The 55,876-nt window shown below is 54.4% G+C and carries 61 protein-coding genes and 2 tRNA genes (2 of these 63 cut by a window edge); 27 read left to right on the top strand and 36 right to left on the bottom strand.

Translation table 11 applies throughout. The features are described 5' to 3' along the window. The 7 genes from A4308_RS04085 to A4308_RS04115 all read left to right on the top strand — a co-directional run. Nucleotides 1–43: the 3' portion of a tagatose bisphosphate family class II aldolase gene (locus A4308_RS04085; RefSeq protein WP_014885349.1), read on the top strand. 812 nt of this gene lie to the left of the window's left edge; only the last 43 of its 855 coding nucleotides appear in the window; its start codon lies off the left edge, out of view; its stop codon occupies nt 41–43. 34 nt (nt 44–77) lie between these two features. Continuing rightward, the gene (gene gatZ / locus A4308_RS04090) at nt 78–1,349 is read left to right on the top strand and encodes a tagatose-bisphosphate aldolase subunit GatZ (RefSeq protein WP_014885350.1); all 1,272 of its coding nucleotides are present in this window, start codon (nt 78–80) and stop codon (nt 1,347–1,349) included. Nucleotides 1,350–1,363: 14 nt separating this feature from the next. Beyond that, on the top strand, nt 1,364–1,831 hold the full coding sequence (gene gatA / locus A4308_RS04095) for a PTS galactitol transporter subunit IIA (protein ID WP_014885351.1): 468 nt from the start codon (nt 1,364–1,366) through the stop codon (nt 1,829–1,831). Nucleotides 1,832–1,858: 27 nt separating this feature from the next. Continuing rightward, nucleotides 1,859–2,143, top strand: coding sequence for a PTS galactitol transporter subunit IIB (gene gatB, locus A4308_RS04100; RefSeq protein WP_014885352.1), 285 nt, complete (start codon nt 1,859–1,861; stop codon nt 2,141–2,143). Between the two features lie 4 nt (nt 2,144–2,147). Then, nucleotides 2,148–3,521, top strand: a complete 1,374-nt coding sequence (locus A4308_RS04105; protein ID WP_014885353.1) for a galactitol-specific PTS transporter subunit IIC — start codon at nt 2,148–2,150, stop codon at nt 3,519–3,521. Nucleotides 3,522–3,562: 41 nt separating this feature from the next. Next, nucleotides 3,563–4,606: a galactitol-1-phosphate 5-dehydrogenase gene (gene gatD, locus A4308_RS04110; RefSeq protein WP_045281414.1), complete on the top strand. Its 1,044-nt coding sequence runs from the start codon at nt 3,563–3,565 to the stop codon at nt 4,604–4,606. 110 nt (nt 4,607–4,716) lie between these two features. Then, a complete protein-coding gene (locus A4308_RS04115) occupies nt 4,717–5,490 on the top strand; it encodes a DeoR/GlpR family DNA-binding transcription regulator (RefSeq protein WP_014885355.1) in 774 nt (257 codons plus the stop codon). 121 nt (nt 5,491–5,611) lie between these two features. Here the strand turns inward: A4308_RS04115 and rsmI are convergent, their stop codons facing one another. Next, nucleotides 5,612–6,475, bottom strand: a complete 864-nt coding sequence (gene rsmI / locus A4308_RS04120) for a 16S rRNA (cytidine(1402)-2'-O)-methyltransferase (RefSeq protein ID WP_014885356.1) — start codon at nt 6,473–6,475, stop codon at nt 5,612–5,614. 62 nt (nt 6,476–6,537) lie between these two features. Between rsmI and A4308_RS04125 the strand changes: the two genes are divergently transcribed. From A4308_RS04125 to dolP, 4 genes are read left to right on the top strand one after another with little or no spacing between them, the layout of a single operon-like run. Beyond that, complete coding sequence (locus A4308_RS04125) at nt 6,538–8,688, top strand: penicillin-binding protein activator (RefSeq protein WP_014885357.1); 2,151 nt, start codon at nt 6,538–6,540, stop codon at nt 8,686–8,688. Next, nucleotides 8,646–9,041, top strand: a complete 396-nt coding sequence (locus tag A4308_RS04130; RefSeq protein ID WP_014885358.1) for a YraN family protein — start codon at nt 8,646–8,648, stop codon at nt 9,039–9,041. Before A4308_RS04125 ends, A4308_RS04130 begins: the two co-directional genes overlap by 43 nt. A gap of 21 nt (nt 9,042–9,062) precedes the next feature. Next, a complete protein-coding gene (diaA, locus tag A4308_RS04135) occupies nt 9,063–9,653 on the top strand; it encodes a DnaA initiator-associating protein DiaA (protein WP_003861754.1) in 591 nt (196 codons plus the stop codon). 9 nt (nt 9,654–9,662) lie between these two features. After that, entirely contained in the window at nt 9,663–10,238 is a 576-nt protein-coding gene (dolP, locus tag A4308_RS04140; protein ID WP_014171764.1) for a division/outer membrane stress-associated lipid-binding lipoprotein, read from the top strand. A gap of 49 nt (nt 10,239–10,287) precedes the next feature. Here dolP and A4308_RS04145 read toward each other — a convergent pair whose 3' ends face one another. Both A4308_RS04145 and A4308_RS04150 read right to left on the bottom strand, forming a co-directional pair. Then, nucleotides 10,288–11,325 carry a permease gene (locus A4308_RS04145; protein WP_014885359.1) on the bottom strand — a complete coding sequence of 346 codons (1,038 nt, stop codon included), beginning with the start codon at nt 11,323–11,325 and terminating at the stop codon, nt 10,288–10,290. 40 nt (nt 11,326–11,365) lie between these two features. Next, the gene (locus A4308_RS04150) at nt 11,366–12,010 is read right to left on the bottom strand and encodes an NAD(P)H-binding protein (RefSeq protein WP_045281412.1); all 645 of its coding nucleotides are present in this window, start codon (nt 12,008–12,010) and stop codon (nt 11,366–11,368) included. A 128-nt stretch (nt 12,011–12,138) separates the two neighbouring features. Between A4308_RS04150 and A4308_RS04155 the strand changes: the two genes are divergently transcribed. Then, complete coding sequence (locus A4308_RS04155; RefSeq protein WP_014885361.1) at nt 12,139–12,657, top strand: type 1 glutamine amidotransferase domain-containing protein; 519 nt, start codon at nt 12,139–12,141, stop codon at nt 12,655–12,657. Here A4308_RS04155 and A4308_RS04160 read toward each other — a convergent pair. Further along, nucleotides 12,637–13,071: a YhbP family protein gene (locus A4308_RS04160; RefSeq protein WP_023331387.1), complete on the bottom strand. Its 435-nt coding sequence runs from the start codon at nt 13,069–13,071 to the stop codon at nt 12,637–12,639. The two genes, A4308_RS04155 and A4308_RS04160, sit on opposite strands and share 21 nt — an antisense overlap. 14 nt (nt 13,072–13,085) lie before the next feature. Between A4308_RS04160 and A4308_RS04165 the strand changes: the two genes are divergently transcribed. Beyond that, nucleotides 13,086–13,415 carry a GIY-YIG nuclease family protein gene (locus A4308_RS04165; RefSeq protein ID WP_023331388.1) on the top strand — a complete coding sequence of 110 codons (330 nt, stop codon included), beginning with the start codon at nt 13,086–13,088 and terminating at the stop codon, nt 13,413–13,415. Here the strand turns inward: A4308_RS04165 and A4308_RS04170 are convergent. Both A4308_RS04170 and ubiT read right to left on the bottom strand, forming a co-directional pair. Next, a complete protein-coding gene (locus A4308_RS04170; RefSeq protein WP_045281411.1) occupies nt 13,402–13,905 on the bottom strand; it encodes a GNAT family N-acetyltransferase in 504 nt (167 codons plus the stop codon). The two genes, A4308_RS04165 and A4308_RS04170, sit on opposite strands and share 14 nt — an antisense overlap. Next, nucleotides 13,899–14,423 (bottom strand): ubiquinone anaerobic biosynthesis accessory factor UbiT, encoded by a 525-nt coding sequence (gene ubiT, locus A4308_RS04175; protein WP_014885365.1) that lies wholly within the window; start codon nt 14,421–14,423, stop codon nt 13,899–13,901. Before ubiT ends, A4308_RS04170 begins: the two co-directional genes overlap by 7 nt. A 211-nt stretch (nt 14,424–14,634) precedes the next feature. Here ubiT and ubiU point away from each other — a divergent pair, with 211 nt between their 5' ends. From ubiU to A4308_RS04190, 3 genes are all read left to right on the top strand, one after another. Further along, entirely contained in the window at nt 14,635–15,630 is a 996-nt protein-coding gene (gene ubiU, locus A4308_RS04180; protein ID WP_014885366.1) for a ubiquinone anaerobic biosynthesis protein UbiU, read from the top strand. A 7-nt stretch (nt 15,631–15,637) separates the two neighbouring features. Next, nucleotides 15,638–16,516: a U32 family peptidase gene (locus tag A4308_RS04185; protein WP_045281410.1), complete on the top strand. Its 879-nt coding sequence runs from the start codon at nt 15,638–15,640 to the stop codon at nt 16,514–16,516. 78 nt (nt 16,517–16,594) lie between these two features. Continuing rightward, nucleotides 16,595–17,602, top strand: coding sequence for a luciferase-like monooxygenase (locus A4308_RS04190; protein WP_014833426.1), 1,008 nt, complete (start codon nt 16,595–16,597; stop codon nt 17,600–17,602). Nucleotides 17,603–17,664: 62 nt separating this feature from the next. On the opposite strand, the gene mtr is transcribed toward A4308_RS04190, so the two are convergent. From mtr to A4308_RS04245, 12 genes are all read right to left on the bottom strand, one after another. After that, nucleotides 17,665–18,909 carry a tryptophan permease gene (gene mtr, locus A4308_RS04195; protein ID WP_045134771.1) on the bottom strand — a complete coding sequence of 415 codons (1,245 nt, stop codon included), beginning with the start codon at nt 18,907–18,909 and terminating at the stop codon, nt 17,665–17,667. 142 nt (nt 18,910–19,051) lie between these two features. Beyond that, nucleotides 19,052–20,947 (bottom strand): DEAD/DEAH family ATP-dependent RNA helicase, encoded by a 1,896-nt coding sequence (locus A4308_RS04200; protein WP_014885369.1) that lies wholly within the window; start codon nt 20,945–20,947, stop codon nt 19,052–19,054. Next, nucleotides 20,940–21,020, bottom strand: a complete 81-nt coding sequence (gene yrbN / locus A4308_RS22380) for a protein YrbN (protein ID WP_097397692.1) — start codon at nt 21,018–21,020, stop codon at nt 20,940–20,942. Before yrbN ends, A4308_RS04200 begins: the two co-directional genes overlap by 8 nt. A 107-nt stretch (nt 21,021–21,127) precedes the next feature. After that, entirely contained in the window at nt 21,128–22,012 is an 885-nt protein-coding gene (nlpI, locus tag A4308_RS04205) for a lipoprotein NlpI (RefSeq protein ID WP_013098912.1), read from the bottom strand. Between the two features lie 109 nt (nt 22,013–22,121). Continuing rightward, on the bottom strand, nt 22,122–24,260 hold the full coding sequence (gene pnp / locus A4308_RS04210; protein WP_023331391.1) for a polyribonucleotide nucleotidyltransferase: 2,139 nt from the start codon (nt 24,258–24,260) through the stop codon (nt 22,122–22,124). Between the two features lie 242 nt (nt 24,261–24,502). Further along, on the bottom strand, nt 24,503–24,772 hold the full coding sequence (gene rpsO, locus A4308_RS04215) for a 30S ribosomal protein S15 (RefSeq protein ID WP_003861789.1): 270 nt from the start codon (nt 24,770–24,772) through the stop codon (nt 24,503–24,505). A 154-nt stretch (nt 24,773–24,926) separates the two neighbouring features. Further along, nucleotides 24,927–25,877 carry a tRNA pseudouridine(55) synthase TruB gene (gene truB / locus A4308_RS04220; protein ID WP_045134770.1) on the bottom strand — a complete coding sequence of 317 codons (951 nt, stop codon included), beginning with the start codon at nt 25,875–25,877 and terminating at the stop codon, nt 24,927–24,929. Continuing rightward, nucleotides 25,877–26,281 carry a 30S ribosome-binding factor RbfA gene (rbfA, locus tag A4308_RS04225; protein WP_014885372.1) on the bottom strand — a complete coding sequence of 135 codons (405 nt, stop codon included), beginning with the start codon at nt 26,279–26,281 and terminating at the stop codon, nt 25,877–25,879. Before rbfA ends, truB begins: the two co-directional genes overlap by 1 nt. Before the next feature lie 87 nt (nt 26,282–26,368). Beyond that, entirely contained in the window at nt 26,369–29,056 is a 2,688-nt protein-coding gene (infB, locus tag A4308_RS04230) for a translation initiation factor IF-2 (RefSeq protein ID WP_014885373.1), read from the bottom strand. 24 nt (nt 29,057–29,080) lie between these two features. Continuing rightward, nucleotides 29,081–30,583 carry a transcription termination factor NusA gene (gene nusA / locus A4308_RS04235; RefSeq protein WP_014885374.1) on the bottom strand — a complete coding sequence of 501 codons (1,503 nt, stop codon included), beginning with the start codon at nt 30,581–30,583 and terminating at the stop codon, nt 29,081–29,083. A gap of 28 nt (nt 30,584–30,611) precedes the next feature. Further along, nucleotides 30,612–31,064 carry a ribosome maturation factor RimP gene (gene rimP, locus A4308_RS04240; protein ID WP_014833432.1) on the bottom strand — a complete coding sequence of 151 codons (453 nt, stop codon included), beginning with the start codon at nt 31,062–31,064 and terminating at the stop codon, nt 30,612–30,614. 207 nt (nt 31,065–31,271) lie between these two features. Next, nucleotides 31,272–31,348: transfer RNA gene (locus tag A4308_RS04245), tRNA-Met, on the bottom strand. Nucleotides 31,349–31,635: 287 nt separating this feature from the next. Between A4308_RS04245 and argG the strand changes: the two genes are divergently transcribed. Further along, nucleotides 31,636–32,982: an argininosuccinate synthase gene (argG, locus tag A4308_RS04250; RefSeq protein WP_014885375.1), complete on the top strand. Its 1,347-nt coding sequence runs from the start codon at nt 31,636–31,638 to the stop codon at nt 32,980–32,982. 178 nt (nt 32,983–33,160) lie between these two features. Here argG and A4308_RS04255 read toward each other — a convergent pair. The 6 genes from A4308_RS04255 to rlmE form a co-directional block, all read right to left on the bottom strand. After that, a tRNA-Leu gene (locus A4308_RS04255) sits at nt 33,161–33,247 on the bottom strand. Between the two features lie 9 nt (nt 33,248–33,256). After that, the gene (secG, locus tag A4308_RS04260) at nt 33,257–33,589 is read right to left on the bottom strand and encodes a preprotein translocase subunit SecG (RefSeq protein ID WP_003861803.1); all 333 of its coding nucleotides are present in this window, start codon (nt 33,587–33,589) and stop codon (nt 33,257–33,259) included. 223 nt (nt 33,590–33,812) lie between these two features. After that, nucleotides 33,813–35,150: a phosphoglucosamine mutase gene (glmM, locus tag A4308_RS04265; protein WP_014885376.1), complete on the bottom strand. Its 1,338-nt coding sequence runs from the start codon at nt 35,148–35,150 to the stop codon at nt 33,813–33,815. Continuing rightward, nucleotides 35,143–35,991, bottom strand: coding sequence for a dihydropteroate synthase (gene folP, locus A4308_RS04270; RefSeq protein ID WP_014885377.1), 849 nt, complete (start codon nt 35,989–35,991; stop codon nt 35,143–35,145). Before folP ends, glmM begins: the two co-directional genes overlap by 8 nt. 98 nt (nt 35,992–36,089) lie before the next feature. Next, entirely contained in the window at nt 36,090–38,024 is a 1,935-nt protein-coding gene (gene ftsH, locus A4308_RS04275) for an ATP-dependent zinc metalloprotease FtsH (RefSeq protein ID WP_013098921.1), read from the bottom strand. A gap of 102 nt (nt 38,025–38,126) precedes the next feature. Further along, the gene (rlmE, locus tag A4308_RS04280; RefSeq protein ID WP_045281408.1) at nt 38,127–38,753 is read right to left on the bottom strand and encodes a 23S rRNA (uridine(2552)-2'-O)-methyltransferase RlmE; all 627 of its coding nucleotides are present in this window, start codon (nt 38,751–38,753) and stop codon (nt 38,127–38,129) included. A 127-nt stretch (nt 38,754–38,880) separates the two neighbouring features. On the opposite strand from rlmE, the gene yhbY reads away from it, so the two are divergent. Next, entirely contained in the window at nt 38,881–39,174 is a 294-nt protein-coding gene (gene yhbY, locus A4308_RS04285; protein ID WP_003861814.1) for a ribosome assembly RNA-binding protein YhbY, read from the top strand. 151 nt (nt 39,175–39,325) lie between these two features. Here yhbY and greA read toward each other — a convergent pair whose 3' ends face one another. Next, nucleotides 39,326–39,802 carry a transcription elongation factor GreA gene (gene greA, locus A4308_RS04290; protein WP_014171793.1) on the bottom strand — a complete coding sequence of 159 codons (477 nt, stop codon included), beginning with the start codon at nt 39,800–39,802 and terminating at the stop codon, nt 39,326–39,328. A 228-nt stretch (nt 39,803–40,030) separates the two neighbouring features. Between greA and dacB the strand changes: the two genes are divergently transcribed. Genes dacB through pmrB form a run of 3 tightly spaced genes read left to right on the top strand, consistent with a single transcriptional unit; the run spans nt 40,031 to nt 43,169 of the window. Then, on the top strand, nt 40,031–41,464 hold the full coding sequence (gene dacB, locus A4308_RS04295; protein WP_014885378.1) for a serine-type D-Ala-D-Ala carboxypeptidase: 1,434 nt from the start codon (nt 40,031–40,033) through the stop codon (nt 41,462–41,464). A gap of 2 nt (nt 41,465–41,466) precedes the next feature. Next, nucleotides 41,467–42,129, top strand: a complete 663-nt coding sequence (pmrA, locus tag A4308_RS04300; protein WP_014885379.1) for a two-component system response regulator PmrA — start codon at nt 41,467–41,469, stop codon at nt 42,127–42,129. Then, complete coding sequence (gene pmrB, locus A4308_RS04305) at nt 42,126–43,169, top strand: two-component system sensor histidine kinase PmrB (protein WP_023331397.1); 1,044 nt, start codon at nt 42,126–42,128, stop codon at nt 43,167–43,169. The genes pmrA and pmrB overlap by 4 nt, the downstream gene beginning before the upstream one ends. Nucleotides 43,170–43,203: 34 nt before the next feature. On the opposite strand, the gene cgtA is transcribed toward pmrB, so the two are convergent. The 4 genes from cgtA to rplU all read right to left on the bottom strand — a co-directional run bounded on the left by cgtA (nt 43,204) and on the right by rplU (nt 46,031). Continuing rightward, nucleotides 43,204–44,376, bottom strand: a complete 1,173-nt coding sequence (gene cgtA / locus A4308_RS04310) for an Obg family GTPase CgtA (RefSeq protein WP_014885381.1) — start codon at nt 44,374–44,376, stop codon at nt 43,204–43,206. After that, nucleotides 44,373–45,347, bottom strand: a complete 975-nt coding sequence (locus A4308_RS04315) for a DMT family transporter (RefSeq protein WP_014885382.1) — start codon at nt 45,345–45,347, stop codon at nt 44,373–44,375. Before A4308_RS04315 ends, cgtA begins: the two co-directional genes overlap by 4 nt. 95 nt (nt 45,348–45,442) lie before the next feature. Beyond that, complete coding sequence (gene rpmA, locus A4308_RS04320) at nt 45,443–45,700, bottom strand: 50S ribosomal protein L27 (protein WP_004385076.1); 258 nt, start codon at nt 45,698–45,700, stop codon at nt 45,443–45,445. A gap of 19 nt (nt 45,701–45,719) precedes the next feature. Continuing rightward, entirely contained in the window at nt 45,720–46,031 is a 312-nt protein-coding gene (gene rplU / locus A4308_RS04325) for a 50S ribosomal protein L21 (RefSeq protein ID WP_003025032.1), read from the bottom strand. A 257-nt stretch (nt 46,032–46,288) separates the two neighbouring features. Here rplU and ispB point away from each other — a divergent pair, with 257 nt between their 5' ends. Both ispB and sfsB read left to right on the top strand, forming a co-directional pair. After that, the gene (gene ispB / locus A4308_RS04330) at nt 46,289–47,260 is read left to right on the top strand and encodes an octaprenyl diphosphate synthase (RefSeq protein ID WP_032629753.1); all 972 of its coding nucleotides are present in this window, start codon (nt 46,289–46,291) and stop codon (nt 47,258–47,260) included. Between the two features lie 229 nt (nt 47,261–47,489). Then, nucleotides 47,490–47,777, top strand: a complete 288-nt coding sequence (gene sfsB, locus A4308_RS04335) for a DNA-binding transcriptional regulator SfsB (protein ID WP_014885384.1) — start codon at nt 47,490–47,492, stop codon at nt 47,775–47,777. A gap of 61 nt (nt 47,778–47,838) precedes the next feature. Here sfsB and murA read toward each other — a convergent pair whose 3' ends face one another. The 7 genes from murA to mlaF form a co-directional block, all read right to left on the bottom strand. Next, a complete protein-coding gene (gene murA, locus A4308_RS04340; protein ID WP_014885385.1) occupies nt 47,839–49,098 on the bottom strand; it encodes a UDP-N-acetylglucosamine 1-carboxyvinyltransferase in 1,260 nt (419 codons plus the stop codon). 50 nt (nt 49,099–49,148) lie between these two features. Further along, a complete protein-coding gene (gene ibaG / locus A4308_RS04345; protein ID WP_008501458.1) occupies nt 49,149–49,403 on the bottom strand; it encodes a BolA family iron metabolism protein IbaG in 255 nt (84 codons plus the stop codon). A 126-nt stretch (nt 49,404–49,529) separates the two neighbouring features. Further along, nucleotides 49,530–49,823: a lipid asymmetry maintenance protein MlaB gene (gene mlaB, locus A4308_RS04350; RefSeq protein ID WP_014885386.1), complete on the bottom strand. Its 294-nt coding sequence runs from the start codon at nt 49,821–49,823 to the stop codon at nt 49,530–49,532. Continuing rightward, nucleotides 49,823–50,458: a phospholipid-binding protein MlaC gene (mlaC, locus tag A4308_RS04355; protein WP_014885387.1), complete on the bottom strand. Its 636-nt coding sequence runs from the start codon at nt 50,456–50,458 to the stop codon at nt 49,823–49,825. Before mlaC ends, mlaB begins: the two co-directional genes overlap by 1 nt. A gap of 17 nt (nt 50,459–50,475) precedes the next feature. Beyond that, nucleotides 50,476–51,024 (bottom strand): outer membrane lipid asymmetry maintenance protein MlaD, encoded by a 549-nt coding sequence (gene mlaD / locus A4308_RS04360; RefSeq protein WP_014885388.1) that lies wholly within the window; start codon nt 51,022–51,024, stop codon nt 50,476–50,478. A 4-nt stretch (nt 51,025–51,028) separates the two neighbouring features. Continuing rightward, a complete protein-coding gene (mlaE, locus tag A4308_RS04365; protein ID WP_010436044.1) occupies nt 51,029–51,811 on the bottom strand; it encodes a lipid asymmetry maintenance ABC transporter permease subunit MlaE in 783 nt (260 codons plus the stop codon). A 7-nt stretch (nt 51,812–51,818) separates the two neighbouring features. Then, a complete protein-coding gene (gene mlaF, locus A4308_RS04370; RefSeq protein ID WP_014885389.1) occupies nt 51,819–52,631 on the bottom strand; it encodes a phospholipid ABC transporter ATP-binding protein MlaF in 813 nt (270 codons plus the stop codon). Between the two features lie 227 nt (nt 52,632–52,858). On the opposite strand from mlaF, the gene A4308_RS04375 reads away from it, so the two are divergent. The 4 genes in view from A4308_RS04375 to lptC are tightly spaced (at most 14 nt apart) and all read left to right on the top strand, a layout consistent with a single transcriptional unit that may run on beyond the window. Next, entirely contained in the window at nt 52,859–53,836 is a 978-nt protein-coding gene (locus A4308_RS04375) for a calcium/sodium antiporter (protein ID WP_014885390.1), read from the top strand. Between the two features lie 13 nt (nt 53,837–53,849). Further along, complete coding sequence (kdsD, locus tag A4308_RS04380) at nt 53,850–54,836, top strand: arabinose-5-phosphate isomerase KdsD (RefSeq protein ID WP_014885391.1); 987 nt, start codon at nt 53,850–53,852, stop codon at nt 54,834–54,836. Nucleotides 54,837–54,850: 14 nt separating this feature from the next. Further along, nucleotides 54,851–55,417 carry a 3-deoxy-manno-octulosonate-8-phosphatase KdsC gene (gene kdsC / locus A4308_RS04385; protein ID WP_023331400.1) on the top strand — a complete coding sequence of 189 codons (567 nt, stop codon included), beginning with the start codon at nt 54,851–54,853 and terminating at the stop codon, nt 55,415–55,417. Next, a protein-coding gene (gene lptC, locus A4308_RS04390; protein WP_014885393.1) for an LPS export ABC transporter periplasmic protein LptC crosses the window boundary here: on the top strand, nt 55,414–55,876 show its 5' portion. Its footprint extends 113 nt past the window's final position; only the first 463 of its 576 coding nucleotides appear in the window; its start codon is at nt 55,414–55,416; its stop codon lies beyond the right edge, outside the window. The genes kdsC and lptC overlap by 4 nt, the downstream gene beginning before the upstream one ends.

The raw sequence follows: 55,876 nt of genomic DNA on the forward strand, positions 1-55,876 counted from the left end.
ACGCAAGGTTATTGCCGATTGTGGTTGTGAAGGAAAGCTCTAACGACGAAAGATTAATGTCCTAATCCGGAGGAAATGTGAAAGATATTATTGCCCGCCATAAAGCGGGAGAGCATGTCGGTATTTGTTCTGTCTGTTCCGCACACCCGCTGGTCATTGAAGCTGCACTGCGTTTTGATTTGAATACCGACAATAAAGTGCTGATTGAGGCCACTTCAAATCAGGTGAATCAGTTTGGCGGCTATACCGGCATGACTCCTGCTGATTTTCGCGATTTTGTATTGAATATCGCCAGGGACGTTGGTTTTCCCCGAGAACGCCTGATTCTTGGAGGGGATCACCTGGGGCCTAACTGCTGGCAAAACGAACCGGCTGAAGCAGCGATGGAAAAATCCGTTGAGCTGATCAAAACCTATGTCGCTGCCGGATTTACCAAGATCCATCTGGATGCTTCCATGTCATGCGCCGACGACCCCGTCCCGCTAGCACCAGTAGTGGTAGCCCAGCGGGCTGCACAGTTATGCAAAGCTGCAGAAGAGACGGCTAATGAGGAACAAAAAGCGGCACTAACCTACGTTATTGGCACTGAAGTTCCCGTACCGGGTGGGGAAGCCAGCAGTATTAACTGCGTGCATGTTACCCGTGTTGAAGATGCCGCACAGACGCTCGATACCCACCGAGCTGCCTTTAGCGCACTCGGTCTGGAAGATGCTATGACACGCGTGATCGCTATCGTGGTGCAACCGGGCGTGGAGTTCGACCATACCCAAATCATTCCCTATCAACCCCACGCGGCCGAGGCACTATCCGGCTGGATCCGCCAGACACCAATGGTCTACGAGGCGCATTCAACCGACTACCAGACCCGTCAGGCTTATCAGGCCCTGGTGCGCGATCACTTCGCGATCCTGAAAGTGGGCCCGGCGCTCACCTTTGCTCTGCGTGAAGCCATCTTTGCCCTGGCACAAATGGAGAGAGAACTTATCGCCCCTGAGCAGCGCAGCCACGTGCTGGAGGTGATTGACGAAGTGATGCTGAACGAGCCGGATTACTGGAAAAAGTATTACCGTCCAACCTGGAGCCAGGCGATGGTGGATATCCATTTCAGTCTTTCTGATCGCATTCGCTACTACTGGCCGCATCCACGTATCCGTCAGGGCGTGGAGAAATTACTCACCAACATGAGTAATACCTCCCTGCCGTTGGGTCTTATTAGCCAGTTTATGCCCGTTCAGTTCGAACGATTGTCAATGAATGAGATCGTTGCAACACCGCACAATCTCATCATCGACAAAATACAGGATGTATTACGTGCCTATCGATTTGGCTGTACCCCTGAATACGTCTGATGCCCGGAGAGTCTATGAGTCACGTTTTTGTCCGTACCGGAATTGAGTTTGAAAACTGTCAGCTTGCGCTGGCGCACATTGGTGAGGAGATGCTGGCGAAAGGTGTTGTGCATGCCACTTACCCAGCCGCACTTCTCGAAAGGGAGATCAACTACCCCACCGGCATAACCCTTGAACGCCATGCGGTTGCAATCCCGCATTGTGAGGCGGTACATGCCAAAATCCCCGCGATTTACCTGATTCGCCCGGACAAACCGGTGAATTTTCAGCAGGCTGATGATGATGGAGAGGTCGCCGTTTCACTCATCATCGCATTAATTGTTGAAAACCCTGCGGCGCAAATAAAACTGCTGCGCCGTCTTTTCAGCGAGCTACAAAACCCGGACACGCTGGACCTGTTGTTGGTCACACCAGCCGATCGCCTGGCCGAGCAATTCCGGGAGACGATCCTTGAGCCTGACTCCTGTGCACAGGCTTCATAACATACTGATAATAAAAAGGAGTACCCTATGAAACGTAAAGTTATTGTTGCCTGTGGTGGTGCCGTAGCAACCTCAACCATGGCGGCTGAAGAGATCAAAGAACTGTGTGAAGCCCACCACATAGCGCTTGATCTGGTCCAGTGTCGGGTGACGGAAATTGAAACCTATATGGACGGTGCAGACCTCATTTGCACCACGGCAAAAGTCGACAGATCGTTTGGTGACATTCCGGTAGTTCATGGGATGCCGTTTGTATCGGGCGTCGGTATCGAAGCCCTGCAACAAAAAATCCTCACTATTCTCGAGGGGTGAAATCATGTTTACCGAAATCATGCGGTATATCCTCGACCTCGGTCCCACCGTCATGCTGCCCATCGTTATCATTATCTTCTCAAAACTTTTGGGGATGAAACTGGGCGATTGCTTCAAGTCCGGCCTGCATATCGGCATAGGCTTCGTGGGAATTGGATTGGTCATTGGCCTGATGCTCGACTCCATTGGTCCGGCAGCTAAAGCGATGGCGGAACAATTCCAGATTAACCTTCACGTAGTGGATATCGGCTGGCCAGGTTCTTCACCCATGACCTGGGCCTCACAAATCGCACTGGTGGCGATCCCGATAGCGATCGGCGTCAATGTCATCATGCTGGTCACTCGTATGACCCGTGTAGTGAACGTGGACATCTGGAACATCTGGCACATGACCTTCACCGGCGCAATGCTGCACCTGGCCACTGGCTCTTACTGGCTGGGGATCCTTGGTGTGGTGGTTCACGCAGCCTTTGTCTACAAGCTGGGTGACTGGTTTGCCAAAGACACGCGAGACTTCTTCGGCCTGGAAGGAATTGCTATTCCACACGGCTCGTCGGCGTATCTCGGTCCCGTCGCGGTGCTGGTCGATACGATTATCAACCACATTCCTGGTCTTAAGCGGATCCACTTTAGCGCCGACGATGTCCAGAAACGTTTTGGTCCGTTTGGCGAACCGGTCACCGTCGGTTTTGTCATGGGACTGGTCATTGGCATGCTGGCAGGCTACGACGCGAAATCCGTTCTGCAACTGGCAGTGAAAACCGCTGCAGTGATGCTGTTGATGCCGCGGGTCATCAAGCCGATTATGGATGGCCTGACGCCGATTGCTAAACACGCTCGCAAACGCCTGCAGGCCAAATTTGGTGGTCAGGAGTTCTTAATTGGTCTTGATCCCGCACTGCTGCTGGGTCATACGTCAGTGGTTTCCGCCAGTCTCATTTTCATCCCGTTAACCATTCTGATTGCGGTGCTGGTGCCAGGTAACCAGGTGCTACCTTTCGGCGACCTTGCGACTATCGGTTTCTTCGTGGCAATGGCGGTCGCGATTCACCAGGGTAATCTGTTCCGTACACTCATCTCCGGCGTCATCATCATGGGGATCACACTATGGATCGCCACACAGACCATCGGCCTGCATACCCAGCTTGCACAGAACGCTGGTGCGTTAAAAGCAGGTGGGCTTGTGGCATCCATGGATCAGGGTGGTTCGCCAGTCACCTGGTTGCTCATCCAGCTCCTTACCTGGCAAAACGTGGTGGGATTCATTGTGATTGGCGCGATCTACTTCACAGGCGTACTGCTCACCTGGCGACGTGCCCGGACGTTTACGACGGCAGAGAAAAACGCCGCTAACCCGCAAAGCCAGACGGTATCTTAATATCCGGGGAGCCATGCTCCCCTTCTTTTCTGGAGTAAATCATGAAATCAGTGGTAATTCACGCTGAGGGCAGCGTGCGCGTTGAAGAACGTCCGATCCCTCAAATACAGGATGCGGATGAAGTTCTGGTGCGCATTGTTTGCTCAGGGTTATGCGGCTCAGATATCCCGCGTATTTTTGCCAAAGGGGCACACTATTATCCTATCATCCTTGGCCATGAATTTAGCGGACACGTCGAAGCCTGTGGTGCAGATGTAAAGGACCTCCAGGCGGGAGATGCTGTGGCCTGCATTCCACTTCTGCCCTGTTTTTCCTGCCCAGAGTGTGGGCAAGGCTACTACTCGCTGTGTAAGCAGTACCAGTTTGTCGGCTCACGCAGTGACGGTGGCAATGCCGAATATATTGTCGTGAAGCGCGCGAACTTGTTCCGCCTGCCAGCAGAGATGGCAATCGAAGACGGGGCATTTATCGAACCTGTCACCGTAGGTTTGCACGCGTTTCATCTGGCTTCAGGCTGCAAAGGTAAAAATGTCATTATCGTCGGAGCGGGGACGATCGGTCTGCTGGCGATGCAGTGCGCGTTGGCGCTCGGGGCAAAGAGCGTAACTGCGATTGATATCAACGACGATAAACTCGCCCTGGCGAAAACACTGGGTGCGACTCAAGTATTCAACAGCCGTACCTTGAGCACCGATGACATTCTCAACGCGCAGAGTGACAGTCGATTTGATCAACTGGTGCTGGAGACCGCAGGAACACCACAAACTGTCTCGCTTGCCATTGATATTGCTGGCCCTCACGCACAAGTTGCGCTGGTCGGTACATTGCATCATGACCTGAATTTATCTGCCGCAACCTTTGGCAAAATATTACGTAAGGAACTGACGCTTTTGGGTAGCTGGATGAACTACTCTGCACCGTGGCCAGGGGAAGAGTGGGAAACAGCAGTCCGCCTGCTCACCGGGAAAAAACTGCAACTGGAGCCGCTCATTGCTCATACTGGCGACAGTGAAAGCTTCGCTCAGGCCGTGCAGGCACTGAATGGGGCACCGATGCAGGGCAAAATTATGCTGCGTTTCGCCTAATCTCTCGAGCCAGCAACCTGAGCTGGCTCACATTTGCTTTCGAATATAGCCTTACACCTTTCGCATACCTTCGATTAGAATAGGAACAGTTAATTATCAGGCAAATCAATATGAACTCATTTGAGCGAAGGAACAAAATCGTTGACCTCGTCAACGCTCAGGGTAGCGTGATGGTGCAGGATCTTTCTAACCTGTTCGGCATCTCGGAAGTGACCATTCGAACCGACCTGCGCCTGCTGGAAGAAAAAGGCTTAGTCACGCGCTTCCATGGAGGCGCAGCAAAACCGGGCAGTAACCTGGCTGAAAGTGAGAATCAGGAAGTCGTACTGGAGGAGCGTTACCAGCTGGCAAGCGACCCGAAAAAACGTATTGCTCAGGCCGCCGCAGCCCTGATCGAAGAAGGAATGACGATTATTTTAGACAGCGGCAGTACCACTATGCTGATAGCCGAAGCCCTGTCGAGAAAAGCCAATATTACCGTCATTACCAACAGCTTGCCCGCTGCGTTTGCTCTTTCGGAAAATAAAGATATTACGCTGGTGGTTTGCGGCGGCACGGTTCGCCATAAGACGCATTCAATGCACGGTACCATTGCCGAGCGTTCGCTTGCAGGTATTAGCGCGGACTTGATGTTTGTTGGGGCGGACGGTATTGATGCGACAAACGGCATCACCACCTTCAATGAAGGCTATTCCATCAGCAGCGTGATGGCCGCCGCCGCCCATAAAGTGATTGCCGTACTCGATGCGAGCAAGTTTAATCGTCGCGGGTTTAACCAGGTACTGCCAATGGAGAAGATTGATTGTGTGATTACGGATGATGGGATCGGAAAACATGATAAAGATCTGCTGAGCAAAACGGGCACTGAGGTCATTACGGTTTAGCTAACAACGCAGGTCAGCGCATGACCTGCGCAATTTTCTTTTCCGACATTTATACCGACATTTTATAAAGTTGCAGGCAAAGTAAGGCGCAGCCGCCGCCCGGCAAAAAGACGGCTGGGGCTTACTCCCCCTGCTGCTCCAGCGCGTACTTATACAGGGCATTCTTCTTCACGCCGTGAATTTCCGCCGCCAGCGCAGCCGCTTTTTTAAGCGGCAATTCGGCCTGTAGCAATGCCAGCGTGCGCAGCGCATCGGCTGGCAGGGCATCCTCTTCTGCTTTATGCCCTTCGACAATCAGCACCATCTCACCTTTGCGGCGGTTTTCGTCTTCCTTCACCCACGCCAGCAGTTCACCCACCGGTGCGCCGTGAATGGTTTCCCAGGTTTTGGTCAGCTCGCGCGCCAGCACGACGTAGCGGGACTCACCCCAGACGGTAACCATATCGTCCAGGCTTTCCAGCAGGCGGTGGGTGGATTCGTAGAAAATCAGGGTGCGCGGTTCCGCCTCCAGGTCTTTTAAGACGTCGCGACGGCCTTTAGATTTGGCGGGCAGAAAACCTTCATAGCAGAAACGGTCAGACGGCAGACCTGCGGCGCTTAACGCAGCAATCGCGGCGCACGGTCCCGGCAGGGGCACAACGCGAATGCCGGCTTCACGGCAGGTACGCACCAGATGGTAGCCGGGGTCGTTAATCAGCGGCGTTCCCGCGTCGGAGACCAGCGCAATGTTCTGCCCCTCCTTGAGCTTCGCCACCAGCGTGTCGGCTTTTTGTTGCTCATTGTGATCGTGCAGGGCAAACAAACGGGCGTTAATCGCGAAATGCTGCAGCAGTAAACCGGTATGACGAGTGTCCTCAGCCGCAATTAAATCAACGGCTTGCAATACAGTGAGTGCACGTTGGGTAATATCAGACAAATTCCCGATAGGAGTAGGTACAATATAAAGCTGGCCTTGAGAATTATCTGCCGTTTCGTGTTGTTTCATTGTTTCGTCCGTATTGCCGATTTAATATTGAGCATTGCGTAAAAAAAATCACTGGATACAGTATGGTACCGTTAACGTTTCTTCGAAAAAAAGCCACGCGCAGCGTGCCGCTTCTGCTGGCAGCCCTGATCTTTGCAGGCTGCGGCACCCAGGCACCTGACCAGAGCACCGCCCATCTTGAGGGTTCCGCTCAGGCTGATTCTGGCTTTTATCTGCAACAAATGTCGCAGAGTTCAAATGATACCAGGATCAACTGGCAATTACTCGCCATTCGTGCACTGCTGAAAGAGGGAAAAACCCAGCAGGCTGCAGAGCTGTTCGGCCAGCTGCCGAAAGATCTTAACGATACCCAGCGTCTTGAGCAGAGCCTGCTCTCTGCCGAGCTGAAGGTCGCGCAGAAAGAGTATGACAGCGCGAAAAAGATCTTGGGTAGCATCGACCTGAGCGCGCTGGATAAAAACCAGCAGGCACGCTTCTGGCAGGCGGGTATCACCGCTGAACAGGGGCGTCCTTCCCTGACGCTGCTCCGCGCGCTTATCGCTCAGGAACCGCTGCTTGCCGGTGCCGACAAGCAGAAAAATATTGATGCCACCTGGCAGGCTCTTGCCGCCATGACCCCGGATCAGGCAAAGGCGCTGGTCATCAACGCGGATGAGAACGTGCTGCAGGGCTGGCTTGATCTCCAACAGATGTGGTTTAACAACCGCACCGACCCTAAGATGCTGAAGGCCGGTATTACCGACTGGCAGACTCGCTACCCGCAAAACCCGGGCGCCAAAATGCTGCCAACCCAGCTGGTGAACGTGCAGAACTTTAAGCCAGCATCGACCAGCAAAATTGCACTGCTTCTGCCGCTGAATGGTCAGGCGGCGGTGTTTGGCCGTACGATTCAACAGGGCTTTGAAGCTGCGAAAAACGGCACTATGCCGGTGACGGGCAGCGCGGTGCCGGTGCAGGCAGCACAGGCGGCCAACGTGAACGATGTTGTCAGCCCTTCCGCCGCCGAGACCAGCGATCTCACCACGGCGCAACCCCCGGCGCAAGGCACGATGCAAAACCCGGTGACCGCACCGACGACGCCTCCGCCTGCTGCAGAACCAGCAACACAGGCGCCAGTGGAGACACCTGCTTCTCCTGCAGCGCCTGAGGCAACAGCAGAACAAACTCAACAACAGCCAGCACAACCAACCACTCCACCTGCCGCGCAGCCGCAGGCCGTGGCGACCACCAGCGCTAATCCTGGCACCGAACTGAAAATTTACGACACCAGTTCGCAGCCGCTTGACCAGGTACTGGCTCAGGTGCAACAGGACGGGGCGAGCATCGTTGTCGGTCCGCTGTTGAAAAACAACGTGGAAGAGCTGATGAAGAGCAATACCACGCTGAACGTGCTGGCGCTCAACCAGCCGGAGCAGGTTCAGAACCGGGCCAATATTTGCTACTTCGCGCTCTCTCCGGAAGACGAAGCTCGCGATGCGGCACGTCATATCCACGAGCAGGGTAAACAGGCTCCACTGTTGCTCATCCCGCGCAGTACGCTGGGCGATCGCGTAGCGAATGCCTTCGCCGATGAGTGGCAGAAGCTGGGCGGCGGTATCGTGCTGCAGCAGAAATTCGGTTCCGTCTCAGAACTGCGCGCGGGCGTAAACGGCGGAGCGGGTATCGCGCTTAACGGCAGCCCGGTGACCGCCAGCCTGCCACAGCAGCAGGGCGTGACCATTGGTGGGCTGACCATCCCTGCCCCACCTACCGATGCGCAGATCGGCGGCGGTGGAAAAGTGGATGCGGCTTATATCGTTGCCACACCGCAAGAGATCGCCTTTATCAAACCAATGATTGCGATGCGTAACGGCAGCCAGAGCGGCGCAACGCTCTATGCCAGTTCCCGCAGCGCGCAAGGCACCGCTGGCCCGGATTTCCGTCTGGAAATGGACGGCCTGCAGTACAGTGAAATTCCGATGCTCGCGGGCAGCAACCCGGCGCTGATGCAGCAGGCGCTGAGCAGCGTACGTAACGATTACTCATTGGCGCGTCTGTATGCCATGGGGGTCGATGCATGGGCGCTGGCGAACCACTTTACCCAGATGCGTCAGGTACCGGGCTTTGAGCTTAACGGCAACACCGGCGATCTGACCGCGACGCAGGACTGCGTGATCAACAGGAAGTTATCATGGCTCAAATACCAGCAGGGACAAATCGTCCCGGCCAGTTAAGCCGTAAAGAGACCGGCGATGCGTGGGAGTTAAAAGCGCGTCGCTGGCTTGAAGGCAAAGGACTGCATTTTATCGCCGCTAACGTTCGCGGACGTGGCGGCGAAATTGATCTGATCATGAAAGAGGGTCAGGTGATTGTGTTTGTAGAAGTCCGCTTTCGACAGTCTTCCCGTTTTGGCGGTGCTGCCGCCAGCGTGACGCTCGCCAAACAACATAAATTATTACAGACTGCCCACTTGTGGCTTGCCCGCCATAATGGGAGTTTTGATACTGTGGATTGCCGGTTCGATGTGATAGCCTTCACCGGAAATGAGATCGAATGGCTTAAAAACGCTTTTGGCGAAGACGCATAATTACGATTTAAAAGGGATAACGTGCTCGAAAGAATTAAAGTGTGCTTCACAGAAAGCATCCAGACTCAGATTGCCGCGGCGGAAGCCCTTCCGGACGCGATCTCTCGTGCTGCAATGACGCTGGTGCAATCCCTGCTTAATGGCAACAAAATCCTCTGTTGTGGCAACGGTACCTCAGCCGCCAACGCACAGCATTTTGCTGCCAGCATGATTAATCGTTTTGAAACCGAACGCCCGAGTTTACCTGCCATTGCACTTAATACCGATAATGTGGTCTTAACAGCGATTGCTAACGATCGTCTGCATGACGAAATTTACGCAAAGCAGGTGCGCGCCCTGGGGCATGCCGGTGATGTGCTGCTGGCCATCTCCACGCGCGGCAACAGCCGGGACATTGTCAAAGCCGTTGAAGCCGCGGTCACCCGAGACATGACTATCGTCGCCTTAACCGGCTATGACGGTGGTGAACTGGCGGGTCTGCTGGGGCCGCAGGATGTGGAAATCCGCATTCCGTCTCACCGAAGCGCACGCATTCAGGAGATGCATATGCTCACGGTAAACTGCTTATGCGATTTGATCGATAACACGCTTTTCCCTCACCAGGATGATTAAGGAGTTTTTATGAAGGCTTTATCGACCCTCGCAGTCCTTATGTCTGCATTGCTGCTTCAGGGATGTATCGCTGCGGCTGTCGTGGGTACTGCCGCAGTAGGCACAAAAGCGGCGACCGATCCACGCTCTGTAGGAACGCAGGTGGATGACGGTACGCTGGAGCTGCGCGTCAACAGTGCGCTGTCGAAAGACGAACAAATTAAGAAAGAAGCGCGTATCAACGTGACGGCTTATCAGGGCAAAGTCCTGCTGACGGGTCAGTCACCGAATACCGAACTCTCCAGCCGCGCGAAGCAGATCGCCATGGGCGTTGAGGGCACTACGGAAGTCTTCAATGAAATCCGTCAGGGCCAGCCAATCAGCCTGGGTACGGCGTCGTCTGACACCTGGATCACCACAAAAGTCCGTTCCCAGCTGCTGGGTTCAGATCAGGTGAAATCCTCAAACGTAAAAGTGACGACCGAAAACGGTGAAGTGTTCCTGCTGGGTCTGGTTACCGACCGTGAAGGGAAAGCGGCAGCGGATATCGCCAGCCGGGTCAGCGGCGTGAAGCACGTCACCACCGCGTTTACTTACATCAAATAAAAAAACCTCACTGTAGGCCCGGTAAGCGTTGCGCCACCGGGCTTTTTTTTCACAGAAGCGCAATGCTTCCCACCAGCACCCCACTTAACGCTACCAGCCCCGCTGTCAGCCACAGCGCTTTTGCCGGGAAAGACTTACGCAGCATGACAAGCGACGGCAAACTAATGGCCGGCAAGGTGATAAGCAGCGCCAGCGCGGGCGCGGTGCCCATGCCAGCCAGCATCATGGTCTGAACAATCGGAATTTCAGCCGCCGTTGGGATCACAAACAGGCAGCCAGCAACGGCCATCGCAATCACCCACATCAGCGTGTTATCAATCGCGCCATCCGCATGCGGGAACAGCCAGACGCGCGCCGCGCCGAGCACCAGAACCGCCAGGATATAAACCGGAATGGTGCTCCAGAAAAGTTGCCACAGCGCTTTACCCCAGCGGGCAAAGAAACCGCCCTGCGGCTCGCTGATGTCCAGCTCAACAGAAGCGGGCTCTGGCGCTTTCTCTTTCACCAGATTTTGCACCAGCGTCGCCACCACCAGCACCGTCAGCAGCCCGGCAACCAGGCGGATAGCCGCAAAATGCCAGCCGAGCACAAAGCCCATAAACACCAGCGTTGCCGGGTTGAGCAGCGGGTTGCCCATCCAGAACGCCAGCGCACCGCCCATCGAGACACGCTGACGGCGCATTCCTGCGGCCACAGGGGCTGCACAGCATGAACACATCATGCCCGGCAGAGAGAAAATCGTCCCCAGCAAGGTGCCCTGAAAGCGTGGCTGCCCGAGGGTTTTCACCAGCCAGTTTCGCGGAATAAGTACCTGAATCAGCGACCCTAACAAGACGCCTAATACCGCAGCTTTCCAGACAGCCAGGAAGTAGACCATGGCGTAATCCCACGCCGCCTTCAGCGGGCTGGCATCCGCCTGCGCGAGTATCGATTTACCAATGCTGTGCGTTTCGGCGGCGGTGAAGGCCTTGCCATAGTACGGCTGCCATTTCACATACCAGAGGCCAATGATGACCACGAGAAAGAAGAGTGCGGGCTTCCACCATTGGACAGGTGTCGCCGCCTGAGATGAAGACTGACCAGTCATACCATTCCCCGGAGAGTGTTATTGAATAAGCCGGAGAAGTTTACGCCTCGCCCTGCGCGATTTCACGCAGTTTTGCCGAAGGGATGATATTGACCCCTTCCTGCGACGGTGCCAGCGCCTCTTTCAGCATCGCCTGCGCGACATCCCGCGCCTCAATGGACTTCCAGTTACCCGGCAGGATGCGAAACAGCGGAGCGAAAACAAACTCGTTAAAGCGCCGTTCGTCGCGGTGCCCCATCAGCATAGAAGGCCGCACAATGGTCAGATATTCCCACTTCTGGGCAATCAGCGCCTCTTCCATCTTGCCCTTCACCTGGTTGTAAAAAAACGGCGAGCCGTTGCTCGCGCCGTGAGAACTGACCACCAGAAAATGCTTTGCCCCCAATTTTTTCGCCGTCAGTGCGGTATCCACCACCAGGGTGTAATCCGCATGGACAAAGGCTTCTTTACTGCCCGCCTCACGCCGCGTCGTACCGAGGCAGCAAAAGGCGATATCAATCGGGTCCTGCACCTGCGCCAGCGCGTCGGTGAGCTGCGGGTCGTGCGGGTTAAAGACGCCGGAGATATCCAGCAGCGGGCGACGCGTCGGTGCGGCGATATAGTTAATATGGCGATCCTGGATCAGCAGCCGCAGCAGATGCCCGCCGACCAGCCCGGTTGCGCCCGTAATCAGTACCTGGCTCATCGTATCCCCTTTACAGAATTGTCCGTTTGCGAACTCAGCGTGGTCGACCACACTTAGAAGTCTGTTACAGGTAAGTATTTACCACAAGCGGAGAAAAATCAGTCTGAAGCCAAAACAACGGAGGAAGCATGGGCAAGAAAATCGCAGTCTTGATTACCGACGAGTTTGAAGATTCAGAATTCACCTCTCCTGCAGAGGCATTCCGCAAGGCGGGACATGAGGTCATTACCATTGAGAAAGAAGCGGGCAAAACGGTGAAAGGCCATAAGGGCGAAGCCAGCGTGACCATCGACGAAACCATCGATAACGTCAGCCCGTCTGATTTCGACGCCCTGCTGTTACCCGGCGGCCATTCACCGGATTCCCTGCGCGGGGACGAGCGTTTCGTCACTTTCACACGTGACTTTGTCGCTACCGGAAAACCGGTCTTTGCTATCTGTCACGGCCCGCAGCTGCTGATCAGCGCCGACGTGGTCCGCGGACGTAAGCTGACGGCGGTGAAACCGATCGTGATCGATCTGAAAAATGCGGGGGCTGAGTTTTACGATCAGGAAGTGGTCAACGACAAAGACCAGTTGATCACCAGCCGGACCCCGGACGATCTTCCGGCGTTTAACCGGGAAGCGCTACGCCTGCTCGGCGCGTAGCCAGTGAAGCTTCTTGCCAAAGCCCAGCGTGTTGTCGGTAAATTTCAGCTCATCGAGGCGGATTTCCCACACCGGGGCTTTTAACGCAGCGGCAACCGGGAAGCGGCGCGTGTAGTGCTTACGGCGCGCGTCGCTCTCTTCTCCCTCCAGCCGACGGATCTCTCCCTTGAACTGCACGCCACGGATCAGCGCGACCGTTTTGGGCTGGCCATTTACCGTACCCGCCACCTTCGCCTGCTGGCCGGTCATTTGCGCATGCCGCGTTTTGTCTTCGCTCATGACATAGAAGGCTACGCGCTCGGGATCGTAGTAATAAAAGGCGTTCGCGCACCACATCTCTTCGTCTTTACAGACGCACCAGGTGACGACATGCTGCTTCGCCAGCCAGCGGTTAATGGCTGCCAGTGTTTCCATTTTCGCTCTCTCTCATGCTATGGTGCGTTCACCTTAACATACTGAATCTGTTTACCGTGTGCTGGTTTCTCTATCTCGTCCGAACCGCTGATAACGCACTCTACACCGGGATCACTACCGATGTGGCGCGGCGTTTTTTACAACATCAAACGGGGAAAGGGGCAAAAGCGCTGCGGGGGAAAGGTGAACTTCAGCTGGCTTTTTACGCCGCCGTCGGCGACAGGTCGCTGGCGCTCAGGCTGGAATACCGGATTAAACAGCTGACGAAGCGCCAGAAAGAGCGCCTCGTTACCGGAGACGGCTCATTTGAGGCGCTACGCGAAAGCCTGCTCAGAAACGATTGAAGTGATCGTGGTAATCAACCAGGCCACTCACACCGTTCAGGGCATCATCCGCCAGGCGATGTACCTGGAAGGAGGATTCGGTACCCGGCCAGCGGCAGCGCAGATCGTAATGCGCGGCCTGCTCGAAGCCTAAGCGGCCATAAAATGCCGGATCGCCCAGCGTGACCACGGCGGCATAGCCAAACTCATTCAGCGAGTCCAGCCCTTCATACACCAGCTGGCGCGCCAGGCCCTGGCCGCGATAGTTCTCATCGACCGCCAGCGGTGCCATGCCTACCCACTGCAGATCTTCGCCCTGAACGATTACCGGGCTGAAGGCAACATAGCCAACAACCTGACCTTCGTCATCGGTGGCTACCAGCCCTAAAGTAATCAGGCCGTCTTCACGGAGATCGTGGACCAGTTGGGCCTCCGCATCGCTCTCAAAAGCGCGGCGTAACAACGCATCGATACCCGGTGCATCAATCCCAATTTCGACTCGAATCAGCATGGCTCACCTACTGAAGTGTGTTTACTGTCAGGCGGGGTTTTCAGCCCGGCCTCAACGAAATCTGCCATTTGCATCAGCATCACGCGCAGCGCTTTCGGCATCTGCTCCAGCTCAATGGCATCCATTAAATTTTTCACGTACAGACCCAGCTCCGTATCGCCTTCAATGACCAGACGGCGCTGGAAGAATAACGTATCCGGGTCCTGTTTACGCGCGGCGATCATCAGCAGATCGCTGGCACTGGCGCTAAAGCTCACATCCGCCTCGGCGGACTCACGCACAATGAGTTGATCATTCTCAACCGAGGTAAACCAGCGCAGCCCGATGTCACGCACCTCAATGCTCAGCCAGCGGCCTTCCAGAAACTCCAGCTCGCCGTCCTGCAGCGCCTGGCGGAATTGCCAGCTCAGGACCTGCTCGAGCACCTGACGTTTTAGCGCGAACGGCGCCAGTTTCACCGGCACGCTCAGCATTGATGGACCGAATTGTACGAGACGTGAACGCAGTTTATCCAGCACGAGCTTTACTCCCTGATAGCAATAGTCCCGCTATTTTGCCATATCCGACGCACAACATAGCGGCGTAAATCAACAAACCGTCGTCCGGTGACGCTCATTATTGGTGTCATCAATACGCCATTAGCTGCCTTAAATCAAAAATTGTCGCCCAGGGGTTAATTAAAATCCCAGCTCGTTAACAATTTTGCGATCGACTACATCAGGATAATTTATGGAGCTGCTCTGCCCTGCCGGTAACCTACCGGCGCTTAAGGCGGCCATCGAAAATGGGGCCGATGCGGTCTATATCGGGCTGAAAGATGATACCAACGCCCGCCATTTTGCTGGCCTCAACTTTACGGAGAAAAAGCTTCAGGAAGCCGTTAACTTCGTTCACCAGCACCGCCGCAAACTGCATATTGCCATTAATACCTTTGCGCATCCTGACGGCTATGCCCGCTGGCAGCGCGCGGTAGATATGGCCGCACAGCTGGGTGCCGATGCGTTAATCCTGGCCGACCTCGCCATGCTTGAGTATGCGGCAGAACGCTATCCGCATATTGAGCGCCACGTCTCTGTTCAGGCATCAGCCACGAATGAAGAGGCCGTGCGTTTTTATCATCAACACTTTGACGTCGCTCGCGTGGTGCTGCCCCGCGTGCTCTCCATTCATCAGGTTAAGCAACTCGCGCGCGTCACGCCAGTGCCGCTGGAAGTTTTTGCCTTTGGCAGCCTGTGCATCATGGCCGAAGGCCGTTGCTACCTTTCTTCTTATTTAACCGGTGAATCACCCAATACCGTTGGGGCCTGCTCTCCTGCCCGCTTTGTCCGCTGGCAACAAACCCCGCAGGGGCTGGAATCACGCCTGAATGAAGTGTTGATTGACCGCTATCAGGACGGCGAAAACGCGGGTTATCCAACGTTATGCAAAGGCCGATATCTGGTTGACGGTGAGCGCTACCACGCGCTGGAAGAGCCTACCAGCCTCAACACGCTGGAGCTGCTGCCGGAACTGCTGGCGGCGAATATTGCCTCGGTAAAAATTGAAGGTCGCCAGCGTAGCCCGGCCTATGTGAGCCAGGTGGCGAAAGTCTGGCGTCAGGCTATCGACCGCTGCATGGCGGACCCGCAAAACTATGCTCCGCAGGCAGCCTGGATGGAAACGCTCGGTTCTATGTCCGAAGGCACGCAAACGACGCTTGGCGCGTATCACCGTAAATGGCAGTGAGATAACCATGAAATATTCATTAGGACCGGTGCTCTACTACTGGCCAAAAGAGACGCTGGAAGATTTTTACCAACAGGCCGCCACCAGCAGCGCTGATGTGATTTATCTCGGTGAAGCCGTGTGCAGCAAGCGCCGCGCCACCAAAGTGGGCGACTGGCTGGAGATGGCGAAAAGTCTCGCCGGAAGCGGTAAACAGGTGGTGCTCTCGACGCTCGCGCTGGTGCAAGCCTCGTCCGAACTGGGTGAACTGAAACGCTACGTTGAAAACGGTGAGTTCCTGCTGGAAGCAAGCGACCTGGGCGTGGTGAACATGTGCGCCGAACGTAAGTTACCGTTCGTCGCGGGTCATGCACTGAACTGCTATAACGCCGTCACGCTGCACCTGCTGCTCAAACAGGGAATGACGCGCTGGTGTATGCCGGTGGAACTCTCCCGCGACTGGCTGGTAAACCTGCTGACGCAGTGTGACGATCTCGGCATTCGCAATCAGTTTGAAGTGGAAGTGCTGAGCTACGGCCATCTTCCGCTGGCTTATTCCGCGCGCTGCTTTTCCGCGCGTTCGGAAGATCGCCCGAAAGACGAGTGTGAAACCTGCTGCATCAAGTACCCGAACGGGCGCAGCGTGCTATCCCAGGAAAATCAGCAGGTGTTTGTCCTGAACGGGATCCAGACCATGAGCGGCTATGTCTATAACCTGGGCAACGAACTGGCGTCGATGGACGGCCTGGTGGACATAGTGCGTTTATCCCCTCTGGATACCGGCGTGTTCGCGATGCTGGACGCCTTCCGCGCAAATGAAACCGGCGCAGCTCCGCTGCCGCTAACGGCAAACAGCGACTGTAATGGTTACTGGAAACGCCTGGCCGGGCTGGAACTGCAGGCCTAAAAAAGGCTCACTTTGTTAACAACGGTTATCATTTTTTAATGCAGTATTAAAGATTGACCGTCGACAAAGTGAGCTGTTATGACTGACAAAACCCTTCCGTTTTCGGTGCTGGACCTGGCGCCGATCCCACAAGGCTCCTCTGCCAGAGAAGCCTTTTCGCATTCTCTCGATCTGGCTCAACTGGCTGAAAAGCGTGGCTACCATCGCTACTGGCTGGCCGAGCACCACAACATGGTTGGCATTGCCAGCGCCGCCACCTCGGTTCTGATTGGTTATCTGGCGGCGAACACAACGACATTGCACCTGGGCTCCGGTGGCGTGATGCTGCCGAACCACGCCCCGCTGGTGATTGCCGAGCAGTTTGGCACGCTGAATACCCTCTATCCTGGCCGTATTGATTTGGGGCTGGGTCGTGCGCCGGGTAGCGACCAGCCGACCATGCGCGCCCTGCGTCGCCATATGAGCGGCGATATCGACAACTTCCCGCGCGATGTGGCTGAACTGGTTGACTGGTTTGACGCGCGCGATCCGAACCCACACGTGCGCCCGGTGCCGGGCTACGGCGAGAAGATCCCGGTGTGGCTGCTGGGTTCAAGTCTTTATAGCGCGCAGCTCGCCGCGCAGCTGGGTTTGCCGTTTGCGTTTGCCTCGCATTTCGCACCGGATATGCTGCATCAGGCTCTGCATCTCTATCGTACGAACTTTAAACCGTCTGAACGTCTGGAGAAACCGTACGCGATGGTGTGTATTAACATCATTGCCGCCGACAGTAATCGCGATGCTGAATTCCTGTTTACCTCCATGCAGCAGGCGTTTGTGAAGCTGCGCCGCGGTGAGACCGGGCAACTTCCACCGCCAGTGGAGAATATGCATCAGCTGTGGTCTGCCTCTGAGCAGTATGGCGTGCAGCAGGCGCTGAGCATGTCGCTGGTGGGGGATAAAGCGAAAGTGCGGCACGGTCTGGAAGCGGTGCTGCGTGAAACGCAGGCGGATGAGATTATGGTTAACGGCCAGATTTTCGATCACCAGGCGCGTTTGCATTCGTTTGATTTGGCGATGCAGGTGAAAGAGGAGTTGGTGGGGTAGTTTTTTGCTTTGCTCCCTCTCCCTTTGGGAGAGGGTCGGGGTGAGGGGGCAAGCCGCACGTTTTACTGGTATACCGGCAACAGATTAAAGCTCGACAGCACGTGAACCACCGCGTTACCCACCCCAAATACCAGGATCAGTGCAATCATCGGTTTGCCACCCCAGACGCGGAATTTAGGGCTACCGAAGCGTTTACGTGATTTACGCGCCAGCAGCGCCGGCACAATCGCCGCCCAGATGGTTGCCGCCAGACCCGCATAGCCGATGGCGTACAGGAAACCGTTCGGCCACAGCAGCCCCCCCGCAACGGGCGGCAGGAACGTCAGCAGCGCCGTTTTGAAACGTCCCATCGCGGAATCATCAAAGCCAAACAGATCCGCCAGGTAGTCAAACAGGCCCAGCGTCACGCCCAGGAAAGAGCTCGCCACCGCAAAGTTAGAGAAGATCACCAGCAGCAGATCCAGGCTGCGGCTGTTCAGCACGCCGCTCAGCGCCTGCACCAGCACGTCGATGTTACCGCCCTTCTGGGCAATGCCGATAAATTCCGGACGCGGGATGTTGCCCATCGTCCCCAGCAGCCAAATCACATACAGACCCAGCGCCAGCAGCGTACCGTAGACCAGACACTTCACAATGGTACGGGGATCTTTGCCGTAGTACTTCATCAGGCTCGGCACGTTACCGTGGTAACCGAACGACGCCAGACAGAACGGCAGCGTCATCAGCAGGTACGGGGTGTAGGAAGTATTCGCTTCCGCGACATTAAACAGCGTGGCGGGCGTGACGTGCCCCAGCAGGCTACCGAAGGTCAGGAAGAAGGTGATGACCTTGGCGCCCAACACAATCGCCGTCATGCGGCTCACCGCTTTGGTACTCATCCAGACGATAAAGGCCACGCCCAGAGCAAAACACAGACCCGCCAGACGCGCCGGAACGTTTAGCGACATCTCAGCAAAGGTGTGGTGCAGTATCGAACCGCTCGCGGAAATGTACGCGTAGGTCAGAATGTAGAGCACAAACGCGATGGAAAGCCCGTTTACCAGGTTCCAGCCCTTGCCCAGCAGATCTTTGGTGATGGTGTCGAAGCTGGAGCCAATGCGGTAGTTGAGGTTCGCCTCAAGGATCATCAGCCCGGAATGGAGCATACAGAACCAGGTAAAGACCAGCGCCGCCAGCGACCAGAAGAACCACGCACCGGACATGACCACAGGCAGGGAAAACATCCCGGCACCTATAATGGTTCCGCCGATGATCACCACGCCGCCAAGCAGCGAAGGTGACGTTTGGGTGGTGGTTAGTGTCGCCATACAGCCTTTTCTCCAGTCAATTATGCGGTTCTGCATTTTAGTGTGACGCACTGTACCAGTACAAGAGTACAAAGGGAATAAAAAAAGCCCCGATAGCATTTATCGGGGCTGTATATTTTACTTTACGTCAGAAGCGTAAGGCTTACGCGTCACCGAAACGACGACGGCTGGTGCCTTCTTCACGACGTGGGCCACGGTTTTCGCGGCGCTCGCCGGAGAAACGACGACCTTCACCACCGCGACCTTCTGTGCGACCGCCTTCACGACGCTCTCCGCCGAAACTGCGACCACCGCCACGACGTTCACCGCCACGGTCAGGACGTGGCTGAGCATCGCCCAGCAGCTGCATGTTCATCGGCTTGTTCAGGATGCGGGTGCGAGTAAAGTGCTGCAGTACTTCACCCGGCATACCTTTTGGCAGCTCGATGGTAGAGTGGGATGCGAACAGCTTGATGTTACCGATGTAACGGCTGCTGATGTCGCCTTCGTTAGCGATAGCGCCAACGATGTGACGAACTTCAACACCATCATCACGGCCCACTTCAATGCGGTACAGTTCCATATCGCCCGCTTCACGACGTTCACGACGTGGACGGTCTTCACCACCACGCTCTGGACGGTCACCACGTGGGCCACGATCGTTACGGTCGCCACGACGTTCAAAGCGATCGTCACGGTCACGGAATTCACGCTTAGGACGCATTGGCGCATCAGGTGGCACGATCAGAGTACGTTCGCCCTGCGCCATTTTCAGCAGTGCCGCAGCCAGGGTTTCCATGTCCAGCTCTTCGCCTTCAGCCGTAGGCTGAATCTGCGACAGCAGTGCACGGTACTGATCCAGATCGCTGCTTTCCAGCTGCTGCTGTACTTTCGCGGCGAATTTTTCCAGACGGCGTTTGCCCAGCAGTTCTGCGTTTGGCAGTTCAGCTTCTGGAATAGTCAGCTTCATGGTGCGTTCGATGTTACGCAGCAGACGACGCTCGCGGTTCTCAACGAACAGCAGCGCACGGCCCGCACGACCCGCACGACCGGTACGGCCGATACGGTGAACGTAAGACTCGGAATCCATCGGGATGTCGTAGTTAACAACCAGGCTGATACGCTCAACGTCCAGACCACGTGCTGCCACGTCGGTTGCAATAAGGATATCCAGACGACCGTCTTTCAGGCGCTCCAGCGTCTGCTCACGCAGAGCCTGGTTCATGTCACCGTTCAGTGCAGCGCTGTTGTAGCCGTTACGCTCCAGCGCTTCAGCCACTTCCAGGGTCGCGTTTTTGGTACGCACGAAGATAATCGCCGCATCAAAATCTTCCGCTTCCAGGAAACGTACCAGCGCTTCGTTTTTGCGCATGCCGTACACAGACCAGTAGCTCTGGCTGATGTCCGGGCGAGTGGTGACGCTGGACTGAATACGCACTTCCTGAGGATCTTTCATGAAGCGTTTGGTGATACGACGAATCGCCTCTGGCATGGTGGCAGAGAACAGCGCGGTCTGATGACCTTCTGGGATCTGCGCCATGATGGTTTCGACGTCTTCGATGAAGCCCATACGCAGCATTTCATCTGCTTCGTCCAGTACCAGACCGCTCAGTTTAGAGAGATCCAGCGTACCGCGCTTCAGGTGATCCAGCAGACGGCCCGGCGTACCGACAACAATCTGTGGGCCCTGGCGCAGGGCGCGTAACTGCACGTCATAACGCTGGCCACCGTAAAGGGCTACCACGTTTACGCCGCGCATATGTTTAGAGAATTCCGTCATGGCTTCAGCAACCTGAACAGCCAGTTCACGGGTTGGGGCCAGGACAAGGATCTGCGGTGCACGCAGGTCCGGATCGATGTTGTTCAGCAGCGGCAGCGAAAACGCTGCAGTTTTACCGCTACCAGTCTGGGCCATGCCCAGCACGTCACGACCAGAAAGCAGGTGTGGGATACACTCAGCCTGGATCGGAGATGGTTTTTCGTAACCCAGATCGTTAAGGGCTTCAAGGATAGGAGCCTTCAGGCCCAGATCTGCAAAAGTGGTTTCGAATTCAGCCATGTAGTACAAGTGCCTCGATATTAATGGCGGCCAGTCTACTTAGCTCATCGTGAAAATGATTAGCAATTTTCATTGAAAAGTGTGAACCGGCTCAAAGTAGGTGTATTGACGAACAACAACGCCCTCACCAGTTAAGGTGATGGCAATCAAAAGATTACGGGCTGATGTTTATGTCGTCAGCTATTGCTGGTCCGATTCTGCCAGGTCGTCTTGCTCCTGGCCCAAGAGCGATAATTCCAACAATGCATAACGGTGCTCAACGAAGTTGTGTACGTTGTTAGCAACCGCTAATTTGAACAGTGCCGTAGCGCTGTCCTTATCCCCCAGACTTAGGTAGTACTTACCTAAATAGAAGTTGGTTTCACTGAGATGCTCAGCGAGCGAGGTGTTATCCGTTGCGTCCGCCTTGAGGCGTTCCATCAGCGTTGCTTCGCTAATGTTGCCCAGGTAGAACTCGACAATGTTCCATCCCCACTGTTCCTTGTCCGATTTATCGAAGCGCTGTTTCAGGGCCTCTTTTGCCTGCTTCTCATCGAGCTTCTGCTCAACGATGTAAAGCCACAGGCTACGGAAAGGATCATTAGGATCGTCTTGATAAAACGCCAGCAGATCATCTTGCGCTAACTTATCACGACCGCCGTAGTACAATGCGATACCGCGATTCAAGTGCGCGTAGTTGTAAGTTGGATCAAGCTCAAGTACAGAATCAAACGCTTCATAGGCAGCATCAAAATTGCCTGCCTGCGTTAAATAAATGCCTAAGTAATTGAATACTTCAGGCATATCAGGTCGGATAGCCAGCGCTTGTGAAAAATCATTTCGCGCCAATGCCCTCAGACCGAGACTATCATACAACACTCCGCGCTCATATAAAAGCTGTGCGCGTTCGTCATCGGTTAAAGCCCGACTGGCAAGAATTTGTTCCATGCGTGCCAGAATCACTTCCTGCTGCAAAGTCGGTTGCAATGGCACTGCGAGGACTTCGCTCTTACGCCAGGCAGAGTTGCTGCATCCTGCCAGCGTTAAAGCTGTCGCAACGAAACACCAGCGCAAAAAAGGCTTCATTTCCCACTCCCGAAGACAACTATTGGATGAACGTCCTGTCCCCCGGCGGCTTAACAAGGCGTCCTGCCTGATACCAGGCCCTCCGCAATGCGGAGGGCAAATGGCAACCTTACTCGCCTTGCTGTTCAGCAGCCGGAGTTTCCGGCGCCGCAGCAGGCTGAGACTGCTCGGTTGCTTCTTTAATGCTCAGACGGATACGGCCCTGGCGGTCAACTTCCAGAACTTTAACCGGTACTTCCTGACCCATCTGCAGGTAATCGGTCACTTTCTCAACGCGCTTGTCAGCGATCTGAGAGATGTGAACCAGACCTTCTTTACCGCCACCGATGGCAACGAACGCGCCAAAGTCAACGATACGGGTCACTTTACCGTTGTAGATACGGCCCACTTCGATTTCAGCGGTGATCTCTTCGATACGACGGATAGCGAATTTCGCTTTCTCGCCGTCGGTTGCTGCGATCTTCACAGTACCGTCATCTTCGATTTCGATGGTGGTGCCCGTCTCTTCGGTCAGCGCACGGATTACGGAACCGCCCTTACCGATAACATCTTTGATCTTGTCTGGATTGATCTTGATGGTGTGGATACGTGGAGCGAACTGAGAAATGTCGCCACGCGGCGCGTTAATCGCCTGTTCCATCACGCCCAGGATGTGCAGACGCGCACCTTTAGCCTGGTTCAGAGCAACCTGCATGATCTCTTTAGTGATACCTTCAATTTTGATATCCATCTGCAGTGCAGAGATACCGTCGCGGGAACCCGCCACTTTGAAGTCCATATCGCCGAGGTGATCTTCGTCACCCAGAATGTCAGACAGAACAACGAAGTTGTCGCCTTCTTTCACCAGGCCCATTGCGATACCCGCAACAGCGGCTTTGATCGGCACGCCTGCATCCATCAGTGCCAGAGAAGCACCACATACGGAAGCCATGGAAGAAGAACCGTTAGATTCGGTGATTTCAGACACCACACGTACGGTGTACGGGAATTTGTCAGCTTCTGGCATCACGGCCAGCACGCCGCGCTTCGCCAGACGACCGTGACCAATTTCACGACGCTTCGGCGAGCCAACCATGCCGGTTTCCCCTACGGAGTACGGAGGGAAGTTGTAGTGGAACAGGAAGTTGTCAGTGCGCTCGCCCATCAGTTCGTCGATGATCTGTGCGTCACGAGCGGTACCCAGGGTCGCGGTGACCAGGGCCTGCGTTTCACCACGGGTAAACAGTGCGGAACCGTGAGTACGTGGCAGTACGCCAGTACGCACATCCAGACCACGGATCATGTCTTTTTCACGGCCATCAATACGCGGCTCGCCGGCCAGTACGCGGCTACGAACAACGTTTTTCTCGATAGCGTGCAGGATTTCGCCAATTTCGTTAGCGTCCAGCGTTTCGTCTTCAGCAACCAGGGTCGCGGTCACTTCAGATTTGATCACATCAACCTGAGCATAGCGCTCCTGTTTGTCGGTGATGCGGTACGCGTCGCTCAGACGAGACTCTGCCAGTGCCGCAACACGTGCGTTAAGCGCGTCGTTTGCTGCTTCTGGCTGCCAGTCCCAACGTGGCTTACCGGCTTCTTTCACCAGGTCGTTGATGTTCTGGATAACGATCTGCTGCTGATCGTGGCCGAAGACCACAGCGCCCAGCATCTGGTCTTCGCTCAGCAGTTCTGCTTCGGATTCAACCATCAGAACCGCCGCTTCAGTACCGGCAACAACCAGGTCCAGCTTACTTTCTTTCAGCTCTTCCTGAGTTGGGTTCAGCACGTACTGGTCATTGATGTAACCCACGCGCGCGGCACCGATTGGGCCATTGAATGGAATACCAGACAGTGACAGGGCTGCAGATGCACCGATCATCGCAACGATGTCCGGGTTAACCTGTGGGTTAACGGAAACTACGGTTGCGATAACCTGTACTTCGTTAACGAAGCCTTCCGGGAACAGCGGACGAACCGGGCGGTCAATCAGACGCGCGATCAGAGTTTCGCCTTCGCTTGGACGGCCTTCACGACGGAAGAAACCACCAGGGATTTTACCGGCAGCGTAGGTACGCTCCTGGTAGTTAACGGTCAGCGGGAAGAAGTCCTGACCTGGTTTAGCTTTTTTCTGGCCCACTACGGTGACGAACACCGCGGTGTCATCCATGCTTACCATAACGGCAGCAGTAGCCTGACGTGCCATCATGCCGGTTTCCAGCGTGACGGTATGTTGACCATACTGGAATTTACGAACGATCGGATTCAGCAAAATTCTGTCCTTTCTTAAATGTATGACAGCACACCACCGGCGTGCTGTCGATTTAACCCGACCTTCTTCGCATCCTCGCGACTAATGACAACCGACACCCCCATGGGTGAAGCCTCTCATTAGCCGCGCGAACCTCTGCAATGAAGATCATTTATAGCAACAATACAATAGTTTCCAGTGAATTGCTGCCGTCTGGTTGAAAAAAGGGGCCATCAGGCCCCCTTTTCTGAAACTCGCAAGACTTAGCGACGCAGACCCAGACGCTCGATCAGCGCGGTGTAACGTGCAACATCTTTACGTTTCAGGTAGTCGAGCAGTTTACGACGCTGAGAAACCATACGCAGCAGACCACGACGGCTGTGGTGATCTTTTTTGTGCTCTGCAAAGTGACCCTGCAGGTGGTTAATCTGTGCAGTCAGCAGAGCAACCTGAACTTCGGTAGAACCGCTGTCGTTAGTACCACGACCAAACTCAGAAACGATTTTAGCTTTAGCTTCAACGCTTAGAGACATTTTAAAACTCCAAAGTATAAAGAATGTAAGGGTGCCGATCTCTAATTCAGCGACCCCATGTACGCCTCGCAGATTGTTAAACAATTTACCAGGCGTTAAGCGGCAATATTCTACTCGTCTCCCCTGCTTATCGCAAGATGAGGCGTTATCACCGTCACGCGTCGACCGGATATTCGACGACCAGACGACGCGGCGCAACGCGCCCTTCGCCATCCATTTCGCCCATGCCGATAAACTTACCGTCGTCACCTTCGGTCACGCGCACCAGCCCTTCCAGCGGAGCTTCCGCCGTGCGAACCGGGTTGCCGTTCTTAAAGTAAACGGACGATGTTAAAGGAAGATTAACCACCGGGAAGTCCGCTGCCGGACTGTCCATTGGCATCAGCAAGGGATCCAGCAACGCTGCTGGCGCGATCCCCTGTACTTCCGCCTGTTCAACCAGCTCGCGCAGGTGCTCAAGCGTCACCATCCGCTCAACCGGATACTTACTCACAGCCAGACGGCGCAGGTAAATAACATGCGCACCGCAGCCCAGTTTTTCACCGAGGTCGTCGATGATGGTACGAATGTACGTCCCTTTGGAACATTGCACTTCCAGCTCCAGCTCATCACCTTCGTGGCGAATAAAGAGCAGCTCATACACGGTTATCGGACGAGCTTCGCGCGGAACGTCAATGCCCTGACGCGCATATTCGTAGAGTTTCTTGCCCTGGTATTTCAGGGCGGAATACATCGACGGCACCTGCATCGTGTCCCCGCGGAAGCTCTCCAGCGCAGCGTCAAGCTGTTCAGCACTGAAGGTCACCGGACGTTCTTCCACGACCAGGCCATCCGCGTCGGAGGTATCCGTGCGCTGGCCGAGCTTCGCGATAACGCGGTAACGCTTATCGGAGTCGAGCAGATACTGGGAAAACTTTGTCGCCTCTCCCAGGCAGATCGGCAGCATACCGGTCGCCAGCGGATCGAGCGCGCCGGTGTGGCCCGCCCGGTTGGCGTTATAAAGACGCTTCACTTTTTGCAGCACGTCGTTGCTGGATGCCCCCTGCGGTTTGTCCAGCAGCAGCACGCCATGCACGTCGCGACCACGACGACGAGGACGACTCATTAGTCCTCCTTGCTGTCGTCCGTCGGGTTAACACGACGTTCGTCGTCATGTTTCACCACGCTGGTCACCAGATTGGACATACGCATACCTTCTACCAGCGAGTTGTCGTAGAAGAAGGTCAGCTCAGGCACGATACGCAGACGCATCGCTTTGCCGAGCAGAGAGCGGATAAACCCGGAGGCTTCCTGCAGCGCTTTAATGCCGTTCTTCACGGCCGCTTCGTCCTGATCGTTCAGGAAGGTGACGAACACTTTGGCGTAGGCCAGGTCACGGGACATTTCCACGCCGGACACGGTGGTCATCACGCCGATGCGAGGGTCTTTAATTTCGCGTTGCAGGATAAGCGCGATCTCTTTTTGCATTTCCTGCGCCACGCGCTGTGGGCGACCAAATTCTTTCGCCATAATAAATTCTCCAGACAAAAAAGGGGCTTAAGCCCCTTTTGAAATAATTGCCGGATGGCGCTTCGCTAACCCGGCCTACGATCTCAATTAATCGATGCTGCGTTGGATCTCGATGATTTCGAACACTTCGATCATATCGCCAACGCGTACGTCGTTGTAGTTCTTCACACCGATACCACATTCCATGCCGTTACGGACTTCGTTAACGTCATCTTTGAAGCGGCGCAGAGATTCCAGCTCACCTTCGTAGATAACCACGTTGTCACGCAGTACGCGGATTGGGTTGTGACGCTTGATGGTACCTTCGGTAACCATACAGCCCGCGATCGCACCGAATTTCGGTGATTTGAACACGTCACGCACTTCAGCCAGACCGATGATCTGCTGTTTCAGCTCAGGAGACAGCATGCCGCTCATCGCCGCTTTCACTTCGTCGATCAGGTTATAGATGACGGAGTAGTAGCGCAGATCCAGGCTTTCCGCTTCGATCACGCGGCGAGCAGAAGCATCAGCACGCACGTTGAAGCCTACCAGGATGGCGTTGGACGCAGCAGCCAGGGTCGCGTCGGTTTCGGTGATGCCACCTACGCCAGAACCGATGATCTTCACTTTCACTTCGTCGGTAGACAGTTTCAGCAAGGAGTCGGAGATCGCTTCCACAGAACCCTGAACGTCAGCTTTCAGCACAACGTTCACTTCGTGAACTTCACCCTCGGTCATGTTAGCAAACATGTTCTCGAGTTTAGATTTCTGCTGACGAGCCAGTTTAACTTCACGGAATTTGCCCTGACGATACAGTGCCACTTCACGCGCTTTCTTCTCGTCACGCACGACGGTCACTTCGTCACCGGCAGCCGGCACACCGGACAGACCGAGGATTTCAACTGGAATGGACGGACCCGCTTCCAGCACTTCCTGACCCAGTTCGTTACGCATCGCACGAACACGACCGTATTCGAAGCCACACAGAACGATATCGCCCTTAAGCAGGGTACCTTCACGAACCAGAACGGTTGCAACCGGGCCACGACCTTTATCCAGGAAGGATTCGATCACCGCACCGCTCGCCATACCTTTACGCACGGCTTTCAGCTCCAGAACTTCAGCCTGCAGCAGGATAGCGTTCAGAAGGTCGTCAATACCGGTACCCGCTTTAGCAGATACTGGGATGAACTGTGCTTCACCGCCCCACTCTTCCGGCATAACGCCATACTGAGACAGTTCGTTTTTAACACGGTCCAGATCGGCTTCTGGCTTATCGATTTTGTTGACTGCAACAACCAGAGGCACCTGCGCCGCTTTCGCGTGCTGGATAGCTTCGATGGTTTGCGGCATTACGCCGTCGTCTGCAGCAACAACCAGCACAACGATATCCGTTGCCTGAGCACCACGAGCACGCATAGACGTAAACGCTGCGTGGCCTGGGGTATCCAGGAAGGTAATCATACCGTTGTCGGTTTCTACATGGTAAGCACCGATGTGCTGGGTAATACCACCCGCTTCGCCAGAGGCAACTTTCGTAGAACGAATGTAGTCAAGCAGAGAAGTTTTACCGTGGTCAACGTGACCCATAATGGTCACAACCGGTGCACGCGGTTCAGCCGCAGCGCCAGTATCACGGTCGCTCATTACGGCTTCTTCCAGCTCGTTTTCACGACGCAGGATAACTTTGTGGCCCATCTCTTCGGCAACCAGCTGCGCGGTTTCCTGGTCGATAACCTGGTTGATGGTCGCCATTGCACCCAGCTTCATCATCGCTTTGATGACCTGAGAGCCTTTAACCGCCATCTTGTTCGCCAGTTCGCCAACGGTGATGGTTTCGCCGATCACGACGTCACGGTTAACAGCCTGAGCGGGCTTCTGGAAGCTCTGCTGCAGAGCGGAACCTTTACGCTTGCCACCTTTACCACCGCGAACAGCAGCGCGTGCTTCTTCACGATCGGCTTTGGATTCAGCGTGCTTGTTACCTTTCTTCGCCGGACGCGCAGCTTTTGCATTACGACCACGGCCACGGCCGCCTTCTACTTCACGGTCGTTGTCATCTTCAGCCTGACGTGCGTGCTGAGAAGTGGTGACGTGATAGTCGCTGGTGTCTTCAGTCGGTTCAACGGTATTCACACCGTTCTTCTCGTTTTCTTCTGCCATACGGCGTGCTTCTTCAGCGACGCGGCGAGCTTCTTCTTCGAGCTTGCGGCGTGCTTCTTCTTCGGCTTTACGCTTCAGTTCGGCAGCTTCATTTTCACGACGGGCTTTTTCAGCCTGGGCAGTTTTGGTCATTTCGTCTGTCTGTTGATTGCTCACTTTGTCTTTTTCCGCAGCGTCACGCTTCACTTTATCACTGGCGTCGCGTTTCGCTTTTTCTGCGGCCTCACGTTCAGCTTTTAATTCTGCCTCGCGTTTGGCGGCAGCTTCCGCCTCACGCTGAGCTTGTTCTTCCGCTTCACGCTGTGCCTGCTCTTCCGCGGCAAGGCGTTCTGCCTCTTGCGGATCACGTTTTACAAAGGTGCGCGTCTTGCGGACTTCAATTTGTACCGATTTACTTTTGCCACCGGTACCAGGAATATTCAACGTGCTGCGCGTTTTGCGCTGCAGCGTTAACTTGTCAGGCGTAGAACCGTGCTCACGGTTCAGGTGCGTTAACAAGGTTTGTTTTTCTTGCGCGGTCACCGAGTCATCAGCGGACTTCGGGATCCCTGCATCAGCAAATTGCTGTACCAGGCGGTCCACGGAGGTCTGAATCTCAGCAGCCAGCGATTTTACAGTTACATCAGTCATGCTGTTCCTTCCTGCTACAGTTTATTACGCTTCGTCGCCGAACCAGCAAATATTACGTGCGGCCATGATGAGTTCGCCGGCTTTCTCGTCGGTTAAACCTTCGATATCAGCCAGGTCATCAACGCCTTGCTCAGCGAGATCTTCCAGCGTACAAACACCACGGGCAGCCAGCTTGAACGCAATCGCACGATCAAGACCTTCCAGATTCAGCAGGTCATCAGCCGGCTTCTTATCGCCAAGGCTTTCTTCCTGAGCCAGTGCCAGGGTGGTCAGTGCGTTTTTAGCGCGTTCACGCAGGGCTTCAACGGTTGGTTCATCCAGACCGTCAATTTCCAGCAGCTCTTTCATTGGCACATAGGCCAGTTCTTCCAGCGTAGAGAAACCTTCCTCAACCAGAACAGTGGCGAAATCTTCGTCAATGTCGAGGTATTTGGTGAAGGTATCGATCGCCGCATGGGCTTCAGCCTGATGCTTGGCCTGCAGGTCGTCAACGGTCATTACGTTGAGTTCCCAGCCGCTCAGCTGTGACGCCAGACGTACGTTCTGACCGTTACGGCCAATCGCCTGCGCCAGGTTGCCCGCTTCAACAGCGATATCCATGGTGTGTTTGTCTTCGTCAACAACGATAGACGCCACATCTGCCGGAGCCATTGCGTTGATCACGAATTGCGCCGGGTTGTCATCCCACAGAACGATATCAATACGTTCGCCGCCCAGCTCGGTAGATACCGCCTGAACACGCGCACCACGCATACCGACGCAAGCACCGACCGGGTCGATACGCTTGTCGTTCGTTTTCACCGCAATTTTCGCACGGGAGCCCGGATCGCGAGCCGCCGCTTTGATTTCGATGACTTCTTCACCGATTTCCGGTACTTCGATACGGAACAGTTCAACCAGCATTTCCGGTTTAGAACGGGTCACGAACAGTTGAGCACCACGCGCTTCAGGACGCACGGCGTACAGCACACCACGGATACGGTCGCCCGGGCGGAAGTTTTCACGCGGCAGCATGTCTTCACGCAGGATCACCGCTTCAGCGTTACCCGGCATCCCTTCGGATTTGATCTCCAGAGAGATGTTGTCGCGGTTTACTTTCTTCACCACGCCGGTAATGATTTCGCCTTCCTGATCGCGGAACTGATCAACCACCAGTGCGCGCTCGGCTTCGCGCACTTTCTGCACGATAACCTGTTTCGCGGTCTGGGTAGTGATACGGTCAAAGGTGACAGATTCAATCTGATCTTCAACGTAGTCACCCACGTTCAGACTTTCGTCTTCAAAACGTGCCGCTTCCAGCGTGATCTCTTTGGTCGGCTGGGTCACTTCTTCAACAATTACCCAACGACGGAATGTATCGAAGTCACCGCTTTTACGATCGATTTCTACGCGAACATCGATCTCTTGTTCGTATTTTTTCTTGGTTGCTGTAGCCAGTGCACTTTCCAGCGCTTCGAAAATCTTCTCACGCGGCAGTGATTTCTCGTTGGAAACGGCTTCAACAACAGCCAAAATTTCTTTGTTCATCGCGGGCTTTTCACCTCAATCCAGACTGTTAAAAGTGGGGAACCAGGTTCGCCTTCTGGATATTACTCAGCGCGAACACTTCATCTTTGCCTTCGACTGTCACCGTGATCATTTCACCATCAACGGCTTTGATAATTCCCTGCCATTTACGGCGGTTCTGTACGGCCATACGCAGAACGAGAGCCACTTCTTCACCGGTAAAGCGCACATAGTGCTCGGCCGTGAACATCGGACGATCGAGGCCAGGTGAGGAAACTTCCAGGTTGTACGCAACGGTAATTGGGTCTTCAACATCAAGAACCGCACTCACCTGGTGGCTGACATCAGCACAATCATCAACATTGATGCCATCTTCACTATCAATATAGATGCGCAGCGTCGATGTACGGCCGCGAACGAATTCGATGCCGACCAGTTCGTAGCCCAGTGCTTCGACCGGTGCAGTAATCATCTCTGTTAATTTTTGCTCTAATGTGGACAAGCCCACCCCCAAGACATAAAAAAAGGGCGTAAAGCCCAGTTATTCTGTAGTCAGATAACAAAAAACCCCGATAAATCGGGGCTTTAGATAACTGAACCCTATAGCCACAACTGTGGCCTGGAGCACTCTCCGAAAGAATTTTTTCAAATCCAGCTACGAAGGCTCTGAGTCTTCACAGTATATTTGAAAAAGAACTTTATGGGAAAGTGGTTGCGGGGGCCGGATTTGAACCGACGACCTTCGGGTTATGAGCCCGACGAGCTACCAGGCTGCTCCACCCCGCGCCTGAAACGTGGCAAATTCTACGCGTTTTGGACAGAATTTGCAAATAATGCTGGGATTTGGTACCGAAGACGGGACGTAAAATCGGCGTTTAGTATATTGATAGTTGACCCCACCTGTCAACCCAACTTCCATCAGACGAAACAGACCAAATTTTTTACAAAAAACGCACGAGTCTCTTCCGGTATTCGATAAAAGATGATTAAATGAATACTCACTTATTTTGCATAAAAATGCACAAGAGAGCGAAAGCGGTCTCTAATCAGTCAATCAAGCAGGGTTTTATTCTATGACGACGATTCTCAAGCATCTTCCGGTAGGACAACGTATTGGCATCGCTTTCTCAGGCGGCCTGGATACCAGCGCTGCACTGCTGTGGATGCGCCAGAAGGGAGCGGTTCCGTATGCATATACTGCGAACCTGGGTCAGCCGGATGAGGACGACTACGATGCTATTCCTCGTCGCGCGAAAGAGTATGGCGCAGAAAACGCGCGCCTGATTGACTGCCGTAAGCAACTCGTCGCGGAAGGTATTGCGGCTATTCAGTGTGGTGCGTTCCATAACACCACCGGCGGTCTGACCTATTTCAACACCACTCCACTGGGTCGCGCCGTTACCGGCACGATGCTGGTTGCCGCGATGAAAGAAGATGGCGTGAACATCTGGGGTGACGGCAGCACCTATAAAGGTAACGATATCGAACGTTTCTATCGTTATGGCCTGCTGACCAACGCCGAGCTGCAGATCTACAAACCCTGGCTGGATACCGACTTCATCGACGAGCTGGGTGGCCGTCATGAAATGTCCGAGTTTATGATTGCCTGCGGCTTTGACTACAAGATGTCCGTTGAGAAAGCCTACTCCACCGACTCCAACATGCTGGGTGCGACGCACGAAGCGAAGGACCTGGAATTCCTGAACTCCAGCGTGAAGATCGTTAACCCAATCATGGGCGTGAAGTTCTGGGATGAGAACGTGAAGATCGCGGCAGAAGAGGTGACCGTACGTTTCGAGCGTGGTCATCCGGTTGCCCTGAACGGCAAAACGTTCTCTGATGACGTAGAGCTGATGCTGGAAGCGAACCGCATTGGCGGCCGTCACGGTCTGGGCATGAGTGACCAGATTGAGAACCGTATTATCGAAGCGAAAAGCCGTGGCATTTATGAAGCCCCGGGGATGGCGCTGCTGCATATCGCTTATGAGCGTCTGCTGACCGGGATCCACAACGAAGACACCATTGAGCAGTATCACTCTCATGGTCGTCAGCTGGGTAAACTGCTGTATCAGGGTCGCTGGTTCGATCCGCAGGCACTGATGCTGCGTGATGCGCTGCAGCGCTGGGTGGCGAGTGCCATTACCGGTGAGGTCACTCTGGAACTGCGTCGCGGCAACGACTACTCCATCCTGAACACCGTGTCTGACAACCTGACCTATAAAGCAGAGCGTCTGACCATGGAGAAAGGTGAGTCGGTGTTCTCGCCAGATGACCGTATTGGTCAGCTGACCATGCGTAACCTGGACATCACCGATACCCGTGAAAAGCTGTTCAATTATGTTGAGAATGGTCTGCTCTCCGCAAGCTCCGGTAACGGCCTGCCGCAGGTGGAAAACCTGGAGCACAGCGATAAGAAGTAATCGCTATTCAGAAATGCAGAAGGCACTCTTAGGGTGCCTTTTTTATGCCCTTTTGTAGGGCGGGTAAGCGCAGCGCCACCCGCCATTTTGCCCGGTGGCGCTGCGCTTACCGGGCCTACGAAAACAAAAAGTACAGACGAAAAAAAAGACGTCTTTCGACGTCTTTCTTCTGGAATATTGGTACCGAGGATGGGACTCGAACCCACAAGCCCGTTAGGGCACTACCACCTCAAGGTAGCGTGTCTACCAATTCCACCACCTCGGTACGGAATACTTACTGCGGGATATCGCTGGTTGGCTTCGCCGGTGCAGCTGGCTGAGTCTGCTCAGTTTTCGCTGGCGCGCTCAGGTTTTCCCACTCGCTTCCTTTACTGGTCTTGTTGCTGTTGATATTGCCCAGCACCAGACTGATGATGAAGAACAGCGTAGCCAGAATCGCTGTCGTACGGGTCATGAAGTTCGCAGAACCACTTGAACCGAACAGCGTACCGGAAGCGCCTGCTCCGAAGGAGGCTCCCATATCAGCGCCTTTACCTTGCTGCAGCATAATCAGCGCTACGAGAGCGATGGCTACAATAAGGAAAATAACTAAAAGAGCTTCGTACATAATCAACCTGTTCCTTGCGGATTTGCCGCATACCAATGCTTCGACCAATTAGCAGGATTTTTGTTTCCCACTGAAGCGGGTGTGAATACTAACCAAAGCGAATGGCCTTCGCAAGGGCATTTTTGAGCCATTGTATCAACTGCGGAAAAAAACAGCAAAAAGCCATTAATTGCTTAAAACAAAGGCGACAAAAGTCGCCTTTTTAAACAGTTAGCGTGCAAGTTTATGCAGCTTTAACGGCATCAGCAATACGGTGGGCAAATTCAGTCACCTGCGCTTCATCCTCACCTTCCACCATAACGCGAATCAGTGGTTCAGTTCCGGACTTACGCAGCAGCACGCGGCCACGGCTTCCCAGCGCCGCTTCAACGTCAGCCATTACCGCTTTCACATTGTCATTTTCCAGCGGATCGCCTTTACCTGCCGTGAAACGCACGTTCACCAGGATCTGCGGGAACATTTTCATGCCGCTGCAGAGATCGTGCAGGCTCATATGGTTACGGGCCATCGCTGCGACGACCTGAAGCGCAGCCACGATGCCGTCACCGGTGGTGGTTTTGTCGAGCAGGATCACGTGGCCTGAGTTTTCTGCGCCAATGCGCCAGCCTTTCTCCTGAAGCTTCTCCAGCACGTAACGGTCACCCACTTTCGCGCGAACAAACGGGATACCCAGCTGTTTCAGCGCCAGCTCCAGGCCCATGTTGCTCATCAGCGTGCCGACGGCACCACCGCGCAGTTGACCCTGACGCAGCCCTTCACGGGCGATGATGTAGAGGATCTGATCGCCATCAACCTTGTTGCCTTCGTGGTCGACCATGATCACGCGATCGCCGTCGCCATCCAGCGCAATACCCAGGTCGGCCTTCTCTGCCAGCACGCGCGCCTGCAGGGCACGCACGTCCGTCGCACCAACCTGCTCGTTAATGTTCAGACCATCCGGCTCGCAGCCAATGGTGATCACTTTGGCGCCCAGCTCGCGGAATACGTTTGGCGCAATGTGGTAGGTTGCACCGTTGGCGCAGTCCACCACAATTTTAAGGTGGGCAAGGCTCAGTTCGTTCGGGAAGGTGCCTTTGCAAAACTCAATATAGCGACCCGCGGCATCGACGATACGGTTTGCTTTACCCAGCTCTGCGGAGTCCACGCAGGTGATCTCTTTTTCCATTTCGGCTTCAATGGCTTCTTCCACTTCATCCGGCAGCTTGGTGCCATCAATGGAGAAGAACTTGATGCCGTTGTCATAGAACGGGTTATGGGAGGCCGAAATCACAATTCCCGCTTCCGCGCGGAAGGTACGGGTCAGATACGCAACAGCCGGCGTTGGCATTGGGCCAGTAAAGGAAGCTGACAGCCCCGCGGCTGCCAGTCCGGCTTCCAGCGCCGATTCCAGCATATAACCTGAAATACGGGTATCTTTACCAATAATGATCTTACGGGAACCATGACGTGCGAGTACCTTGCCAGCAGCCCAGCCAAGCTTAAGGACAAAATCAGGCGTGATAGGCGCATCGCCGACACGCCCACGGATACCATCGGTCCCAAAATATTTACGATTACTCATAGCGTTTGTTTTCCTTCGCTGCCAGTGTGGCTTCCACCACGCGCATGGCTTCTACTGTTTCTTTGACGTCATGGACACGAATAATATGCGCGCCTTGCATCGCCGCAATGACCGCGCAGGCCAGACTACCACTCAGGCGCTCGCTCGGCCCTACGTTAAGCAATTGGCCAATCATCGATTTTCTCGACATCCCCACCAGCAGCGGCAGGCCGAAGTGATGGAATTCCGATAAGCGCGCAAGCAGTGCATAGTTGTGGGAGAGATTTTTACCGAAACCGAACCCCGGGTCGAGCAGCAATTTCTCTTTTGGGATGCCTGCACGCTCACAGCGTTCAATATGCTCAATAAAGAAGCGATTCACATCAGCAAAGACATCGTCATACTTCGGCGCCTCCTGCATGGTTTTCGGCTGCCCCTGCATGTGCATCAGGCACACAGGCAACCCTGTCTCAGCAGCGGCTTCGATTGCACCGGGTTCAGTCAGCGAGCGGATATCATTAATAATGTGAGCACCCACTCTCGCCACTTCACGAATCACTTCTGGTTTGGAAGTATCGACGGAGATCCATACCTCAAAACGTTGTGCGATTGCCTCAACGACCGGCACCACGCGCGCCAGCTCTTCTTCCACCGACACATCCGCTGCCCCTGGGCGCGTCGATTCACCGCCGACATCAATGATGGTAGCACCTGCGTTGATCATTAAATTCGCGTGCTTAACCGCGTCGATAAGCGTGTTGTGCGTGCCGCCGTCAGAGAAGGAGTCAGGGGTAACATTCAGGATACCCATCACATGAGGATGTGAGAGATCGAGATGCGAGTCCTGGGCGAAGAGTTTCATGGCTAAATCCCTGGTATCAATATGGTTAAATGAAAAAGAAAAACCCCGGAGCAAGCTCCAGGGTTTGAGATACAGACAAACGCTTCAACAGCAGTGACTTACTTGTCGCCCAACTGTTCTGACATGGTGTTGCCCGGGTTCGGCGTACGCGGTTCATCGACCGGACGCGGCGCACGCGGGGTGCCATTGTTGTCAGAATTGTTGGAAGCACCTGGGTCTTCCCAGCCTGCTGGCGGACGCACTTCGCGGCGAGCCATCAGGTCGTCAATCTGCGGTGCATCGATGGTCTCATATTTCATGAGCGCATCTTTCATCGAATGCAGGATGTCCATATTGTCGTTCAGGATCTGACGCGCGCGACCGTAGTTACGTTCAATCAGCGCTTTCACTTCCTGGTCGATGATACGAGCCGTCTCATCGGACATATGTTTCGCTTTTGCCACGGAGCGGCCCAGGAATACTTCACCCTCTTCCTCTGCATAAAGCAGCGGACCGAGTTTGTCGGAGAAGCCCCACTGAGTGACCATGTTACGTGCCAGGTTTGTCGCCACTTTAATGTCGTTCGACGCACCGGTAGAAACATGTTCCGGCCCGTAGATGATCTCTTCCGCCAGACGACCACCGTACAGGGTTGAAATCTGGCTTTCCAGTTTCTGACGGCTGGCGCTGATCGCGTCGCCTTCAGGCAGGAAGAAGGTCACACCCAGCGCACGACCGCGCGGAATAATCGTCACTTTGTGTACCGGATCGTGCTCCGGTACCAGGCGGCCAATAATCGCGTGACCGGCTTCGTGATATGCCGTGGACTCTTTCTGCGCTTCCGTCATCACCATGGAGCGACGTTCCGCACCCATCATGATTTTGTCTTTCGCTTTCTCGAACTCCACCATGGACACCACGCGCTTGTTACCGCGAGCGGCGAACAGAGCAGCTTCGTTGACCAGGTTAGCCAGATCCGCACCGGAGAAGCCCGGGGTACCACGCGCAATAATTGCCGCGTCGATATCTGGCGCCAGCGGTACGCGACGCATGTGCACTTTCAGAATCTGTTCACGACCACGAACATCTGGCAGACCGACCACAACCTGACGGTCGAAACGGCCTGGACGCAGCAGCGCCGGGTCAAGTACGTCCGGACGGTTAGTTGCGGCGATAACGATAATACCTTCGTTACCTTCGAAGCCGTCCATCTCAACCAGCATCTGGTTCAGAGTCTGTTCACGTTCATCGTGACCACCGCCCAGGCCCGCGCCACGCTGGCGGCCTACGGCGTCGATTTCATCGATGAAGATAATGCACGGTGCTGCCTTCTTAGCCTGCTCGAACATGTCACGCACACGAGATGCACCCACACCCACGAACATTTCGACGAAGTCAGAACCTGAAATAGTAAAGAACGGTACCTTCGCTTCACCTGCGATAGCTTTCGCCAGCAGGGTTTTACCGGTACCCGGAGGGCCGACCATCAGCACGCCTTTCGGGATCTTACCGCCCAGTTTCTGGAAACGGCTCGGCTCGCGCAGGTATTCAACCAGTTCACCGACTTCTTCTTTCGCTTCGTCACAACCTGCAACGTCAGCGAACGTAGTCTTAATCTGGTCTTCCGTCAGCATACGCGCCTTGCTCTTACCGAACGACATGGCACCTTTGCCACCGCCGCCCTGCATCTGGCGCATAAAGAAGATCCAGACGCCGATGAGAAGCAGCATCGGGAACCAGGAAATGAAGATTGAAGCCAACAGGCTTGGTTCTTCTGGCGGCTCGCCTACCACTTTGACGTTTTTGGTCAGAAGGTTATCAAGCAGCTTAGGATCGTTCACCGGGATGTAAGTCGTGTAACGGTTACTATCTTTCTTGGTAACGTTGATCTCACGTCCGTTGATACGCGCTTCGCGAACCTGGTCCTGATTGACCTCCTGCAGGAAGGTAGAATAATCCACCTTGCGGCCATTCGACTCGCTGGGCCCAAAGCTCTGGAATACTGACATCAGCACAACGGCAATGACCAGCCAGAGTATTAGGTTTTTCGCCATGTCACTCAAGGGATTAACCTCATATTACAACTGTGTTAAAAACAGCGTCAGGATACTCTATATCCAGTTTCATTCAAACTTTCGCCTGAAATCTACCGGTTATCATTTTCGCCCGGTCGCTACAATATACACTTCGCGGGAACGGGCCCGGGAAGAGTCCGGCTTACGAACTTTGACCTTCGCAAACAGGGAGCGAATTTCCTTAAGATACTCCTCGAAACCTTCGCCCTGAAACACCTTCACAACAAAACTACCACCAGGCGCTAGTACATCACGACACATTTCTAACGCTAGCTCCACCAGATACATGGCGCGGGGGATATCCACCGCCGGTGTTCCACACATATTTGGTGCCATATCTGACATGACAACCTGGACATTACTGTCACCTACACGATCAAGTAACGCTTTAAGCACTAATTCATCACGAAAGTCGCCCTGAAGGAAGTCGACACCGACGATAGGATCCATTGGTAAAAGATCGCACGCGATGATTCGGCCCGTTCCGCCGATCTGCGTTACCGCATACTGGGACCATCCGCCAGGTGCCGCACCGAGGTCAACAACCGTCATCCCCGGCTTAAAAAGTTTGTCACTTTGCTGTATTTCATCAAGTTTAAACCAGGCACGGGAACGCAACCCCTTTTTCTGCGCCTGTTGAACATATTTATCGCTAAAGTGTTCCTGAAGCCAGCGGCTGGAGCTGGCAGAACGCTTTTTACCTGTCATTTAACATTTCCGTCCTGGTTCATCGTTACCTGCCTGTGACGTAAATTTCTACGCAGCTATTTGGCGATATAAGGGAGATGGCGGTAGAATGAACCGTTTTCAATCCCAACGTAAGCAAAAATATACGATGAATCTGAGTACTAAACAAAAACAGCACCTTAAAGGTCTGGCACATCCGCTCAAGCCTGTAGTGATGCTTGGCAACAATGGTTTGACCGAAGGGGTGCTTGCCGAGATTGAACAAGCGCTGGAACACCACGAGCTGATCAAGGTGAAAATCGCCTCTGAAGACAGAGACACTAAAAACCTGATCGTGGAAGCCATCGTGCGCGAAACCGGCGCCTGTAATGTACAGGTCATCGGTAAAACGCTGGTGCTCTACCGCCCATCTAAAGAGCGTAAAATCTCGCTGCCACGCTAAGGATATCCTGAATCGAACACATTTTCTGTGTGAAACGAGGGATTTCTGTCAGCAGGCGAGCAAAATGCCATGCTCCTTGAGTTGATAAAAGGCCGCTATGCGGCCTTTTTCTTTTCTTTACAATGTATCAACATCTTACCAGAGATGCGAATTACAGGTATTCAACCTTAATAATTTCGTATTCCACTTCACCGCCAGGCGTGCGAATGGTAACAACATCATCCTGCTCTTTGCCAATCAGGCCGCGAGCAATCGGAGAGTTCACGGAAATCAGGTTCTGTTTGAAGTCTGCTTCATCATCACCCACGATGCGATAGGTCTGCTCTTCGTCGTTGTCCAGGTTCAGCACGGTCACGGTTGAACCAAAGATCACACGCCCATTGTTAGGCATCTTGGTGATATCGATAACCTGCGCATTGGACAGTTTTGCTTCGATATCTTTGATACGTCCTTCACAGAAGCCCTGCTGCTCACGCGCCGCATGGTATTCAGCGTTCTCCTTCAGGTCGCCATGCTCACGCGCATCCGCGATAGCGGCGATAATTTCAGGGCGACGAACGGATTTCAGGAAATCCAGCTCTTCGCGCAGTTTTTCGGCACCACGTAAGGTCATCGGAATAGCTTGCATTTGTTATACCTCTTAAACATTCCTGTTGGGAGCAGTGTTCCCTGCCCCTGCCCCCCTAAGCGGGCAAGAAGCAAAAAGAAAACCGACCCGGGAGCAACGCCCCAGGTCAGCAGCAATTTTTCAATTTGATACGCATTTTACCGCGAAGTTCACTATGGGTCATCGTTTACTTTGCAGTGCTATGCACCGTAGTATGACGGTTTGTTTTCGGGTTGTTAGCGCGAGATTATGCGATTTTCCAGATTTATCATCGGATTGACTACCAGTATAGCGTTCAGCGTTCAGGCCGCGAATGTTGATGAGTACATTAATCAGCTACCCGCAGGTGCTAACCTTGCATTGATGGTGCAGAAGGTCGGGGCGCAGACGCCAGAGATTGACTATCACAGTCAACAGATGGCGCTGCCTGCCAGTACCCAAAAGGTGATCACGGCCCTCGCCGCGCTGCTTCAGCTCGGCCCTGACTTTCGTTTTACCACCACGCTTGAGAGCAAAGGCAACATTGAGGGCGGTGTACTGAAGGGCGATCTTATTGCCCGTTTTGGCGGCGATCCGACCTTTAAGCGCCAGGATATCCGCAATATGGTGGCGGTGCTGAAAAAATCCGGTGTGACGAAAATCGAGGGTAACGTGCTGATCGACACCTCGATTTTTGCCAGCCATGATAAAGCGCCAGGCTGGCCGTGGAACGACATGACGCAATGCTTTAGCGCACCACCCGCCGCCGCGATTGTTGACCGCAACTGCTTTTCAATTTCCCTTTACAGCGCGCCCAAACCGGATGATTTAGCGTTTATCCGCGTGGCATCCTACTACCCGGTGACCATGTTTAGCCAGGTGCGTACGCTGGCCAAAGGCTCCCCGGATGCCCAGTATTGTGAACTGGACGTGGTGCCTGGCGATCTTAACCGTTTCACGCTCACCGGCTGTCTGACCCAGCGCGCCGATCCCCTGCCGCTGGCCTTTGCAATACAAGATGGCGCGAGCTACGCGGGTGCCATTCTGAAGGATGAACTGAAGCAGGCAGGCATTAGCTACTCCGGTACGCTGCTCCGCCAGACGCAGGTCAACCAGCCCGGAACGGTCATCGCCAGCAAACAGTCGCCTCCGCTGCACGATTTGCTGCGAATTATGCTGAAAAAGTCTGACAACATGATTGCTGATACGGTGTTCCGCATGATCGGCCACGCGCGTTTTGGCGTGCCGGGAACCTGGCGCGCGGGCTCAGACGCTGTGCGCCAGATCCTGCGCCAACAGGCGGGAATCGATCTGGGTAATACCATTGCTGTCGATGGTTCCGGATTATCGCGTCATAATTTGATCGCACCGGCAACCATGATGCAAGTGCTTCAGTACATTGCACAACATGACTCTGAGCTAAACTTTATTTCAATGCTGCCGCTTGCCGGGCATGACGGTTCTCTGCAGTATCGCGCCGGGCTTCACGCGGCCGGCGTAGATGGCAAAGTATCCGCTAAAACAGGTTCACTGCAGGGCGTTTACAATCTTGCAGGGTTCATCACGACAGCCAGCGGACAACGCATGGCCTTCGTACAGTATCTTTCCGGCTATGCCGTCGAACCGACCGATCAGCGCAACCGTCGTATTCCGCTGGTTCGCTTCGAAAGCAGGCTTTATAAAGACATTTATCAGAATAACTAGCGATGAAACTACTCATAGTTGAAGATGATCTGTTATTGCAGGAAGGACTCGCGCTGGGGCTTGCCAACGAAGGGTATGCTCTGGATTGTGCCGGTACCGCGGCAGAGGCGGATTCCCTGATCCAGAGCGGCGAGTACAGTCTGGTGATCCTCGATTTGGGTTTGCCGGACAAAGACGGCGCGACGCTGCTCACCCAATGGCGTCGGCGCGGCATCGCTAACCCGGTGTTGATCCTGACAGCACGCGATGCGATTGAAGATCGTATTACCGGCCTCGATGCTGGCGCAGATGACTATCTGGTGAAGCCCTTTGCGCTCGCAGAACTTCAGGCCCGCGTGCGGGCGCTTATCCGGCGCTATCAGGGGCACAGCGATAATCTGCTGACGGACGGCGACATCACGCTCAATCTGCAAACCCAGCAGGTACTGCGTCAGTCCCAGCCCGTTGAAGTGACCCCAAAAGAGTTCGCCCTCCTGACCCGCCTGATTATGCGCAGCGGGCAAACGGTGCACCGTGAAACGCTGCAACAGGACATTTACTCCTGGCAGGACGATCCCGGCTCTAACACCCTGGAAGTCCACATCCATAACCTGCGTCGCAAGCTTGGCAAAGACAGGATAAAAACCGTCCGCGGCGTTGGCTATCGTCTGGAGAGCCAGAAATGAACAGCATGCGTCGGCGATTAATGGTGTTGCTGGCGGTCATTCTGTTATTTTTCCAGCTGATAAGCGTGATTTGGTTGTGGCATGAAAGCCGTGAGCAGATTGGCTTTCTGGTGAATGAAACGCTGTCTGCAAAAGCCCGCAATAACCATGTCGAAAAAGAGATCCGCGAGGCGATTGCATCTCTTCTGGTCCCTTCCCTGGTGATGGTCAGTTTCACACTGCTGTTTTCATTCTGGGCGGTCACCTGGATAACCCGGCCTCTGAATAAACTCCGCGACAGCCTCGCTAATCGTTCGGCGGATAACTTAACGCCGCTGCCTATGTATTCCGACATGGAAGAAATAGGCGCCGTTACCACCTCTCTCAACCAGCTACTCGCCAGGCTGGACAGTACCATTCAGCAGGAGCGTCTCTTCACCGCAGACGCCGCCCACGAACTGCGAACGCCACTGGCCGGGATCCGGCTTCATCTGGAGTTAATGGCGCAGTCAGGCTCTCCGCAGGCAACAACGTTAATCAGCCGTATCGATCAGCTCATGCATACCGTTGAACAACTGCTGATGCTGGCCCGTGCCGGACAGGCGATGGCGAGCGGTCACTATGAGACCATTAACTGGACGGACACGATCATAACGCCCCTTGGTCTTGAGCATGAAGCCAAAGAACATACGGTGATATGGCCGGCCAAAAGTACCCTTACGGTGCAGGGTGACGCGGTGCTTTTGCGACTGATGCTGCGTAACCTGCTGGAAAATGCCGGACGTTACAGTCCACCAGGCACAACAATCACCGTGGCACTAACCGAGGTTGCGGGAGGTACGCTGGTCAGCGTGAGCGATCAGGGGCCCGGCATCGATGAAGCACATCGACAGTCGATCACCGAGCCGTTCCGTCGGCTTGATCAGCGCTACGGCGGTAGCGGCCTGGGCCTGAGTATCGTACAGCGTATCCTGCAACTCCACCGCGGTAAGCTGGCGCTGGAGAACGGTGCTGAAGGCGGCCTGATAGCAAGCTGCTGGCTCCCCTCAACGCTGGAATAAAAAAAGCCCCCGGAATGGGGGCTTTAGACAGATATCAGTGCTTGTAGATGAACTCGACACCTTCTTCGTCGTCTTCATCCCAGTCATCGTCCCAGTCGTCTTCCTCTTCCGCTTCCAGCTCTTCGAGCTGCTGACGGTGGTAGTCATCCCACATGAATTCGACTTTTTCTGGCTGTTTCGCTTCTTCAGCCTGAACAACCGGGTTTTCGATGATAAAGGTCATCACATCCCAGCAGAGGTCTTTCACGCCAACCTGGCTTGCCGCGGAGATCAGGTAGTATTTATCTTCCCAGCCCATCGCTTCAGCAATCGCTTTAGCTTTCGCTTCCGCTTCAGCTTTATCCATCAGGTCGATCTTGTTGAAGACCAGCCAGCGCGGTTTAGACGCCAGTTTTTCGCTGTATTTTTCCAGCTCACCGATGATGATCCGGGCATTTTCAACCGGATCGGAACCATCAATAGGATCGATATCAATGAGGTGCAGCAGTACGCGGCAACGCTCAAGGTGTTTCAGGAAGCGAATGCCGAGACCGGCACCTTCCGCTGCACCTTCGATCAGACCCGGGATGTCAGCAACAACAAAGCTCTTCTCGTTATCCATACGGACAACACCCAGGCTCGGTACCAGCGTGGTAAACGGATAGTCCGCCACTTTTGGTTTCGCCGCAGAAACCGCGCGAATAAAGGTCGATTTACCGGCATTTGGCATACCCAGCATGCCCACGTCTGCCAGTAGCATCAGCTCCAGCTGCAGATCGCGCTTATCGCCCGGCGTTCCCATCGTTTTCTGACGCGGAGTACGGTTAACGGACGATTTGAAGCGGCTATTGCCCAGACCGTGCCAGCCGCCTTTTGCAACCATCAGGCGCTGACCGTGTTTGGTCATGTCACCCATGGTTTCACCGGTGCCCTGGTCAATCACGCGCGTACCAACCGGCACTTTAATGGTCACGTCTTTACCGCGTTTACCGGTACAGTCGCGGCTCTGACCGTTCTGACCACGTTCAGCGCGGAAGGATTTTTCGAAACGGTAGTCGATCAGCGTGTTGAGGTTCTCATCCGCCTCCAGCCACACATCACCACCATCCCCGCCGTCGCCGCCATCCGGGCCACCTCGAGGAATATATTTTTCACGGCGGAAGCTCACGCAACCGTTGCCGCCATCACCAGCCACAACCAGGATCGTTGCTTCATCAACAAACTTCATTTTACTCTCCGTAACTCATTCGCCTGAGCGGGGACCGCTTCATTTTTGCGCCAACGTCCCCAAAGACGATGACCAATGGCGGAATACATCGCGCCCGCAACCACGACAAACGCACCGAGATAGCCCAACAGGTTGAGCATCGGTCTGACGAAGACATCGGGCCAGGCCATTGATAACAAATCTGAAAATAACAGGGTAAACAGCGGAGTCAGCGTGATCAATGCGCTAACCTGTGCTGCCTGCCAGCGCGCCATTGCTTCAGCAAGCGCGCCATAACCAACCAGCGTGTTAAGCCCACAAAAAATGAGGCACGCCAGCTGCCAGTCGCTCAGCTGGGTAATGACCCCCGGCTTTGCTAACGGCAATAATGCAACTGTACATAAAGTGTACAGCAAAAAAAGGATCTGCTGTGAGGCCAGGCGCCGCAATAACACCTTTTGCGCGACGCCATAGCTTACCCAGACCGTAGCTGCTCCCACACCAAAAATCACACCCCAGGTGTAATCCGTCAGGCGGGTAAAAATTTCGATCAGGCTGGTGTTAAAGAACATCACCAGACCACACAGCAACATGCTCGCCCCGATAATCTGCGTCCCACGCATCTTCTCCTTGAGGATAAACACGCTGGCGACCATCATGCCCACAGGTGAAAGCTGACCAATCACCTGTGACGCTGTAGGGCTAAGATACTGCAGAGAAGAGCTGAACAGGATGAAGTTACCAAACAGACCGCCCGTCGCGATAGCCAGCAGCACCAGCCAGCGCGGTTTGCGGAAAAGTCGCAAAGGCGGAAGCTTACCTTTGATAGCCAGAATGGCGCCGAGGCCGATGCTTGCCATCAGAAAGCGATAAAAGACCACCGTAGGCGGCTCCATCACTTCCAGTACTTGCTTCATTGCAATTGGCAGCGCACCCCAGCACATTGCGGTCGTGAGCGCCAAAAGAATACCAATGCCGGCCTGCTGCTTCATGCCCGTTTTCCCTACAGAAAATTTTCCGGGTTTCCAATGTAAAAAGCCCCGCAACACGTTGCGGGGCTTTAATCCGTTACCGGACCGAGAAAACCTTACTCAGCAACGATGCTGATGTATTTACGGTTGTTCGGGCCTTTAACTTCAAATTTCACTTTACCGTCTGCTTTAGCAAACAGAGTGTGGTCACGACCGCAACCTACGTTGTTGCCAGCGTGGAATTTGGTACCACGTTGACGAACAATGATGCTACCCGCCAGAACGGATTCGCCACCGAAACGCTTAACGCCCAGGCGTTTAGCTTCTGAATCGCGACCGTTACGTGTGGAGCCGCCAGCCTTTTTATGTGCCATTTAAATCTCTCCTCAGGTCTTAGGCGCTGATGCCAGTAATTTTCACATCAGTGAACCACTGACGGTGGCCCTGCTGCTTACGGTAGTGTTTACGACGACGAAACTTAACGATTTTAACTTTCTCGCCACGACCGTGAGCAACAACTTCAGCTTTGATAACGCCGCCATCAACGAAAGGAACGCCGATTTTGACTTCTTCACCGTTTGCGATCATCAGAACTTCTGCGAACTCAACAGATTCGCCAGTTGCGATGTCCAGCTTTTCCAGGCGAACGGTCTGACCTTCGCTTACTCGGTGTTGTTTACCACCACTTTGGAAAACCGCGTACATATAAACTCCGCTTCCGCGCACATCCTCGTATGATTCAGAGTGCGCTATAAATATTCACAATAGGGCGCGAATATTACGCAAAACGCGAGCCTTTGACAAGTGCTACCATCAATACATGAAGAAAAAAAACACAACACGTACGGTAACGTTTATCTGAGCCGTTTTTTCAGTACAATCAGCACTACTATTGATAAACCGAAACCCTTCGTTACCCCATTGAAGATGGGATCAACAGGATGAAAAGCCCGGCTTTTGCGATGAATTTAGAAAAAATCAATGAGTTAACCGCGCAAGATATGGCGGGTGTGAATGCAGCAATCCTGGAGCAACTCAACTCTGACGTTCAGTTGATCAATCAGTTGGGCTATTACATTGTCAGCGGCGGCGGTAAACGCATTCGCCCGATGATTGCCATTCTGGCTGCCAGAGCCGTTGGCTATCAGGGAAATGCCCACGTCACGATCGCCGCACTGATCGAATTTATTCACACAGCGACGCTTCTGCATGACGATGTTGTGGATGAATCCGATATGCGTCGCGGTAAGGCCACGGCCAATGCCGCCTTCGGTAATGCCGCCAGCGTTCTGGTCGGGGATTTTATCTATACCCGCGCCTTCCAGATGATGACCAGCCTGGGCTCGCTGAAAGTGCTGGAAGTGATGTCAGAAGCCGTAAACGTCATCGCTGAAGGCGAAGTGCTGCAGCTGATGAACGTCAACGATCCGGATATCACTGAAGAAAACTACATGCGCGTCATCTACAGCAAAACAGCACGCCTGTTTGAAGCGGCCGCGCAGTGCTCCGGCATTCTGGCTGGCTGTTCTGAGGCTCAGGAAAAAGGGCTCCAGGACTATGGTCGCTATCTGGGGACAGCCTTCCAGCTAATTGATGATTTGCTGGACTACAGTGCGGACGGCGAAACGCTCGGCAAAAACGTGGGCGATGACCTGAACGAAGGCAAACCGACCCTGCCGCTGCTCCATGCGATGCGCAACGGAACTGCAGATCAGGCGAAAATGATCCGTGAGGCGATCGAACAGGGAAATGGTCGCCATCTTCTGGAACCGGTACTGGAAACTATGGCGATCTGCGGTTCACTGGAATGGACGCGTCAGCGTGCCGAAGAAGAGGCTGATAAAGCCATCGCTGCCCTTCAGGTTATTCCAGACAGCCCGTGGCGTGATGCCCTTATTGGCCTTGCCCACATCGCTGTTCAACGCGATCGTTAATCCTTTCACGCCTCCCCGTTTCCATCGCGGGGAGGTTCTAAAACACCCCAGTAAATTCCGTATTCATGTAAATTCATCGGTTTAGAGACCGCATGAATAAAGGCATGTCTTATTCTGAATATCCCTTCAAGTAACGCGAACTTTTTAGAACAAGAGTTTGAAATGGGTATAGTAAGCCAGTCGTTTCAGAAGAAACGGCGTAGGTGAATCCGCACTTAAGGACAGCGTTATGGATACGAAATTTATCGACTGGCATACGGCAGATATCATTGCGGCACTGCGCAAAAGAGGGACGTCACTGGCAGCAGAGTCCCGCCGCCATGGTCTGAGTTCTTCCACCCTGGCCAACGCCCTGACCCGCCCCTGGCCAAAGGGAGAATTAATTATCGCGACGGCGCTGGAAACGCACCCGTGGGTGATCTGGCCCTCGCGCTACCACGATCCCATTACCCATGAATTCATCGACAGAACGCGCATGATGCGCCAGAGAAAGTTAAAGAAAGAACCACAGGAATAACGCGCTTTTTAGCAGGAACAGCAACCCCCCGGTCATCTCTGGCAGGGGGCTGCCGGAACGATTACTCGCCCTTCACACGCTCGATATTGGCACCCAGCGCGCGCAGTTTGTCTTCGATACGCTCATAACCACGATCGATGTGGTAAATACGATCCACCACCGTAGTACCTTCCGCAATACACCCCGCCAGCACCAGGCTTGCAGACGCACGCAGATCGGTTGCCATCACCTGAGCACCTGACAGTTTCTCCACGCCGTGGCAAATCACGGTATTGCTCTCGATCTCAGCATGCGCACCCATACGGATCAGTTCCGGTACGTGCATAAAGCGGTTCTCGAAAATGGTCTCTGTGATGAAGCCTGTCCCTTCGGCAACCAGGTTCAACAGGGTGAACTGCGCCTGCATGTCCGTTGGGAACGCCGGATGCGGCGCCGTACGTACATTGACCGCTTTTGGACGCTGACCGTGCATATCGAGGCTGATCCAGTCTTCGCCGATTTCGATATCCGCGCCTGCATCACGCAGTTTCGCCAGCACCGCATCCAGGGTATCAGGCTGCGCGTTGCGACAAACAATCTTACCGCCAGAGATCGCTGCGGCCACCAGGAAGGTGCCGGTTTCGATACGGTCGGGCAGAACGCGATACACACCGCCGCCCAGACGCTCAACGCCTTCGATGGTGATACGGTCAGTACCCTGGCCGGAGATCTTCGCCCCCAGCGCCACGAGGAAGTTGGCAGTATCCACAATCTCTGGTTCACGCGCGGCGTTTTCGATGATGGTCGTGCCTTCTGCCAGCGTTGCCGCAGACATGATGGTGACGGTTGCGCCCACGCTCACTTTGTCCATGACAATGTGCGCGCCTTTCAGACGACCGTTGACGGAGGCTTTAACGTAACCTTCTTCCAGCTTGATCTCAGCGCCCAGTTTCTCCAGACCATAGATATGCAGATCAACCGGACGCGCACCGATGGCGCAACCGCCCGGCAGTGAAACCTGACCCTGACCAAAACGAGCCACCAGCGGGCCAAGCGCCCAGATGGATGCACGCATGGTTTTCACCAGATCGTAAGGCGCAGAGAAGTTGTTCACGTTGCTGGCATCGATCCAGACGGAACCGTTACGCTCAACTTTCGTGCCCAGCTGGGTGAGCAGCTTCATGGTGGTGTCGATATCTTTCAGCTTCGGTACGTTCTGAATTTCTACCGGCTCTTCCGCGAGCAGCGCAGCAAAGAGGATTGGCAGCGCGGCGTTTTTCGCGCCAGAAATTGTGACTTCGCCCTGGAGACGCGTTGGCCCCTGTACACGAAATTTATCCATTGTGTGCTCTCTTATAAATTCAACCGTGCTGCGGGCCTGTCGCCCTCAGCTCAAAAACCGTTTAGTTTGCGATCGCGTGCCCACTCTTGCGGGGTGAACGCTTTAATCGACAGGGCGTGGATGCGGTTATCCGCAATATATTCCATCAGCGGCGCGTACACAGCCTGCTGTTTCTTCACACGGCTCATACCGTCGAACATCTCACCCACAGCAATAACCTGGAAGTGACTGCCATCGCCAGTGACGTGGGCTTCCTGAAGGGAGAGTGCATTCATCAGCACTGTCTGGATTTCATGATTTTCCATGGGTTCTTAATCATCTGATAGTGAAAACAAGCCCAACATCTTAGAGCAAAGTGGCGTCGTCTTAAACAAGCAAAAAGCCCCGACGATGAAACTGTCAGGGCTTTCGGAAGTAACGCACTGAAAATATTAACGAGGCAGGACGTCCGGAGGCAAATTGTAGAGTTGGGCAAGGGTAACGACATTATCGCTCGCGCCATGAAGCCTGACGCTTGTCCCCTGCTTTTTCCCCACAGCGACCAGATGGGCGAGCAGCGCAACACCTGCCGTATCCACCCGCGTGACGTCGGTTAAGTCGATGAGCGTCACGCCCTGCATCGCGTCGTGGCGTTTATCCCACAGTGGGTTCAGCAGGTCCTGATCAAGTTCACCGGACAGCTTTAACGTCTCACCTTCACGCGACCAGCTGAGTTGCTGCGACATTACTTTTTCTCGTCCAGAGTAATTTTCTGACGCGCAATAGACTGCAGTTGCGCGGTCAGGCCATCAATACCTTTGGTGCGCAGCAGGTCACTCCACTCGTTCTGTTTGGTGGTGATCATGCTTACCCCTTCGGCAATCATGTCATAGGCCTGCCAGTGCCCGGTCTGGCTGTTTTTACGCCACTGGAAATCCAGGCGCACCGGTGGACGGCCGTTAGGATCGTTGATCGTCACGCGGATAGGCACAATGGTGGCATCACCCAGCGGCTGCTCGGGAGCAATCTGATAGGTCTGGCCGTGGTACATCGCCAGCGCCTGACCATACGCCTGTTTCAGGTATTCACGGAACGCAGCAAAGTAGGCTTCACGCTGCGCAGGCGTCGCATCTTTGTAATAACGTCCCAGCACCAGCGCACCAGCATATTTGATCTGCACATAGGGCAGCAGTTCCTGGTCTACCACGTCACGCAGATAATCAGGATTCGCGCGAATTTTTGGCTGTTCGTTTTTGAGACGGTCGAAGGTTTTCTTCGCAGCTTCGTCCATCAGTTTGTACGGGTTGCTTTGATCCGCAGCATGAGCCGCAGTCAGGGGAGCAATGACCAGCATGGCAACCATTAACAGTCGTTTAAACATGAATGACTTCTCCTGAATTAATTCGTCGCACCTGGGGTCGGCGCAGCGTTGGTATGGTCTTCACTCTGCGCAGGGGCATCGTCAGACTTTTTATCATCCCCTTTACTGTTGTAAAGGAACTGACCAATCATATCTTCCAGCACCATCGCGGACTTCGTATCCTGGATAACGCTACCGTCTTTAAGGATAGTCGTTCCAAGCTCAGGGTCTTCAAAGCCAACGTTGAGTGCCAGGTATTGCTCTCCCAGCAGGCCGGAAGTACGGATTGACAGGGAGCTGGTGTCCGGAATGTGGTTGTAACGCTCTTCGATATCCATCGCAACGCGCGGCAGATACGTTTTCTCATCAAGCGTTATGTCTGATACACGCCCAATAACAACGCCACCAATACGCACCGGTGAGCGCGCTTTCAGGCCGCCGATATTATCGAAGGTGGCATAGACACGGTACGTCGGCTCGGTGCGCACTGAGGTGATATCCGCCGCTCGCAGACAGATAAACAGTGCGGCCAGCAGCGCCAGCAGCAGAAACACGCCGACCCAAATTTCATTTTTTCTCGTTTGCATGAACTCAATTCCCAAACATCAGTGCGGTGAGCACAAAATCCAGACCCAGTACGGCCAGCGACGAATGTACGACAGTACGTGTAGTTGCACGGCTAATGCCCGCCGACGTCGGAATGGCATCATAACCATTGAACAAGGCGATCCAGGTGACCGTAATGGCAAATACCACGCTTTTAATCAGGCAGTTAACCAGATCCATTCGCAGATCGATGGCATCCTGCATGGCGGACCAGAAGAAACCGGCATCAATGCCTTTCCAGTGGACCCCCACCAGCGAACCACCCCAGATCCCCACGGCGACAAACAGAATAGTCAGTAGCGGTAACGAGATCACCCCCGCCCAGAAACGCGGAGAGATGACCCGACGCAGCGGGTCGACCGCCATCATCTCCATGCTGGAGAGTTGCTCGGTGGCGCGCATCAGGCCAATTTCTGCCGTGAGTGCTGATCCTGCACGACCGGCGAACAGCAGCGCCGCCACAACCGGCCCCAGTTCACGCAGCAGTGAGAGCGCCACCAGCATCCCGAGGCTGGTTTCCGCACTGTAGGTGGTCAGAACGAGGTAGCCCTGCAGCCCCAGCACCATACCGATAAACAGGCCGGAGACAATGATGATGAGCATCGACAGCACACCGACATTATAAAGCTGCCGCACCAGCAGAGGCGCGTGCTTGCGAAACTCCGGCTTGCCAACCAGCGCGTTGAATAACATTAATCCGGCACGCCCGAACGTCCTGATGGTTTTTATGCCACGGTGTCCAAGGGCGGCCAACGCATTTAACAGCATGAGTGGCTTAACTCCCTAATCCCAGTAAATCGTCACGATAATCGCCCGCCGGGTAGCGGAACGGTACGGGTCCGTCAGCAATACCATCGAGGAATTGCCGCACGCGCGGATCGCAATTTTCCTGAAGCGCCTGGGCGCTGCCGTGTGCGACGATCTTTTTGTCCGCCACGATATAGGCGTAATCGGCAATGCTCAACACTTCCGGTACATCGTGAGACACCACAATACAGGTTACGCCGAGCGCGCTGTTCAGTTCAGAGATAAGCTTCACCAGCACGCCCATCGTGATGGGATCCTGTCCGACAAACGGTTCGTCGAACATGATTAAATCGGGTTCTAATGCAATGGCTCGCGCCAGTGCGGCACGTCGCGCCATCCCGCCAGACAGTTCTGAAGGCATCAGTTTGGCAGCCCCCCGCAGACCGACAGCTTCAAGCTTCATCATCACCGTGCTTTTCAGCAGTTCAGGCGGCAGGCTGGTATGTTCGCGCAGCGGATAAGCCACGTTATCAAAGACGTTCATGTCGGTGAACAGCGCCCCCGACTGAAAGAGCATACTCATACGTTTGCGGACAGTATACAGGCGCGAGCGCGACATCTCCGGGATGTTTTCGCCATCGAAGAGGATTTCACCGCTATCAGGTGGTATCTGCCCACCAATAAGGCGCAGAAGGGTCGTTTTACCGATCCCGGACGGCCCCATGATGGCGGTAATTTTGCCACGCGGTACGGTCAACGAAATATCATCGAATATCAATCGATTACTACGCGAGAAACTCACACCGCGGACATCGACTAAATTCGCCATCGTTTGGCTCATTTATGGTTCCTTTCTTACCCTGCTCACGTTTAAGCGTGCAGCCTGAATCAGCCCTAAACTCAGCATTTTTACAGAATATTAGCCATTGAGGTTAGCGAAAGCTGGCATTTGTTTTACTTTTCCGGCGCATAAAGTCAAAATTAGGAATTCGTTACGCCTCAGACCGTATGCAGTCCAGCCATTCCCGCGCGATGGACCGACAAGTATACCTGAAGAAAGGACTTTTGATGCTTTTAGCAACAGCACTGTTAATAATTGGTTTACTTTTGGTGGTCTACAGTGCTGACCGTTTAGTGTTTGCTGCATCAATCCTGTGTCGCCTGACGGGCGTACCGCCGGTTGTCATCGGGATGACCGTTGTCAGTGTTGGCACGTCGCTTCCTGAAATCATCGTCTCTGTCTCGGCATCGTTGCACGGTCAGTTAGACCTTGCAATTGGCACCGCGATTGGCTCTAACATCGTCAACATCTTACTGATCCTGGGCCTGGCGGCGCTGCTCCATCCATTTCGCGTGCATTCTGATGTTCTGCGCCGGGAATTGCCGCTAATGTTAATCGTAAGTCTGCTGGCAGGCTGCGTATTTTATGATGGCGTACTAAGCTACAGCGACGGCATTTTCCTGCTGGCGCTGGCCGTCATTTGGCTGCTGTATAGTGTTAAAATCGCCCGCCAGGCTGAGAAACTGGGTCATGACAGCCTCACGCGTGAGCAGGTCGCCGAACTCCCGCGCGAAGGTACGCTACCGGTCGCCCTGCTCTGGCTTGGCGTCGCGCTGATTATTATGCCGATGGCAACGCGCATGGTCGTGGATAACGCGACGGTGCTGGCGAACTTTTTCGCCATGAGTGAACTGACGATTGGCCTGACGGTGATTGCTATCGGCACCAGCCTGCCGGAGCTGGCCACCGCCATTGCGGGGGCACGTAAAGGGGAAGATGACATTGCCATTGGTAATATCATCGGTTCCAACATATTTAATATCGCGATTGTGATGGGTCTGCCGGCCCTGATTACGCCAGGGCCCTTCAACCCTCTGGCATTCTCTCGCGATTACGGAGTGATGTTGTTGGTCAGCGTGATATTCGCCCTGCTCTGCTGGCGGCGGCAACGACAGATCGGCAAAGGCGCAGGTGCGCTGCTGACAGGTGGATTTATCGTATGGATGGCGATGCTGTACTGGCTCTCGCCTCTTCTCTCTGGGTAAACGGAAACGCATTATGTCGCAAATAGAATTGCAGCCGGGTTTTGACTTTCAGAAAGCAGGCAAAGACGTTCTGGAGATTGAACGTGAAGGTCTGGCGCAGTTAGATCAGTACATTAATCAGGATTTTAGTCTGGCCTGTGAGAAGATGTTTTACTGTGCCGGTAAAGTCGTGGTGATGGGGATGGGCAAATCCGGTCATATTGGCCGCAAAATGGCGGCAACCTTTGCCAGCACCGGAACCTCCTCCTTCTTTGTCCACCCGGGAGAAGCCGCACACGGCGACCTGGGGATGGTCACGCCGCAGGATGTTGTCATCGCGCTGTCCAACTCCGGTGAATCCAATGAAATCCTGGCGCTAATCCCGGTACTGAAGCGTCTGCAGGTGCCGCTGATTTGCATGACCAGCCGCCCGGAAAGCAGCATGGCGCGTGCAGCCGATATTCACCTGTGCGTAAAAGTACCCAAAGAAGCCTGTCCTCTCGGTCTGGCGCCAACGTCCAGTACCACCGCGGCCCTGGTCATGGGCGATGCACTTGCCGTTGCGTTGCTGGAAGCGCGTGGTTTTACGCCGGAGGACTTCGCGCTTTCCCACCCGGGTGGCGCGCTGGGGCGCAAGCTGCTGCTTCGGGTAAACGACATTATGCACACCGGGGATGAGATCCCTCACGTCAGTAAAGAGGCCTCCCTGCGTGATGCGCTGCTGGAAATCACCCGCAAGAATCTGGGCATGACGGTCGTGTGTGACGACCTGATGAAAATTCAGGGGATCTTCACCGATGGCGACCTGCGTCGCGTGTTCGACATGGGTGTAGATGTCCGTACACTTGGCATTGCCGATGTGATGACGCCCGGCGGGATTCGCGTGCGTCCGGGTACGCTGGCCGTGGATGTGCTGAACCTGATGCAGTCCCGCCATATCACCTCCGTTATGGTTGCCGATGGCGACCAGTTGCTGGGTGTGGTACATATGCATGATCTGCTGCGCGCAGGCGTAGTGTAATGAAGGATAAGACAATGAGTAATGCGGGTGCATCCCTTGCAACCTGTTATGGACCGGTTAGTACCCAGATGATGGCAAAGGCGGAAAATATTCGTCTGCTCATCCTTGATGTCGATGGCGTACTCTCCGATGGCCTGATTTACATGGGCAATCATGGCGAAGAGCTGAAAGCGTTTAACGTCCGCGATGGCTACGGAATTCGCTGCGCGCTCACCTCGGGTATCGAGGTGGCTATCATCACCGGGCGGAAAGCTAAACTGGTAGAAGACCGCTGTGAAACCTTAGGGATTACCCATCTGTATCAGGGGCAATCCGATAAAATGGCAGCGTTCAACGATTTACTGGGTAAACTGGCGATCGCGCCGGAAAACGTGGCCTATGTCGGGGACGATTTGATTGACTGGCCAGTGATGGCTGAAGTCGGTCTCAGCATTGCGGTTGCTGACGCTCACCCGCTGCTGCTCCCACGCGCTGACTACGTTACCCACATCAACGGTGGCCGCGGTGCCGTACGTGAAGTCTGCGACCTGCTTCTGCTGGCGCAGGGCAAGCTTGATGAGGCCAAAGGGCAATCAATATGAGTAAAACCAGACGTTGGGTTATCATTCTGCTTTCGCTTGTCGCACTGGTATTGATTGGCGTGAACCTGGCCGATCGCGACGATACGCAAAAGGAAGTGATCAACAATAACGATCCAACCTACAAAAGCGATCACAGCGACACCGTGGTCTATAGCCCGGAAGGTGCGCTGAACTATCGCCTGGTTGCCCAGCATGTGGAATATTTTTCCGATGAGGGCGTTTCGTGGTTTACCCAACCCGTCATGACCACATTCGATAAAGACAAAGTGCCGACGTGGTCAATTAAGTCAGATCGGGCCAAACTGACAAATGACCGTATGCTTTATCTGTATGGCCACGTTGAAGTCAACGCCCTGACCGCTGACTCGCAACTGCGGAAAATTACGACCGATAATGCCCAGATCAACCTGGTAACCCAGGACGTGACCTCGCAGGATCTGGTCACACTGTATGGCACAA

The sequence above is a fragment of the Enterobacter sp. ODB01 genome (assembly GCF_001623605.1).
GTDB classification, from domain to species: Bacteria; Pseudomonadota; Gammaproteobacteria; order Enterobacterales; family Enterobacteriaceae; genus Enterobacter; species Enterobacter kobei.

Bases quoted from the DNA above. Each gene is read 5' to 3' on its own strand.
- gatA (WP_014885351.1), top strand. From the start codon at position 1,364: ATGAGTCACGTTTTTGTCCGTACCGGAATTGAGTTTGAAAACTGTCAG.
- gatB (WP_014885352.1), top strand. From the start codon at position 1,859: ATGAAACGTAAAGTTATTGTTGCCTGTGGTGGTGCCGTAGCAACCTCA.
- A4308_RS04105 (WP_014885353.1), top strand. From the start codon at position 2,148: ATGTTTACCGAAATCATGCGGTATATCCTCGACCTCGGTCCCACCGTC.
- gatD (WP_045281414.1), top strand. From the start codon at position 3,563: ATGAAATCAGTGGTAATTCACGCTGAGGGCAGCGTGCGCGTTGAAGAA.
- A4308_RS04115 (WP_014885355.1), top strand. From the start codon at position 4,717: ATGAACTCATTTGAGCGAAGGAACAAAATCGTTGACCTCGTCAACGCT.
- rsmI (WP_014885356.1), bottom strand. From the start codon at position 6,475: ATGAAACAACACGAAACGGCAGATAATTCTCAAGGCCAGCTTTATATT.
- A4308_RS04125 (WP_014885357.1), top strand. From the start codon at position 6,538: ATGGTACCGTTAACGTTTCTTCGAAAAAAAGCCACGCGCAGCGTGCCG.
- A4308_RS04130 (WP_014885358.1), top strand. From the start codon at position 8,646: ATGGCTCAAATACCAGCAGGGACAAATCGTCCCGGCCAGTTAAGCCGT.
- dolP (WP_014171764.1), top strand. From the start codon at position 9,663: ATGAAGGCTTTATCGACCCTCGCAGTCCTTATGTCTGCATTGCTGCTT.
- A4308_RS04145 (WP_014885359.1), bottom strand. From the start codon at position 11,325: ATGACTGGTCAGTCTTCATCTCAGGCGGCGACACCTGTCCAATGGTGG.
- A4308_RS04150 (WP_045281412.1), bottom strand. From the start codon at position 12,010: ATGAGCCAGGTACTGATTACGGGCGCAACCGGGCTGGTCGGCGGGCAT.
- A4308_RS04155 (WP_014885361.1), top strand. From the start codon at position 12,139: ATGGGCAAGAAAATCGCAGTCTTGATTACCGACGAGTTTGAAGATTCA.
- A4308_RS04160 (WP_023331387.1), bottom strand. From the start codon at position 13,071: ATGGAAACACTGGCAGCCATTAACCGCTGGCTGGCGAAGCAGCATGTC.
- A4308_RS04165 (WP_023331388.1), top strand. From the start codon at position 13,086: ATGCTATGGTGCGTTCACCTTAACATACTGAATCTGTTTACCGTGTGC.
- A4308_RS04170 (WP_045281411.1), bottom strand. From the start codon at position 13,905: ATGCTGATTCGAGTCGAAATTGGGATTGATGCACCGGGTATCGATGCG.
- ubiU (WP_014885366.1), top strand. From the start codon at position 14,635: ATGGAGCTGCTCTGCCCTGCCGGTAACCTACCGGCGCTTAAGGCGGCC.
- A4308_RS04185 (WP_045281410.1), top strand. From the start codon at position 15,638: ATGAAATATTCATTAGGACCGGTGCTCTACTACTGGCCAAAAGAGACG.
- A4308_RS04190 (WP_014833426.1), top strand. From the start codon at position 16,595: ATGACTGACAAAACCCTTCCGTTTTCGGTGCTGGACCTGGCGCCGATC.
- mtr (WP_045134771.1), bottom strand. From the start codon at position 18,909: ATGGCGACACTAACCACCACCCAAACGTCACCTTCGCTGCTTGGCGGC.
- A4308_RS04200 (WP_014885369.1), bottom strand. From the start codon at position 20,947: ATGGCTGAATTCGAAACCACTTTTGCAGATCTGGGCCTGAAGGCTCCT.
- yrbN (WP_097397692.1), bottom strand. From the start codon at position 21,020: ATGAAAATTGCTAATCATTTTCACGATGAGCTAAGTAGACTGGCCGCC.
- nlpI (WP_013098912.1), bottom strand. From the start codon at position 22,012: ATGAAGCCTTTTTTGCGCTGGTGTTTCGTTGCGACAGCTTTAACGCTG.
- rpsO (WP_003861789.1), bottom strand. From the start codon at position 24,772: ATGTCTCTAAGCGTTGAAGCTAAAGCTAAAATCGTTTCTGAGTTTGGT.
- truB (WP_045134770.1), bottom strand. From the start codon at position 25,877: ATGAGTCGTCCTCGTCGTCGTGGTCGCGACGTGCATGGCGTGCTGCTG.
- rbfA (WP_014885372.1), bottom strand. From the start codon at position 26,281: ATGGCGAAAGAATTTGGTCGCCCACAGCGCGTGGCGCAGGAAATGCAA.
- infB (WP_014885373.1), bottom strand. From the start codon at position 29,056: ATGACTGATGTAACTGTAAAATCGCTGGCTGCTGAGATTCAGACCTCC.
- nusA (WP_014885374.1), bottom strand. From the start codon at position 30,583: ATGAACAAAGAAATTTTGGCTGTTGTTGAAGCCGTTTCCAACGAGAAA.
- argG (WP_014885375.1), top strand. From the start codon at position 31,636: ATGACGACGATTCTCAAGCATCTTCCGGTAGGACAACGTATTGGCATC.
- secG (WP_003861803.1), bottom strand. From the start codon at position 33,589: ATGTACGAAGCTCTTTTAGTTATTTTCCTTATTGTAGCCATCGCTCTC.
- glmM (WP_014885376.1), bottom strand. From the start codon at position 35,150: ATGAGTAATCGTAAATATTTTGGGACCGATGGTATCCGTGGGCGTGTC.
- folP (WP_014885377.1), bottom strand. From the start codon at position 35,991: ATGAAACTCTTCGCCCAGGACTCGCATCTCGATCTCTCACATCCTCAT.
- ftsH (WP_013098921.1), bottom strand. From the start codon at position 38,024: ATGGCGAAAAACCTAATACTCTGGCTGGTCATTGCCGTTGTGCTGATG.
- rlmE (WP_045281408.1), bottom strand. From the start codon at position 38,753: ATGACAGGTAAAAAGCGTTCTGCCAGCTCCAGCCGCTGGCTTCAGGAA.
- yhbY (WP_003861814.1), top strand. From the start codon at position 38,881: ATGAATCTGAGTACTAAACAAAAACAGCACCTTAAAGGTCTGGCACAT.
- greA (WP_014171793.1), bottom strand. From the start codon at position 39,802: ATGCAAGCTATTCCGATGACCTTACGTGGTGCCGAAAAACTGCGCGAA.
- dacB (WP_014885378.1), top strand. From the start codon at position 40,031: ATGCGATTTTCCAGATTTATCATCGGATTGACTACCAGTATAGCGTTC.
- pmrA (WP_014885379.1), top strand. From the start codon at position 41,467: ATGAAACTACTCATAGTTGAAGATGATCTGTTATTGCAGGAAGGACTC.
- pmrB (WP_023331397.1), top strand. From the start codon at position 42,126: ATGAACAGCATGCGTCGGCGATTAATGGTGTTGCTGGCGGTCATTCTG.
- cgtA (WP_014885381.1), bottom strand. From the start codon at position 44,376: ATGAAGTTTGTTGATGAAGCAACGATCCTGGTTGTGGCTGGTGATGGC.
- A4308_RS04315 (WP_014885382.1), bottom strand. From the start codon at position 45,347: ATGAAGCAGCAGGCCGGCATTGGTATTCTTTTGGCGCTCACGACCGCA.
- rpmA (WP_004385076.1), bottom strand. From the start codon at position 45,700: ATGGCACATAAAAAGGCTGGCGGCTCCACACGTAACGGTCGCGATTCA.
- rplU (WP_003025032.1), bottom strand. From the start codon at position 46,031: ATGTACGCGGTTTTCCAAAGTGGTGGTAAACAACACCGAGTAAGCGAA.
- ispB (WP_032629753.1), top strand. From the start codon at position 46,289: ATGAATTTAGAAAAAATCAATGAGTTAACCGCGCAAGATATGGCGGGT.
- sfsB (WP_014885384.1), top strand. From the start codon at position 47,490: ATGGATACGAAATTTATCGACTGGCATACGGCAGATATCATTGCGGCA.
- murA (WP_014885385.1), bottom strand. From the start codon at position 49,098: ATGGATAAATTTCGTGTACAGGGGCCAACGCGTCTCCAGGGCGAAGTC.
- ibaG (WP_008501458.1), bottom strand. From the start codon at position 49,403: ATGGAAAATCATGAAATCCAGACAGTGCTGATGAATGCACTCTCCCTT.
- mlaB (WP_014885386.1), bottom strand. From the start codon at position 49,823: ATGTCGCAGCAACTCAGCTGGTCGCGTGAAGGTGAGACGTTAAAGCTG.
- mlaC (WP_014885387.1), bottom strand. From the start codon at position 50,458: ATGTTTAAACGACTGTTAATGGTTGCCATGCTGGTCATTGCTCCCCTG.
- mlaD (WP_014885388.1), bottom strand. From the start codon at position 51,024: ATGCAAACGAGAAAAAATGAAATTTGGGTCGGCGTGTTTCTGCTGCTG.
- mlaE (WP_010436044.1), bottom strand. From the start codon at position 51,811: ATGCTGTTAAATGCGTTGGCCGCCCTTGGACACCGTGGCATAAAAACC.
- mlaF (WP_014885389.1), bottom strand. From the start codon at position 52,631: ATGAGCCAAACGATGGCGAATTTAGTCGATGTCCGCGGTGTGAGTTTC.
- A4308_RS04375 (WP_014885390.1), top strand. From the start codon at position 52,859: ATGCTTTTAGCAACAGCACTGTTAATAATTGGTTTACTTTTGGTGGTC.
- kdsD (WP_014885391.1), top strand. From the start codon at position 53,850: ATGTCGCAAATAGAATTGCAGCCGGGTTTTGACTTTCAGAAAGCAGGC.
- kdsC (WP_023331400.1), top strand. From the start codon at position 54,851: ATGAGTAATGCGGGTGCATCCCTTGCAACCTGTTATGGACCGGTTAGT.